This window comes from Shewanella sp. BC20 (assembly GCF_003129585.1).
In the GTDB taxonomy this organism is placed as follows: domain Bacteria; phylum Pseudomonadota; class Gammaproteobacteria; order Enterobacterales; family Shewanellaceae; genus Shewanella; species Shewanella seohaensis.
The window spans coordinates 1-57,671 of record NZ_NHRI01000021.1 but is presented as its reverse complement, the minus strand read 5'-3'; the positions used below and the strand labels follow the sequence as shown (position 1 = coordinate 57,671).

Sequence of the window (57,671 nt, the reverse complement as noted above, 5' to 3'; positions counted from 1 at the left end):
AGGTAAATAGAGACGGCGGCCAAATAGCGTAGAGACATAGCCAAGTTCTGCTGCACTGGCTCGTGTTTCTTCCATATACCTTAATACACCTGGGTAGCGGGCGAAGTATGTGTCTATGTAAGTTTGTGCCTCGTTACGGGGGATGTCGAGCTGACGCGCCAATCCAAAGGCGGACATGCCATAGATAAGGCCAAAGTTAACGGCTTTGGCACGGCGACGCTGCTCCGAGGTGACGCTGTCAAAGTCGGTGCCAAATACTTCGGCGGCGGTGGCTCTGTGAATGTCTTTACCTTCAGCGAAGGCTTTGAGTAAGCCCGCATCTTGGGATAAATGCGCCATGATCCTTAGTTCAATCTGCGAATAGTCGGCGGCCAAAATCTTACGTCCTTGAGGCGCAATAAAGGCTTGACGAATACGACGACCTTCCTCAGTGCGGATAGGAATATTCTGTAGGTTTGGTTCGCTCGAGGACAAACGCCCCGTTGCCGCGTTGGCCTGATGGTAGCTTGTGTGTACCCGACCCGTTTTCGCGTTCACCATTAGAGGGAGCTTGTCGGTGTAAGTACTCTTTAGCTTGGTTAGGCTTCTATGCTCAAGGATCACTTTAGGCAGAGGGAAATCCAGTGCCAACTCAACCAGCACTTCTTCCGCGGTAGAGGGTGCTCCCTTAGGGGTCTTTTTGATGACCGGATAACCCAGCTTTTCAAAAAACAGCACCTGAAGTTGCTTTGGTGAGCTTAAATTGAATTTTTCACCAGCAATATCATAAGCTTTTGTTTCTAACTCATCGATTTTACGCGCAAGTTCATCACTCTGTTGGCCGAGCAACATACTATCGATAAACACGCCTTGGCGCTCAATATCGGACAGAATTTGGATCAGTGGCAGTTCAATATCGGTAAAGACCGAGGCTAATTCGGTCTCTTTTTCGAGTCTTGGCCACAAATGTTGATGAAGACGCAGGGTAATATCGGCATCTTCCGCCGCATAGGGCGATGCTGTTTCCAACGGAATTTGGTTGAAGGTTAGCTGTTTAGCACCTTTACCTGCGATATCTTCGAAGGCGATATTTTTATGGCCTAGGTATTTAAGCGCCAGCCCATCCATATCATGGCGTGAGGCGACCGAGTTAAACACATAGGATTCGAGCATGGTGTCAAACGCAACACCTTGGAGTTTTATGCCGGCATTGGCCAATACGCTGATATCATATTTCAGGTTTTGACCGACTTTTTTGATCTTGGCGTCTTCGAGTATCGGGCGCAGCTTTTCGAGTGCAATCTGTTTATCTAATTGTTGAGGCGCGCCAACATAATCGTGTGTTAGAGGTAGATAAGCGGCTTTACCTGCTTCAACAGCAAAGGACAGGCCAACCAATTCCGCAACCATATAGTCGAGGCTGGTGGTCTCGGTATCTACGGCCATTAATGGCGCTTGCTTGAGTTTGGCAATCCACTCATCGAGCTGAGCTTCGGTGAGAATCGTATCGTATTGGGTTTCAATCGTGACGCTGGGCGTTGATTCTTCTTGGGTTTCGGTCGTTTCGACTTTTGCTGCGACCGTCGTCGGCGCCTTATTATCTAAGACTTCGGCAAGCCAGCGTTTAAATTCCATTTCGCCGTAGCATTTGATCAGCTCATCCCTGTCAGCGGGTTTGGCTTCGAGTTCATGCCAATCTTGTTCGAGCTTAACATCGGTTTTAATGGTGGCAAGCTCATAGGACAGTTTTAGCATGTCGGCATTGTCGATGATTTTCGCTGCCATGGTTTTTGCGCCCCTAAAGCCTAATTCGGTAACTTTTTCGGGCTCTGCAAGCAAATTGGCGACACTGCCCGCCCCTGTGAGCATGGCTAATGCGGTTTTTTCGCCTACGCCGGGTAAACCGGGAATGTTATCTGCCTTGTCGCCCATTAGCGCCAAGAAATCGATAATTCTGTCTGGACCAACACCATATTTAGCCGCAACTTCTTCAGGGCCCATGATGGTATCTGTCATGGTGTTGATCAGCGTGATATTTTCATCAACCAGCTGCGCCATGTCTTTATCGCCAGTGCTGATGAGTACGGCGCGGTTTTCGCGGCTCGCTTGGCGAGCGATTGTGCCGATAACATCGTCCGCCTCAACACCTGGAATGGAGATTAAGGGCAGGCCTAAGGCACGAATAATACGGTGTAGTGGTTCAATTTGTGAGCGCAGGTCATCCGGCATGGGCGGGCGATGTGCCTTGTATTCTTCATATAAGTCATTGCGGAAGGTTTTGCCTTTAGCGTCGAACACCACAGCGATATGGCTAGGTTGATAACGGCTTAATAAGCTGCGGAGCATATTCACTACGCCATAAACAGCACCAGTAGCTTCGCCCTTTGAGTTTGTCAGGTGAGGAGGCGCATAATAGGCGCGATATAAATAAGAAGATCCATCCACAAGGACAAGTGGGTTATTGGCTATGGTAGGCATAAGTAATTTTCGTTTATCGATGACTTAGATGGCGGTAAGCATGCCACAGATACGGTATTTCAGCCACGGCAAATTGACTCTCAGCCTGTGGATAACTCTGTGAGTGAAAAAGTCAACTGTGAATAATGGCGATGTTTACGGCTTGGTGCGATATTTTTAAGTTGTTGATTTTTATGTTTTTAAAATATTTGTGTGAGTTCAATACTGTTTCTTGAAAAATCTTCCTGATTTGTGGATTTTTTCTTGACTCCGTAAAATACCTAAAGGCTGTGTTAATTTTCACCGACCCTTAGATTCGACGAACTAAGTTAGCATGATTTTTAAGCAGATCAACCATTTTGTTTACAGTTTGTTAAAACCAAATGACATAAGAAGGATATTTATAATGAAAAAAATCGCAGTATTGCTCAGTGGGTGCGGTGTTTTCGATGGAACAGAGATCCATGAATCGGTTTTAACGTTATTATCTCTGTCGAAAGCGGGGGCCCAATATCAATGTTTTGCTCCTGATATCAATCAGATGCATGTTGTTAATCACTTCACGGGCGAAGTAGACAAGACGGCGACACGAAATGTGTTGGTTGAATCGGCACGTATCGCCCGTGGCGAAGTAAAAGCAACCACCGAACTCGATATTACCGATTTCGATGCACTGGTTATCCCTGGCGGATTTGGGGCGGCGAAAAATCTGTGTAACTTCGCCACTAATGGTAGTGAGTGTGAAGTGAATCCACTCGTTACTGATTTTATTAATGAATTTATTCTAGCGAAAAAGCCTGTCGGCTTTATTTGTATCGCGCCTATGATGATCCCGCGTTTATATGGACACGGCGCTAAGGGCACTATCGGTAATGATGTGGATACGGTCGCAGCCTTTAATCTGATGGGCGGCCATCATCAGGCGGCGACTGTGCATGATATCGTGGTTGATGAGGCGAATAAGATTGTCAGCACGCCCGCTTATATGCTTGCGGGGAACATTGCCGAGGCGCACTCTGGCATCGAGAAGCTGGTTGCCAAAGTATTAGAGTTGGCCAAGTAACAGCGCCTAAATGCAGCAGGGTAAGCCTTTGGGCTTCCCCGCTTTTTAATCGAGCATGGAAGCAATCGCGGTGAATTAGCGAGTGGCTTTACTGCGACTATCGAACCAGCCTTGGGCGAGACCTATCAGTAATCCGCCAATATGGGCGCCATTTGCCACTGACACGCCTAAGAAATCCGTAAAGCCTAACACTAGCCAAATCAACATAAATCCCATGTAGGAGGGCGGTAAACCTATCCCCGCAGCGGGTTTGCGGATCCCCATGACCCAAGTGTAACCGGCGACGGCATACACTACGCCCGACAGCCCGCCAAAGTTGGGGCCGCTAACATAGTATTGGACGACATTGGGTAAAGTACCGGCGATCAGTAGCAGGATTAACAGCGGGGCTGTACCTATGCGAGTCTCGATTTTTCCACCCAAATACCACCACCAGAGTAAGTTGAAGATGATATGCATGGCCGAAAAGTGCATCAGGCTTGGGGTAAACACGCGCCAGAATTGACTAACACTGGTGTCAGGCACCGCACCGAAATAGGAGAGTGTTTCATAAACCGGGCCGCCGAAGCCTAAATTCATCGCGGCATAAATCAGTACACAGAGGCCAAAGATGATAAGAGTAACTGGGTCTGCACCTGTGATAAATTGCGCAAAAAGCTGTAAAGAAGGGGCGCCATAGTCGAGCTTAGTATGAGTATCACCATGCTCCCATGATGCTTGTAAGTATTTGTTATCGTAAGGATTAGCGATAAAATGGGCGAACTCTTTACGGGCTTGTTCGGCATATTGATCGCGGATAACCAGAATAGCGACTCCCTGCGGCAATGGCTGAATCTGGCAGTCTATCTGTTCACCTTTAAGGTAATCGACAAAGGCCTGCGCGGCTCTGCTGTTGGGGAGTCTGCCAATCTCTATCATGCATTGGCCTCATGCCAAGCGCTAAAGCCACCATCTAGGCTATAGACATCATCAAAGCCTTGCTCACACAGGTATTGCGCGGCATTTTGGCTGCTGATGCCATGGTAGCAAACCACCACTAAAGGACTGTCCATATCCGCTTGGCCAATAAAGTGCGCCAGATTCTCGTTATTCAAATTAAATGCGCCATCAATGTGGCCGTTGTTAAAGCTGTGACCATCGCGAATATCGACGATTTGCACTGACTTTGACTCGGTCATTTGCACTAATTGATTCACGCTGAGGTGTTTAAAGGAAGACATAATAAAACCTGAAATAACTGAAAAGGGATAAGCGATGGGATAAGTGTGCAACATGGGGCTGCGTGTGTACAGCCCCGTGATTGGCATAGCTAAGAGAATTAATCCCAGCTGAGGATGACTTTACCTGATTGGCCCGAGCCCATAGCGTCGAAGCCTTTTTGGAAATCATCAATCTTGTAGTGGTGCGTGATGATAGGCGAGATATCTAAGCCAGATTGGATCAAGCTTGCCATCTTGTACCAGGTTTCGAACATTTCACGGCCGTAAATGCCTTTGATGACCAGACCCTTGAAGATCACTTTGCTCCAATCAATCGCCATTTCGCCACCCGGAATACCGAGCATCGCGATTTTACCACCGTGGTTCATGGTATCTAACATGGCGTGGAAGGCTGACGGTACGCCAGACATTTCCAGACCCACGTCGAAGCCTTCGGTCATGCCGAGTTCTTTCATCACGTCTTTCAGACTTTCCTGAGCCACGTTAACGGCGCGAGTGGCGCCCATTTTACGAGCCAGCTCTAAGCGGTATTCGTTAACGTCGGTGATAACTACATGGCGAGCACCAACGTGGCGACACACGGCCGCAGCCATAATACCGATTGGGCCCGCGCCAGTAATTAATACGTCTTCGCCCACTAAGTCGAATGACAGCGCAGTGTGTACTGCGTTACCGAATGGGTCGAAGATAGATGCTAAATCATCGCTGATATCATCGGGAATTTTGAAGGCGTTAAAGGCTGGGATCACTAAGTATTCGGCAAATGAACCTTCACGGTTTACACCCACACCTGAGGTGTTGCGGCATAAATGCGTGCGACCAGCGCGGCAGTTACGGCAGTGGCCGCAGGTGATATGGCCTTCACCAGAAACGCGGTCACCAATTTTAAAGCCACGCACTTCTTGACCGATATCAACTACTTCACCCACGTACTCGTGACCTACCACCATAGGCACAGGAATGGTTTTTTGTGACCATTCGTCCCAGTTGTAGATGTGCATGTCGGTGCCACAAATGGCGGTCTTTTTAATCTTGATCAGCAGATCGTTGTGGCCCATTTCAGGTTTAGGCGCATCGACTAACCAAATGCCTTTTTCGGCTTTTAACTTGCTTAGTGCTTTCATTTTGTAGGGTCCTAAATAATCGCCATTTCTTTAGCGATACGGGTAAAGGCTTCAATCGCTTTGTCGAGTTGCTCACGGGTGTGCGCCGCCGACATTTGAGTACGAATACGGGCTTGTCCCTTTGGCACCACAGGGAATGAGAAGCCGATAACGTAAATATGTTCTGCTAATAAACGGTTAGCGAAATCGCTCGCCAGTTTGGCATCGCCAATCATCACAGGGATAATCGCGTGGTCTGCACCGCCTAAGGTAAAGCCTGCCGCTGACATTTTTTCGCGGAAGTAACGGCTGTTTTCCCATACTGCTTCACGCAGTGCTTGGCCCGATTTGAGCATCTCTAATACATGGATAGAGGCCGTTACAATCGAAGGCGCCAATGAGTTAGAGAATAGGTAAGGGCGAGAGCGTTGGCGTAACCAGTCGATGACTTCTTTTTTACCTGAAGTGAAACCGCCCGATGCGCCGCCTAATGCTTTGCCTAGGGTGCCGGTGATAATATCGACACGGCCCATTACACCACAATGTTCGTGCGAACCACGGCCGTTGAGGCCAACAAAGCCCACTGCATGTGAGTCATCAACCATGACCAATGCGCCGTATTTATCGGCTAAATCACACACGCCTTGCAGATTGGCGATCACGCCGTCCATTGAGAATACGCCGTCGGTAGCGATCAGAATATTGCGCGCGCCAGCGGCTTTTGCGGCGATTAATTGCGTCTCTAAATCCGCCATATCGTTGTTGGCGTAACGGAAACGTTTGGCCTTACATAAACGCACACCATCGATAATAGAGGCATGGTTTAGGGCGTCGGAGATAATCGCATCTTCGGCATCTAACAGGGTTTCGAACAGACCTGCGTTGGCGTCGAAGCAAGAAGAATACAGAATCGTGTCTTCCATGCCGAGGAATTCACTCAGGCTGGCTTCGAGTTGTTTGTGGATGTCTTGGGTTCCACAAATAAAACGGACTGAAGCCATACCAAAGCCGTGGCTGTCTAAGCCTTGCTGTGCGGCTTTAATCAGTTCAGGGTGGTTGGCTAGGCCTAAGTAGTTGTTGGCGCAAAAGTTAACAACTTCTTGGTGATTAACTTGAATGGCTGTCTGTTGCGGTGAGGCAATAACACGCTCGCTTTTATATAAACCTTCGGCTTTAACATCGGCAAGCTGTTGATTAATCTGTGCGTAGAATGAGGTAGAGGCCACCTGATATCTCCTTAGTTAACTTTATTCTGATTCTGGGAGTTGCGGCATTCTAACGCTAAACCCTATCGGCCTACAGCCTTTTTTTCATGCAGGTTAGCTAGATAAATTAGTTTAGGGCTAAAGGGGGTGTTACATTATAAAAACTAATGTGCAACATGGTCGGCTTGAGGGTTGCATCACCGCAGAGGGCATAAATTGAGTCCGCATTTAGCACCTTTAACCTGTTGAGTTTAGTGCTAAATGCGACAGCGCGGGACGATTAGAGCGAATCTTGGGTTGCTAGCTCGTGGTAGTGTTGCTCTAAACGGCTAAAAGTTGCTTGAGAGGTTGGTGTGGCGTAGGCCTTAAAAATCATCAATACCCGCAGTACACCTTCGTATAGAATGCCTTTAGTGATGGTGGAAGTGCTGGACTGAGTGAGTTGATAACCAATCCAGAAACTCACAATCATCTTAATGGTGTCGGCAAGTTGGGTGATTTTGTCATTGTCGATATTTAAAAAACCATCCTGCTTGAGTTTACCGAGCACGTGACTCGAGCGTGTTAGCACTTGCTGTTGGGCGTGCAAATATCGGCTTTTTAATTCCTCATCGCGGGCGAGAATATCGGCCAGATTGGCGTACATAAAACGGAATTGCCACAGGGTATAAAACATCGCATCGAAATAGCCGATCAATTGCTCTACATTGACTTGCTCGCCTTCATAGGGTTGAAATCCCGATTCGAGGTGCGCCTCGTAGAGACTGAAGATAGATCGAATAATGTCTTCCTTATTACGGAAGTGATAATAAAGATTCCCGGGACTCATATTCAGGTGAGCGGCAATATGATTGGTGGTGATATTTCGTTCGCCGTGCTCATTGAATAGCTCAAGGCTGGCATAGATGATTTTGTCGCGGGTTTTCATATGTTTTCCAAGTGGCTAGTGAACGCTACAAATTGATTAAAGAAGGCTAACCAACGACCGCTACACTGCTGGTAAATTATCCCTAATTTAAAATCGTATGGATTCATCCCAATGAACAAGAATTCAATACGATTGATATCCCCAAACAATCTCAAGAGGCTGAAACTCGTATCTTGAGGATGCTTGGGGATATTATGCTAACATTGCCGCTATTCATCAGGCAAAAACTCATAAGCACGATTTTTATGAATCGATTTTTTTACAGTGTGCTGCTTTATCTATTATCCCCTCTGCTCATTGTCTATTTGGCGTTCCGTGCCATTAAAAGCCCTGATTACCGTGGCCGCTGGGGCGAACGTTTCGGATTAACACGACTGGCACCAACGGATTTACTGATCCACTCGGTTTCTATGGGCGAAACGCTGGCGGCGATTCCGTTAATCCGCCAGATCCAACAGGCGCATCCACAGCTTAAAATTACGGTCACAACCTCAAGCCCGACGGGTTCTGCTGAGGTGCGTAAAGCCTTTGGTGATCAAGTGCAGCATTGCTACTTACCCTTCGATTTACCTTGGTGTGTGAACCGCTTTCTGCGCCAGTTATCCCCTAAATGGTGCATCATTATGGAGACTGAGCTGTGGCCGAATCTTGTGGCGCTGGCGGCTAAGCGCGGCGTGCACTTGATGCTTGCTAATGCTAGGTTGTCGGCCAAATCGGCGGCGCAATATGCCAAGCGTCCACAGTTGAGTCGCCCCATGTTGCAACGTTTAGATGTGGTTGCGGTGCAGACCCAAGCCGAGGCGCAGCGATTTATCGACCTTGGCGTGCCTGCTGATAGAGTCACTGTTTGCGGCAGCTTGAAGTTTGATTTAAGTATCACCCCTGAACGATTAACCCTAGCGCGAGATCTAAGGCAGACTTGGGGAAAAGAGACTGCGCCCGTATGGGTAGCGGGGAGTGTTCACCCCGGTGAGTTTGATGCCATGCTGAGCGCCCATAAGCAGCTGCTCGCTAAATGGCCTGAGGCGTTATTGGTGATTGCGCCGCGTCATCCTGAGCAGTTTGCGGCGGTGGCCGACGTCGTTGCCAACCAAGGTTTTGAATTTGTACGCCGCAGTGATGCTCAAGCGATAACCGCCACAACGCAGGTGCTGGTGGGCGATACCATGGGTGAGTTGTTAACCTTCTATGGCGCTGCCGATCAAGCCTTTGTGGGTGGGACCTTAATTGAAAATGGTGGACATAATCCCTTAGAACCCGTGGCCATGGGCGTGCCTGTGATGGTTGGGCCAAACCATTGGGACTTTGCCCAAATTACTCAAATGTTGGCAGATGCGGGTGGCTTGCGAATTGTGAACTCAGGCCAAGCGCTGGGGGATAATTTAATTCAGTATTTTGAGCAGCCGATTTTACGCCAACAAGCCGCTGAGGCAGGCCTTGCCGTGGTAGAGGCTAATCGTGGTGCCTTGCAGCGTCAGTTTGCTCTCGCCGAATCGTTACTCGCGTGCCAAACAGCCTAACGCCGTTTAGGTGATTAGGCTTTGGGGATCACGGAGTGATAGCCCGCGAGCAAAGCCGCCCAGTCGGCGGGTGTAAAGGCAAGTGTTGGCTGTTTTCCTTGTTCTTTATTGAAGGAGCGTAGCAGCCTTTCAAGGTTCGCCTTTTGCCATTGGGCATTGGGCGTTTTGATTTCACCCCTATCAAAATCAATTAGATAGAAACGTTCTTGTACGCCATCCGCTTGCTGTGGTTGCCATAAAATATTCTTCGCGTTTAAGTCGGCATGGTAAACACCGCGGCGATGAAATTGGGCAATGGTGGCGCCTAGTGCTTGCCACTGCTCAGGAGTCATGGCGCCTTTGGTTAACTTGGCGACCAAGTCTTCGGCGCCATCGACCCGCTCGATAATAATGTTGGCACGGTAAAACAAACCATCGCGCAGGATATTGGCGGCAATAGGTTTAGGCACCGCAAATTGTTCGCGGTAGAGCAGATCGAGCAGCCTTAATTCGCCCATGGCGCGGGTGTTTTCAAGTCCGGTATAGAAGTAGGCATCCTTACTGAATTTCTCCATCAGGCCGCCGCGCCAGTAATGTCGCAACACCCAATGGCGCTCGCTAAAGGCCACAAACCAAGTGGTGTAACGTCCCTTGGATGATCCCACTACCGCGGCTTTTTCACGCCAGAAATCCACCGAAAACCAAGCCGGAGTGATGTATTCAGGCGTATCTTGGCAAAGTGCCATATAGCCATCTGCGGTATTTATGATTTTGATTTGTGCGTTCATGGGAGATTTGTTGACTTAAGCGTGGCACCTGCGGCCATTCTACATTAAGATCCTTAGCTTGCGCCAAATAACCTTAAGAGCTATTCGCTTGAGTTTAAATCCCAACACCATGAATTCTCTCTGCCTGCTTAGGCTATCGGCTATCGGTGACGTCTGTCATGCCGTGGCTATGGTGCAGGCGATTCAACGCCAATATCCCCAGCTCAAAATCACTTGGGTGATAGGCAAGCTCGAATACCAACTATTAAAGCACTTGCCCGGTATTGAGTTTGTGATTTTCGATAAATCCCAGGGCTGGCGCAGTTACTTTAATCTGCATAAGGCGCTGAAAGGCTGTCGCTTCGATGTCTTGTTGCACATGCAAGTGGCGCTGCGTGCGACCTTGGCCTCCCTCGCGATTTCGGCAAAGATTCGGGTCGGATTCGACCGTGCCCGCGCCAAAGAAGGTCAATGGCTGGTCACCAATCATAGAGTCGAACCTTTAGCTGAGCCCCATGTGCTGGACGGCTTTATGGGATTCGCCAAGGCGATTGGCGTTAGCGATATCACCCCGAGTTGGAATATTCCAGTCCCTCAGGCGGATACTGAATTTGCCCAGCGCCAGATTGCCGATGGCGAGAAGGTATTAATCATTTGCGCGGCCGCCAGTAAAGCCGAGCGTAATTGGCTGCCCGAGCGTTATGCCGCCGTGGCACAACATGCGGTGAATAAGGGTTATCGAGTCATTCTCTGCGGTGGCCCTACAGCACTTGAAAAGACATTGGCCGACGATATTGCCAATGCATGTTCTGCCAAACTCGATAACTTAGTCGGCAAAACCAGTTTGACTCAATTGCTGGCTCTGCTGAAACGCGCCAGCCTAGTGCTAGCGCCCGATACTGGCCCTGCACACATGGCGGTCACGCAAGGGACGCCAGTCATAGGTTTATATGCCCATTCCAACCCAGGCCGCACTGGGCCTTATTTATCACAGCAATATGTGGTGAGTGCCTACCAAGAGGCCATCGCCTCACAACAAAGTGGTGAGGTGAAATGGGGCACCCGTGCTAAGGGTGAGCACCTTATGGCGCTAATTAGTGTTGAAGCCGTGATAGATAAATTTGATCAGGTTATTCAGCAGACACACAGTTAACCACTGTTAGCCTGTCACCCTGAGTTTTAGATTATCGTTTAGGAGAAAAATCATGCGGATAGCCATAGCCATCGACAGTTTAGCGGGTGGTGGAGCCGAAAAGGTTATGATTACCTTGGCAAAGCAGTTTATTAGCCTAGGGCATGAGCCGCATTTTTTGGTCATGGAAGATAATCGTTATTACGAAACCCCAGACAATTTACCTGTACATCAATGCTTTGCCGACAAAGATAAAGATTATGATCACTTCGGGCGCCTAGGGGGATCGGTCGATAAGTTACGAGCCAAGATTGCCGAGATTGAGTCCCGAGTCGGTAAGTTCGATCTGTTTTTATCCAATCTTGATAAAACCAACTTGATGATGACCAAAACCGGGGTGACACCACTCTATGTGATTGTGCACTCATCGGTTGAAGAAGAATTGAGTCGTCAGTTTAAGTTAGGCCCCTTCGCCTACTATAAGAAACTGCGAGCGAAAAAAGCGCTCAATGGCCAGCATTTGATCACTGTGTCCAACGGCATAGCCAAAGAGATCCAAGCTAAGGGACGTTTGCAGCCTGCATCAATGCGAACTATCTACAATCCATTTGAATTTAATGAGATTGTTGCTCAATCACTGCAAGATAATCCGCAAATCCCTCAGGGTGACTATCTTATCCACGTGGGGCGTTTTGCTAAGCAGAAGCGCCACGATGTGTTGTTTGAGGCCCTTAAACAGACCCAAAATCAGTTACCCGTGGTGCTGTTATGCCATAACCACAAGAAGGCGATTAAAGCGGCGAAGAAATACGGCATCGAGAAGCGCTTAATCATTCCTGGATTCCAGAGTAATCCTTTTCCTTGGATCAAACGTGCGAAAGCATTGGTGCTGAGTTCCGATTTCGAAGGATTGCCGACGGTATTAATCGAATCCTTAGCCTGCGGCACGCCAGTGGTCAGTACCGATTGTCCACATGGGCCGAATGAGATTTTGACTGGAAATTTGGCTCCCTATCTTGTGCCCCGTCGTAATCCTGCGGCCTTGGCCAAGATGATTGACGCTGTGGTCGCCCAGCCGCCATCCCTCGATAATATGGAGATTTTAGCTAAGGTGGATGCGACTGCGATTGCCGAACAATATCTCGCGCTAGCGAAATAATTTACCCAAGGAGAAAGCGGTGGAAGCGCGTAAATCAAACAAAAGACGTTATTTGTTCTACATCGCACAGAACTATTCCTATGCGATGCTAAGGCCGCTGCAGCAAGTGATTCTGGCGCGTGGCGATGAGGCGTGTTGGTTTCTCGAAGGCCGTGAGGTCGACCCCAAATTCCTTAAAGCGGATGAAAAACGCTTACCCGATATCGATGCCGTTAAGGCATGGAAACCCGATGCCGTGTTCGTGCCGGGTAATGTAGTGCCAAGCTTTATCCCTGGAGTAAAAGTGGGGGTGTTCCACGGTTTTAATGCGGGCAAAATGAATCATAAGGGGCGAGAAGATCACTTCGAAATCCGCGATTGCTTTGACTTGTATTGCACTCAGGGGCCGGCGACGACGCTGCCTTTCCTTGAGCTAGAGAAAAAAATCGGCACCTTTACCGTGGCCGAAACGGGCTGGCCAGCGCTCGATCCTTTATTTATTGAAAATAAAGATAATCCTTACATTAAGCCCGATGATCCACGGCCCGTAGTGCTGTTTTGCTCTACATTCTCCCCTAGTCTGACCTGTGCCCCTGAGGTATTCGAGCAGATTAAAGCCCTGTCGCAAAAGAGCCAGTGGCGCTGGTTGGTACAATTCCACCCTAAGATGAAGCCAAGTATTGTTGAGCAATACAAGACTCTCGAAAATGAGAATCTGCAGTTTGTGGAAACCGACAACGTGATCCCGCTTCTGCAGGCGGGAGATGTGATGCTCTGCGATACTTCTTCGATTTTATTGATGTTTTTAATGCAGCGTAAGCCTGTAGTTACCTTTAAAAATCAGTCACCGAAGGCGCATTTAATCGATATTAACCGAGTCGAAGAGATTGAACCTGCACTCACTCGAGCGCTTAGCCGCCCCGATGATTTGATGGCGCATATCCATGATTATTGCAATCAAATCCATCCCAAGGGAGATGGTCAGTCTAGCCAGCGTGTACTCGCGGCGACTGATGCCTTGATCGATAAGGGAACCGCTTGGCTGAAACCTAAGCCATTGAACTTACTGCGACACTTTAAAATGCGCCGTAAGTTAGGCTATTGGAAATTGTTTTAAGAAAAAGTAAGGCCGACATAGTGTCGGCCTTGTTTTTAGCTTTGCGCTTTAGTCTCTTCGACCAGCTTAAAGATAATCTCTTGCATATTTTTCTGAAAATCTTCAATGCTGTGAGTCGCTTTGATGTAGTTCACCGCTTTTAGCGCCAGCTCTTGGCGGAGTGGCTCGTTTTCCATCAAATGGCGGATACCGTCGACAAAGAGTGGGACTTTATCGAAACCATCCCCTAACACCGTGCCAGTAAATACCCCAAACTGGCTGGTGAGTTCATCGGGATCACGACAGCTCACGAGCAGCGTTCCGTAGGATAAGGCTTCCAAAAACGAAATCGGTAGCGCCTCGTGGATTGAGGTATTCACTAAAATCTTAGCGTCCTTAATCAACTGCGCCTTTTTCTCGCCCTCCACATGCCCCACAAAGTGTAAGTTAGGGATGTCGAGGTAGTTATTCATGATGGATTGGTTTTTCTTCGACTGTCTAAAGGATTGACCAAGCATGAAAAATTCATATTCTGGCATCAGTTTGGCTATCTCACAGAACAACCAGCCACGCTTAACCGACTCGATGCGGCCGAGGAAGATAATGTGGTTTTTCTTCGGATGGGTTTCGACATCGAAGCTGTGATCAATCTCGATAGGATTAGGTAAGTATTTGATCTCGGTTTTATCGTCGAGGTTGTAGAGATCCCGTGCTTTTCTATCGAGAAAACGTGCTTGAGAAATAAACGAGACTTTACCCGCAGCCCATAAGTCGTGGACAAACTGATAAATGTTGCTATCCCAATAACTTTTCTCAGGAAAGAGTTTTACTGTATTAATTTCGTCCCATTCATAATCGGGGCGTGGATCTTGAACCCAGAACAACAACTTTTTATCGATATTGGGGATTGTTTTAAGAATACGATAGGAATGGGTCGTCATTTCGATGGATAAGAAAAGATCATAGTTTTTCTTTTTTAAGAATCTAATATTAAGAAAATCCATAAACTTAGCGGCAAGACGATACACTTTGATACCATCGATCATATAACGACGGGGAATTAATCGCTGTTTGCTGCAATCTTTTTTTATCAGTACTTCTACTTCAATGTTCTCATTGGGCAAGTGTTTGGCGATCAGATGACGGGCAAGAAAGCCGTATCCACCGTACACTGTACCTGTACCACCAAAATATTCATCGACTAATAAAGCGACCTTTAGCTTACTCATAACCACCCCAAAAATACTCACCAGTTCCGTTTGTGAGATAAATTTATTCCAAGCGGAATATTTTGAGGTTTTTAATTCTGGCGATCAATTAAATAATGATCTAATTAATACAGAACGCGGTTTTATATAATCAAGTGTTCAACAAATGTTTTTAATTTGTATCGCTTTAATGAAAAAGTATGTAGGTATTAATGCCTTGTTGATACATTTGTTATATTGATAGTTATTTTAGCGGGCGCCATGTTGTATCAATTTGTTGCGATTTAATTAGAACGCCAATATAAGGAGTGGCGTTCTCATTAAAATTGATAATTTATTGCGCTAAGTGGATATATTGAGCGGCAATATATTGGCTGTCTACGGCCTTTAATATTTCTAGATTGTCTAAAGCGGGTGGTGAGGCCAAACATTCTAGTGCCTTTTGTGCCAATAGCGCTGGTTGGCGAACGGGGACAAGATATTGTGCTAAATGCCCTGTGAGAATTTCATTGGGCCCATGTGGGCAGTCAGTACTGACGACAGGTGTGCCACAGGCTAAAGACTCAATCACCACGGTCGGTAAACCTTCAAAATCTGAGCTGAGTAGCATCAACTCGGCTTTGGCAATCCAAGCGTAGGGATTGTGTTGAAACCCTGGTGTGATGATTCTGTGTTCGACACCGTATTTCTTGGCGAGTTTGCGTGCCTTCTTGGGGCGGTTGCAAAGCAGGACAAGCTTAGGGGCCGTTGGCATATCCCTGAGTGCCTTAAACAAAATATCGTGGCGTTTTTGCCGTGTCACGCGGCCGACATGGATCATATAAGGCTCGCTTGGGATCTCGGCAATTTCTTCATGAGTCTTCTTGCGGATTTCCTCCAATCTAAAGGGATTATAGATGGTCTGAACGCTTTGTGGTTTGAGCCAGGAAGTGGCTCTGAGCTCATCGGCGATGCCATTGGAAACTGTAATGATCTTTTTGCCAATCAGTGCCTTGGCCTTTTTCCAGCGACGCCAGAAATGCACTGGACCACGCTTTAATTCCATCAAGAGTTCTTGCTTGAGGGCGCAGTGGCAAAAATAATAGCAGGGGTCGAAATCGCAGCCGGAAACAACCACATCGCAGTCGGTCGAGTTACTTAAAAAAAGCGAGAACTTACCCGATTGTTCCGCTTCGGCCACCTTGGCCTGCAGGCGTTGTCTTTGTTCCTGTAGGTTTGGCTTTTGGCCAGCTTCATACAGGTAATGAATCGTCACATTTTCTGGCGGCATAAAATCCCCCTCTTTATGGAACACAAAGAGGTGAACATCTTGCCCGGCTTCCTGCAGCACTTCGGCCTGGGATAAGGCGATTTTGACAGTGCCGTTCGAGAAAAAGTTATGGCAAAAAATGGCGATTTTTTTCATATAAGTGCTCTGATTACGTGGACTTAATCGGTTGTGGTGTGGTTTCAATCCATCGAGGTTGGACGAAAAGCCGCTGCCTACTTAAGCCAATATATAGCGAGTCGGCATTATATCAGTTCATGCCTTTACATGGGCTTAATCCGAGGAATTCTTGCCAGTATTTCAATTTTAACGGGATTTTCAGCGGTTTTTATCGGGATGATTCACTCAAGTGGCTAAAACGAGTAGACTGGCGGCAATGATTTTTGGGTATCTATCTGAGTCGAGTCAGCAAAGTGCATACAAGAGCGATTTATCCTGGGACCTTCGATCCCATTACCAATGGTCATGCCGATTTGATTGAGCGTGCGGCTAAGTTGTTTAAGCATGTGATTATTGGCATTGCGGCCAATCCATCTAAGCAGCCAAGGTTTACCCTCGAGGAGCGCGTTGAGCTGGTAAACCGCGTCACAGCCCATTTGGATAATGTGGAAGTGGTTGGTTTTTCGGGCCTGCTGGTGGATTTTGCCAAGGAACAGCGTGCGAGTGTGCTGGTGCGTGGTTTGCGTGCGGTTTCCGACTTTGAGTATGAATTCCAATTGGCCAACATGAATCGCAGATTAAGCCCTGATCTTGAGAGCGTGTTTTTAACGCCGGCCGAAGAAAACTCTTTTATTTCTTCCACCTTAGTAAAGGAAGTCGCGCTGCATGGCGGCGATGTGAGTCAATTTGTACACCCTGAGGTGGCAAGCGCGTTGACCGCCAAGCTTAACCTCGCAAAATCCTGATAAAGCTGAGTATTTCCATAAAACCTTTGAGGCATCAGGCCTCGCGATGATAATGAAAAGGATGTTATGAAGGCTTTTTTGACCCCCTCTATCCTCGCTGCTAGCGTTGCATCTGGTTTACTATTTTCTGCTTCCGTTGCTGCCGCCCCTTGGGTGGATGCCTCGGACATTTATTTAAGAGCCGATATTCAAGCACTGGCCGATGCGGGCGTGATCCGTGTGCCAGTGAATACCTTTCCCTTGATGTGGTCTGGTATTGGTGGTGACTTAGCTAAAGTCGAACCCGAGCTATTGTCTCCCCGATTAGTGCAAGCCTTTGCCCGAGTTAACTTTTACTATCAAAATGCCGTCGATAATCGCAGCAATGCTAGGGTTAAACTCTCGGAGGCGACCGATCCCGCTCGCTTCCAGCATTATGGCTCCGACCACCGTGAAAAGGGTGAGGCTAAAGCCTCCTACGAGTATTTAGGCTCACGTGTGGCCTATAAAACCACAGTTGCTGAGACGTACGATCCGCAAGATAACAAAAACTTCCGTCTCGATGAGTCTTACTTTGCTGTCATCATGGGTAACTGGATTGCGACCTTAGGTACGGTTGAGCAATGGTGGGGGCCGGGATTTGATTCGGCATTGCATCGCTCTAACAATGCGCGTCCAATGCAGTCACTGTCGCTCAGCCGTAATAATGCCGCCGCCTTTGAAACGCCATGGTTATCTTGGATTGGGCCTTGGACCTTCAAGACCGGTTTTAGCATGGCTGAAAAAGAGCGTGCCGTGCCTAAAACGGCTGAATGGGATATGCGTTTCACCGCCAAACCCCTTCAGCAGCTAGAAATTGGCTTGTCTTGGTCAACACTATTTTGTGGTGAAGGGCAGAATTGCGACTTCGATTCCTGGTGGGACTCGGTGGCAAGCAATGCGGTGTGCATAGACGGTTCGGATTCTTGCTTGGCCGATCAACGCCGTGACGCGGGCCATAGAACCCAGAGCATCGATTTACGTTATGCCGACACTTGGCAGGATATCCCCGTTGGTTTGTACCTTGAGCATAGCTGTGAAAACGGCAGCGATTGCGGCTCACTTTGGGGGATAGATACCCATTTCGGTACATCGGGTAAGCAATTCAAGTTATTCATGGAATACTCGGATACCTTTGTCGAGTGTGATGGCAAGCCTAACTGCTTCTATGAAGATCCTGTTTACCTCAGTGGAGCGCGTTACTACGGCAGAGCTTTAGGTTCGACCTATGATAGCGATGCCCAAGTCTTTGTGTTTGGTTTGGTTGGTCAGTTCCATAACAGCCGTGGTTTTACCTCGCTACTGCGTTATGCCAAGTTGAATAAAGACGGCACCAACGTGGCGACCGCATGGGCGCCACAGCCACCGAAGGAAGACTTGCTGATGCTGGAACTTTCTTACCGTATGCCGGTGTGGAAGGGCATGTGGAGTCTGGGCGGTACAGTATCGAGATCGGAATTTGATGTACAAGAAAACGATACTAATGCGACTTTCTTCAGCAGTTTTGAATACCGTTTTTAAGCGCTAATCCAATAAAAAGGCCTGCAAATCAGCAGGCCTTTTTGTTTTCTCAGAGAGCTTACTTCGCATAAAACGCGCGGTACCACTCGACAAATCTGCCCACCCCAGTATTGATATCCACTTGGGGTTTATAACCCACTGCCTTGAACAGGTCTTCGGTATCGGCCCAAGTGGAATGCACATCACCGGGCTGCATGGGTAAGAATTGTTTATTAGCTTCAATGCCGAGTGCACTTTCGAGTGCGGTAATAAAATCCAGCAATTGCACCGGGCTGCCATTGCCTATGTTAAATACGCGATAGGGTGCGCTGCTATTCGCCGGAGTACCGGTTTCTACACGCCAGTCGGGTGTTGGGCGAGGTGGTTTGTCTTGCACCCTGATGATGCCCTCAACGATATCGTCGATATAGGTGAAATCACGGCTGAGATCGCCATGGTTATACACATCGATAGTGTCGCCCGCGAGAATGGCTTTTGTGAATTTAAACAAGGCCATATCCGGTCGTCCCCATGGGCCATACACGGTAAAAAAGCGCAAGCCTGTGGTGGGTAACTGATAGAGATGCGAGTAAGTGTGCGACATTAACTCGTTGGCTTTCTTGGTCGCCGCGTACAGGGATATCGGATGATCGACACTGTCCTCGGTCGAAAATGGCATCTTTTGATTCAAGCCATACACAGAGGATGAAGAGGCATAGACTAGATGCTCAATCTTATGGTGGCGACAGCCCTCTAAAATGGTGAGATGCCCAACTAAATTGCTATCGGCATAGGCGAGGGGATTATCGAGGGAGTAGCGCACTCCAGCCTGCGCGGCGAGATGGATAACCCGTCGAAAACCTTGTTCTGCAAACAATGTCGCAATGCCGTCTCTGTCGGCTAAGTCTAGTTTGATAAAACGGAAATTGCTTAAGGCCTCGAGCGGTGCCAGTCGGGCTAGCTTTAGCCCAACATCATAATAGTCATTGAGGTTATCGATACCGACAACTTCATGGCCCTGTGCGCAGAGGCGCTCACTGACTTTAGCGCCGATAAATCCGGCGGCGCCTGTGACTAAGTATTTCATAGTAAACCTTTATATTTTGGACGCTTAGTCGTGATGGAACAGATCCCGGGTGTACACCTTAGCGGCGACATCTTCGAGTTCATTGGCCATACGGTTAGAAATAATCACATCGCACATGGTTTTAAACTCATGTAAATCGCGGATCACTTTCGAGTTAAAAAACTCGTCTTCCTTGAGTACTGGCTCATAGACCACGACTTCGATGCCCTTGGCCTTAATGCGTTTCATCACACCTTGTACCGCCGAGGCGCGGAAGTTGTCTGAGTCGGATTTCATGATTAAGCGATAGATCCCCACTCGCTTCGGTTGCTTACTGATAATCGCGTTGGCGATAAAATCTTTGCGGGTCGTGTTGGAATCGACAATGGCGCTGATGAGATTGTTAGGCACATCGTTATAGTTGGCCAGCAATTGCTTAGTGTCCTTGGGCAGGCAGTAACCGCCATAACCGAAGGAAGGATTGTTATAGTAATCGCCGATGCGCGGATCTAAGCATACACCTTCGATAATCTGGCGGGTGTTGAGCCCTCGGCTCTCCGCATAGGTGTCCAACTCATTAAAGTAGGCGACGCGCATGGCTAAAAAGGTGTTGGCAAACAACTTAATCGCCTCAGCCTCAGTGCTGTCTGTGAGTAAAATCGGAATATCTTGCTTAATGGCGGCGCGAGCAAGCAGATCGGCAAAGGCTTGGGCGCGCTCTGAACGTTCACCCACTATGATCCGCGAGGGGTGCAGGTTATCGTAAAGCGCCTTACCTTCACGCAAAAACTCCGGTGAAAATAAGATATTGTCACTGTTGAGTTTACTTCTCAGCCCTTTGGTAAAACCCACTGGCACAGTCGATTTGATGACAATGGTGGTGTCAGGATTCAGGGCGAGTACTTCCTTGGCCACCCGTTCGACCGACTGAGTATTAAAGTAGTTGGTTTGTGGGTCGTAATCCGTAGGAGTGGCTATGATGACAAAATCGGCTTCTTTAACGACGTTTTTGTCGCTCGTGGCACTGAGATTTAAGGCTTTATGCTGCAGGTATTCTTCAATCAGACTGTCGGCGACCGTCGGTTTACGCGCATTAACTAATGCGATGCGCTCGGGCATCAAATCAATCGCTACTACATGGTTTTGCTGGGCGAGTAAAACCGCGTTCGATAGGCCAACATAGCCCATTCCAACTACAACTATGTTCATAGGTTTTATACAGTTTGGCATTTTGTTTCCCAAACTAGCATTTTCTGCGGCATTAGAATATGTCATTTCGATGAAATTCACAGTTCCAAATTAAATGCTCTTTTCTCGATTTTCACCCGTATACAATGCTGGGCTCGCGTTCCGTTTAATTCATAACATCCTATCAATGCAGATTTTTGTTTGCCACAATCCTATGTTACCGTACTCATGGTTATTAAGCTTGGAGCCTTAACGTGATTTCAGTCGTGATCCCCGCCAAAGATGAAGTGGGCAATATTGGCCCATTAATGAAAGAGATATGCCAAGCCCTGCAAGGGTTGACTGAGTTTGAAATTCTTGTTGTCGACGACGGTAGTCAGGATGACACTTTTGGTGAAGTTATGCACACCGCAGAGGTAATGCAATGCGATGCCAAAGCCATTCGTCACGAGCGCAGTACGGGCCAGAGTACCGCTATTTCCACTGGCGTTTTACATGCCCGCGGTAAATACATTGTCACCTTAGATGCTGACGGGCAAAACGACCCTGCGGATATTCCCGCCATGTTGGCCCAATTGCCGCAAATTCATGCCGAACACTTTTGTATTGCCGGTTATCGCAAAAACCGTAAAGACACGGCGTGGAAGCGATTCCAGTCCCGCTTTGCGAATAAAGTGCGTGATGCACTGTTACACGATGGCGTACCCGATACCGGATGTGGCTTAAAACTCTTCCCCCGCGAAACCTTCCTGCGCATGCCTTACTTCGACCATATGCACAGATATATCCCAGCACTGGTGCGCCGCATGGGGGGCGAAGTGTTTATTTCTGTGGTTAATCATAGGGATCGCCAAGTTGGCGTGTCTAAATATACCGCTTGGAATCGGGTCTGGGTCGGGATTGTCGACATCATGGGCGTCATGTGGCTCGGTCGCAGGGCGAAAATCGCTAAGGTCGCCCGTAGCGAAACCAGCTGGCACGATTAAGATGAAGCGACTCTATAAGGCGATTTTTATCGTCTTTATTTTGCTGGTGTTAATGTTTGCGGCCCAGCAAGGGTTATTCGAGCATGTAACCGATAGCAATTGGGTAGCACATTTTATTGCCGCTCAAGGGGCCTATGCGCTGGCGGTGTTGCTGATGGTTGGCGCCTTGTTTACCGCTGTCGGTGGGCCGAGGCAGGTGATCGCCTTTGTATTCGGCTTTGCCCTCGGTGGAATCTATGGTGGTTTATTTTCCACCTTAGCGGCATTGCTGGGTTGTGTGCTGGCGTTTTATACCGCGAGATTAACCATTCGAAGCAGTCTGCAACGACGTTTTGGCAATCGTTTACAAAAGTTTGAGGCGCTGATCATTCAGCGGACTTGGTTAAAAGTCTTAATGATCCGTCTGTTGCCCGTGGGCAGTAATCTGCTGACGAATCTGTTTGCGGGGGCGACACACATCCCCGCTGGTGGATTTATGTTTGGCAGCGTGCTGGGTTATTTGCCGCAGATGCTGATATTCAGTTTTGCGGGCGCGGGCATAGGCTTATCTGATCATAACCAACTGGGGATCAGTATCGGGCTGTTTATTATCTCGAGTCTTATCGGTGCTTACCTTTACCGTTCTAGCCTGCGTAAGCAGGTGGATGAATTGGAAAACTAAATAGGGATTAGGAATGGATGCATTGAATCGTCGTTTCAATAGCGAAGATTATTACCAAGTACTCTGGCCGCTGTTGTTGATGAGTTTGCTGATCTTACTGGTTGGCATAGGTTTTCGTTCCCCTTGGCCCGCCGACGAGCCGCGGTTTGTTGAGGTCGCGCGGGAAATGGTGGCCTCGGGTCAATGGTTATTCCCTACCCGGGGCGGGGAATATTATCCCGATAAGCCGCCAGTGTTTATGTGGGCGATTGCCCTGTTTTATCAACTCACTGGGTCGTTAAAACTCTCCTTCTTACTCCCCAATGCCTTTTGTGGCTTGCTGACGGTATTTCTTGTCTATGATCTGGGTGCCAGATTGTGGAATGTGCGGGTTGGCCGCAATGCTGCACTATTGCTCCTTATCGTGCCGCAGTTTTTGATGCAGGCGAAAAATGCCCAGATAGATGCCATGGTGATGTGTTGGATAACCGTGGGGTGTTACGGATTAATCAGACATTTTATGCTTGGGCCTAAGTGGCATTGGTATTTTATTGGCTGGGCATTTATGGGACTTGGGGTGATCACTAAGGGGGTTGGTTTCTTGCCCCTATTGTTGCTCATTCCAATTGGGATTTACGCCTTCAAAGATAAGACTTGTTTCGAGGGGCGCTTAACTTGGCTTTGCCTAGCGGGGCCGTTGGCCATGTTGGCCGTGATTGCCTGTTGGTTAGTGCCCATGGTGATGACGGTTCAAGCCCATGGCACGCCCGAGATGGTGGCCTATCAAAATAATATTTTGTTTAAGCAAACGGGCGAGCGTTACGTCAATGCTTGGCACCATATCAAGCCTTGGTATTTCTTCGTGCTGAGTGTGATCCCTTGGATGTGGTTCCCGATTTCGTTGCTGGTGGTCGCCTATTGGAAACAGTGGCTGCAAAAGGTAAAAGCCGATCCCACCATTGCGATTCTGCTGATTTGGGTCGGACTCGTGGTGCTGTTTTTCAGTATCAGCCCGGGCAAGCGCAACGTGTATATTCTGCCCGCATTACCTATGTTGGCCTTGGCGGCGTCGGCGGTATTAACGGGAGTTTCACCCAAAGCTTGGTTTGAAAAACTAGTCACTGGTGTGCTGTGGTTCTTGGGCGCACTCGTGTTAGTGGCCGGTGTGCTGGCATTTATCCATCACCCTGCGCTTGTCAAAGCGCTGGCGGATTATACCGATGATCTCACTGGCATTGGTTACTTATTTATTGTGCTCGGGGTGCTTTGGTGTGCCGTGCTGTGGCTGGCGCGTCGTCAGTTTGCACTGGTGAAAGTGGGGTTAGTTTCCGCCTTGGGCTGGGTGCTGGTGAGCACTTGGGGTTACGCTATGCTCGATGAAATGCGCACCCCCAGAAGCCTGATGCTACACACCGCCGAGGTGATAGGTGAGGATGCCGAACTTGGCTTAGTAAACTTTAAAGAGCAATTTATTTTGTTCTCGCCCATGAGTGTGACGCACTTTAGTTATCTCGCGCCAGTAGAAGAGCAGGAGCGTAACGCGTGGCAATGGATGCAGGAGAACAAACAGCGTTATGTGTTAGTGCCTAGCGGTGCCGAGCTGAGTTGTTTCGATATCAAAGGCGGTAAGAGCATGGGGATTGCCCACCGTGACGAATGGATTTTGTTATCCGCGTCAGAGCTTAAGCCTCAGTGCCAAGCACCAGAGCGTGTGTACCGCTACTTTACCGACCATCCAGGTCGTTGGTTAAAAGAGTAATCAACAGCCATATCGAAGAAGCTAAAAATGCCTGCAATTGCAGGCATTTTTATCGGCGAGATTAACGCGTCTGGCAGATGCCGCAAAATACTGTGGTGCGTTGACCAAGGCGGATTTCGCTGAGTAGATTGCCGCACTGAGTGCAGGTTTCGCCGCCGCGGCCGTAAACATGCAGCTTCTGCGCGAAATAGCCGGGTTTACCCTCGGCATTGGTGAAGTCTTTAAGCGTAGTGCCGCCCTGCTTGATGGCGTGGGCGAGGATTTGTTTGACCTCGGCAACCAGTACCGTTAAGCGTTCAATATCTATCTTGCCTGCCTCCGCCTCGGGGTGTATCCCTGCGGCAAAGAGTGCTTCGTTGGCGTAAATATTTCCCACACCCACCACAATATGGTTGTCCATCAGGCAGAGTTTGATGGCCTTCTTCTTGCCCGCCAGTGCGGCAGCTAACTGATTGACGTTAAAGGCGTCGGTCAAAGGTTCTGGCCCGAGTTTTTCCAGTAGCGGATGGGCTTCCTCTGGCAATTGGCACCATAACCAAGCGCCAAAACGTCTAGGATCGTTAAATCGCAGAATTCGGCCATTGGCGAGGACAAGATCGATATGGTCGTGCTTCTCCACTGGCGTGTCATGGGGCAGGATCCGCAAGCTGCCCGACATCCCCAAATGCACTATGCTGGTGCCAGCATCGGTATCGATTAACAGATATTTAGCGCGGCGACGCACTTGGCGTATGGTTTGGCCGATGATCTGTTTGGCAAGTTCGGGAACGGGCCAACGCAGTGAGGCGTTACGGATTACGAGGTCAACCACGGTTTGTTCGACAAGATGTGGGGCTATGCCCTGACGGGTGACTTCGACTTCTGGTAATTCCGGCATGATTGAGTTCTTTTAGGTAATAGATTAGCTGGTGGATTTGGCATCGAGAATAGGCTGTAAATCGGCCCTTAGGTTGGGGGGCACTAAATACCAGTTGCCAGCGGGTGATTTGAGCACACCGTCCTCGGGGAAATAAATCCAACGTTGCGATTGGCGGATCTCGGCAATTTGGATCACCAGTTCCTGCGGCTTGCCAGTGGGTTGTGGTGCCTCACTGAGGGGCGAAACTCTTAGGGCTTGCCAAGCCTTGACCCATTGGGTGCAGTTGAGCACAAGCGGATCGCACTCCCAACCAGAGGCTTGTTTATGCAGCCACACACCATCTAGCTGCAACTGTGCCAGCGGCGCATTATCATCAAACAACAGCTGGGCATCACTCGGCACATTATGGGTTTTCTTGTCCATAAACGTCAGCACTGCAATGATAAAAATGCAGGCAAGAATAATGATGTTATTCCACTGTTTACGAGTAAGCGCCATGGCAAGAGTGACACAAAAAAGGGGACTGATGCCATGAGTGTATCACGGCAAAATAGAGATGCTAGCCCTAGGACGAAGGGGTTAACCGCCAGTGCTATTCATAAAGCGCAGGATTTGCACGCCACTATTATCGAAAACATGCTGCTTAGGTTTGAGCTTAATGCCTTGGAGAATCGCGGTTTTAAGGCGCTCAATGTCCCCGGGATATTCTCGCACAATGCTTTTTAAATCAATGGAGTGTTCATTACCTAGGCAGAGCAATAATTGCCCCTCTACGGTTACGCGCACTCTATTACATTCGTGGCAAAAGTTGTGGCTATGGGGTGAGATAAACCCGATATGAATCGGACTATCCGCCATGGTGTAGTAACGCGCGGGGCCACCTGTACGTTTATTGGAAAGTTGCAGGGGATAATGCTCGTTAATCATGGCCTTAACTTCATCACTGCTGCAATGACGCGCGTCTTTGCGCTCGTCCATTTCACCCAGCGGCATTTCTTCAATAAAGGCGATATCTAGGTTTCGGTCACGGCAAAAATTAACCAGATCAATCACTTCATGGTCGTTTTGCTGTTTAAGGATCACCGCATTGATTTTAATGCGCTCAAAACCTGCGGCGATGGCCACATCAATCCCTTCGATCACACGTGCTAACTTACCGTTGCGTGTCAGTTGGGTAAAGAGCTCGGGGTTAAGGGTATCTAGGCTGATGTTTAAGCGCTTAAGACCCGCATCAAACATAGGCTTGGCAAACTTACTGAGCCTAGAACCATTAGTGGTCATCGATAAATCTTTGAGCCCTGGGAGCTTGCCCAGTAAGTGCACCAGTTGATCGCAATCGCTACGCACCAAGGGCTCGCCGCCGGTGAGGCGAATTTTAGTCACCCCCAGTTCCGTAAAGGCTTGGGCAATCCAAGCCAACTCTTCGAGGTGCAGGACATGGTCTTTGGGCAAGAAGCAGGGATCTTCCGTCATGCAATAGACACAACGGAAATCGCAGCGATCCGTCACTGAGAGTCGTAAATATTCGACCTGACGGCCAAAGGCATCCACGAGTTGGCTCATAGGGACTCAGTGGCTCTTATAGAAGATCGGCAAAAGGTTGAATAAATACGGTTTCACCCGCATTTACCGCCTCTGCATCATCTCCAATGATGATAAGGCAATTGCCTTTGACCATAGAGCTGAGCATGCCCGAACCTTGGTTGCCAGTGCTGGTCACATGCAGCCTACCATCATTACCGAGGCGATAAATTCCGCGGATAAACTCAGTGCGGCCCGTGCGGCTACGTAGAGTTTCATCGGTAATCGCCGGGAATAACGGCGCCTGCCAGTTTGTTTCACCGCCGAGTTTACGCAGCGCAGGTTGCACAAATTGCAGGAATGACACCATCACAGCCACTGGATTGCCGGGCAAGCCGAAGAAGAGGCTATCGCCGACCTTACCAAAGGCGAGTGGGCGACCGGGGCGCATATTGATCCGCCAGAAGTCGATATTGCCAAGGCGCGCTAGCACGGCCTTGATGTAGTCGGCGTCGCCAACGGAAACGCCGCCTGAGCTGATCACCACATCGGCCTGCGCCGCGGCTTTGGTTAAGGTCGCTTCGAGCGCGCTTTCGGAATCTTCGATAATACCTAAGTCAATGACTTCACAACCTAAACGTTTTGCCATCGCCTTGATGGTGTAACGGTTCGAGTCATAGATACAGTTTGGATTCAAAGCCTCGCCGGGTTGGCTGACTTCATCACCTGTGGAGAACACGGCCACGGTCGGGCGACGATAAACCGTTACATGGTCAAGGCCGAGGGAGGCTAATAAGCCCTGTTCGGCGGCGCTTAGGCGTGTGGCTTGGGTGAGGGCAACTTGGCCTTGGCCAATGTCTTCACCCGCAAGGCGAACGTGTTGGCCCTGCTGAATGCGGCCATCGAAACTGACCTTGGCATTGGCCTCGTTAGCCAGCTCTCGAGGTTGAACTGTATCTGCGCCTGCAGGTACGGGCGCGCCCGTCATAATGCGCACGGTTTCACCCGCTTTGAGTGTGCCCGAATATTGATGTCCGGCGAGGACTTCGCCGACTAAGGTAAAGCTTGCAGGCAGCGGATCTTGATAGGCGAAGGCATAACCATCCATCGCCGAGTTGGTTTGCTGCGGTACATCCACGGGCGAAATGCTGTCGCGGGCGAGCACGCGGTTATCTAACGCATCTAAACCTACCTCTTCCACCTCAGTGACCGGCGTGACATGGGATAAAATCTGCGCCAAGCCTTGGCTCACGCTGAGGTTCTTATCGCTGCCCAAGGTGCAGGCATCGACAGTCGCTATTGGTAATGCGGGGTTGGGTGCTTGCCAGCTATTGGCATATTCCATCACAAAGTCAGCAATTTGCGCGACATTGTTAAGGTCGAGTCTTCTTAGCTCGCTCGGCAGCTCTGTGTCATCACAGCAAGCGATGGCGAGAATATTGTCGTCTTGGGTATAGATAAACGGCTTACCGTGGGCGGCGCGGTGTAGCTCAATTTTCGGTAGCGTGAGTTTTTTAAAGCCTTCGACTAAGACGATATCGACTTTATCGGCTTCAATTTGCTTGAGTAGGTGGACTAACTCTGGGTCGCCATCGCGGGCATCTTCGGTCATTAGCGCCCAACGCACATGGGAGGCGACTAGCATTTGCCGCGCACCGGCTTTGCGCATCTCGTAGCTATCTTTACCGGGAATATCGACATCGAAATTGTGGTGAGCATGTTTGATCACCGCCAGACGCAGGCCGCGCTGATTTAATTCGGGGATCAATTGCTTGAGTAGGGTGGTTTTCCCCGTGCCGCTATAGGCACAAAATCCGAGAACGGGAATAGATAGCGGATTGACGAAGGGAGTACTCATTTGCACCTCTAATCTAGGAAATTTGAAGCCTTAGCTTTGGTTTATCTCTGCAGCCAGTCGTTGTTTTTGTTCTGGCGTGTTCACATTGACGAAGGCATTGGGTTGATCGGCAAAGGCCGCCACCGCAAAGCGATGTTTGGCATACCAAAAATCAATTTTACGCTCACCCGCTTCGAGAAAGGCGGTCATCGACTCGCGCAGGCTCGGCTTTAGTAACATCACCACGGGCTGCTCACGCTCACCATCGCTGGCAACGGCAAGTTCAGCATCATTTGCCTCAATGGCGGCCAATAAGCGGGCGACTAAATCCCGCGGCAGCAGCGGACAATCGCAGGGCACCACGAGCAGATAGTCTGCTTGAGTGTGACCCGTAGCAGTGATCATGCCCGCCAAGGGGCCGAGAAACCCAGTATGCTCATCGCTCAACACGGTAAAACCGAACTCAGCATAACGTGTTTGGTTACGATTTGCGTTGATCAGGATCTCCTTAACCTGAGGTTTTATCCGCTCGATAGTGTGTTCAATCATGGCCTTGCCGTTTAGCTCGACGAGGCCTTTATCGTCCCCGCCCATACGGCGCGCCATACCTCCGGCAAGAATTACGGCATCAATTTGCAACGACATATAAAGATCCCTGTGTGGAGTTTGTGGGCGTTTGCTGACGGGAGGTTATCACCTGTTGGTCTTCAATGTGCCACTGCTGCTCGCAAATGGCGGTGAGCGCACAGTTTTGGTGGCTGCTTAATAGCATTCCCGTCCCTTGTTGTTTGAGCTGTTGGATCATTTGCAGCACTAAGGCTTGGGAGTCTTTATCCATGTTGGAGGTCGGCTCATCGAGCATCAGTAACTTTGGCTGCAAAATCCAAGCGCGGGCGATGGCGAGTCGTTGCCTTTCGCCGCCGGATAAATTGCTGGCTCTGGCCTGTAATAGCGAGCCAAGTTGCGCCATCTCAATTGCTTGGCCAATTCTGCGTTTGGTTTCGGTTTTTGAGGTCGCAAAGGGTAAGCCGTAGGTCAGGTTGTAATTGACTGTACCATCAAATAGATAGGGATGCTGGTGGAGGTAAACGGCTTTGCCCAGCAAAGGGTTGCGAGTCCACCATGGGTCCTTTTTAAAGCCGCTGACTTCAATCTTGCCCTTAGATGGCGGCTGTAAACCCGCGAGGATCTTCATCAGGGTCGACTTGCCAGAGCCGTTGTCACCTTGCAAATAAATGACGTTCCCTTGGCACAACTCTAGGCTATGGGCTTTGAATAATAAGCGCGAGCCAAAGGACATTTCCAAGTCACGGGCGATCAGTTTGGCTTGGGTCATAAGTTAATGGCTCCTTGGCGTTTCTTTGCCGCGTAAACTACCTAAGGCAAAGTTGAGGATCAAGGCCAAGATTAGCAGCACTAATCCGAGGGCGATAGCTTGGGCGAAATCGCCTTTACTGGTTTCCAGTGCGATAGCCGTCGGGATATTACGTGTTACGTTTAAAATGTTGCCGCCGACCATCATAGAACAGCCGACTTCGGTGAGAATACGGCTAAAGGCCGCGACAATCGCCAGTAATAACGGCATACGCAGTTCACGGCAGACTGTCCAGACCGCGCTAAACCAAGAGGCGCCTAGGGTGCGAGAGGTTTCCCATGCCCGGCGATCGACACTGGTGAAGGCCGCTTGACTCATGGCGATCATCACGGGGGCGCAAATCATCATTTGGCCGAGGATCATCCCCTCTTGAGTAAACAACCACTTTAAATCCCCAAGCGGGCCGTTGCGGGTCAAGATGAGATACACCAGCAGGCCAATGACGACCGTAGGGATCGATTGCAAGGTTTGTACTAAGTTAGTGACAAACCACTTTCCGGGGAAATGGGCAAACGCCAACACAAAACCGAGCACCATAGAGGGGACTAAGGTGATGAGCAGCGCCGCGAAAGAAACCGAAAACGAGACAGAGATGATGGACCAAACGTCGGGGTCCAATGAAAACAGCAGGCTTAACGCCTGCTGTAACAGTGCTAGCCAGCCTTCGCTCATTCGCTATAGGTTGCCTTGAACAGTTGCTCGCCTTCAACTTTGAAGTTGTTGATCATGGCTTGACCTTCTTTGCTGATCAGCCAATCACTGAAGGCTTTGGCGCCTTTGTGGTTCAGATCTGGGTATTTAGCTGGGTTGATCAGAATCACTTGATATGGGTTCGCTAGCGTTTTACCGCCATCGAAATCGACACCTAAGTCCAGCTTAGTTTTGTACGCCACGAAAGTACCACGGTCAGACAGAGTGTAACCTTGTAATTCGTTTGCCATCAGCAGGGTTTTACCCATGCCTTGACCTACTGAAGTGTAACCTTTGAAGTCAGGAGTCACGCCTGCGGCTTTCCATACTTCTAACTCTTTGATGTGGGTGCCAGAGTTGTCACCACGAGAGACGAAAGGTAAGCCAGATTTGGCTATTTTTGCGAAGGCTTCTTCGGCGGTTTTGCTTTCACGTAGTTTTGCTGGGTCGTTTTTAGGACCTAACACCACGAAATCGTTTTCCATAATGCCACGTGGCTCAACACCAAAACCGTCGGCAACAAATTTTGCTTCAGCACTTGGGGCGTGGGTCATCACTAAATCCACATCGCCTTGCTCGCCCAGTTTCAGCGCTTTACCTGTACCCGTTGCGATAACTTGTACTTTGTAGCCTGATTCACTTTCAAACTTAGGCAGTAATTCTTTTAACAGACCTGAGTTTTCAGTACTGGTGGTGGTGGCTAACTTGATCACTTCAGCCGATTGAGCGGGTAACACTGTGAGCATGCTGGCTGCAACAACCAGGCCCAGTAATGACTTCATATGGGATTTCACGTTTAGCATGGATACTCCTTGGCGAAAAATAGGGTTCCGACTCAATTGCCTACTGAGTGGGAGGTTCCGTAAATTGTAATGCGTTCGATTGAAAGCAAATAGGATGCCAAACCAACAATGACGCATTTACGTTCACAGCTTGATCTAAATTGTGACCCTGATCTCAGGCTCAACAAATAGTTTGCAGACAAATTGTCTCAGCGCATGCTTCTTATGGTTCATAGTGACCTATTTGTCTAGTTTCAATGCTAGAATTGGTCGCAATTGAGTCAAAATGTCCAGAAGTGAGCACTATGAGCCAGATAGATAATAACCTCAAGCCCCTTCCTTCCGCTGTGTCTGTCCTGATCGTCGATGACGAGCCGGGGATGCGTAGCTTTTTGAATAAGGCGCTCTCGAAAAAATTCGCCTTAGTCGAAACGGCGGGCAGTATTGAAGATGCTGAGCAGTTACGTAGTCGCTGCCACTTCGACCTATTGATTGTCGATATCCGTTTACCGGGTCGCTCGGGCATCGAGTGGCACGAAGCCTTAGATGAACAAGGCCGCCGCTCCGATGTGATTTTTATGACTGGCTATGCGGATTTAGAAGTCGCGATTAAAGCGCTGCGAGCTGGCGCCTCAGACTTTATTATGAAGCCCTTCCACCTCGAGCAGATGATGTCGGCGGTTGACCGTTGTATTGAACGCCGTTTGCTGCGCCGCGAAAACTTAATGCTGCGCCGTGAGGTCTCTATCGGCTATTCCTCCACCATTATCGGTAGCAGCGAAGCCATGAAGTCGGTCAAGCAAGTGATTGAGCGCGTGGCACCGACCAACGCCGTGGTGTTAATTCAAGGCGAATCGGGCACGGGTAAAGAGCTTGTCGCGCGCCAATTACACTTACTCAGCGGCCGCCAAGGACCATTTGTGCCCGTTAACTGCGGCTCGATTGCCCCCGAACTACTGGAGAGTGAACTCTTTGGCCATACGGCAGGGGCATTTACCGGCGCTAAGGGAAATCGCGAAGGCTTATTCAGTTTTGCCTCCGGCGGCACTATTTTCCTCGATGAAATTGGTGAGATGCCCCTCAAGATGCAGACGGCACTGCTCAGGGTATTAGAGCAGAAGGCGATTCGCCCCGTCGGCAGTGAGAAGGAAGTGAATATCGATGTCCGGGTGATTGCGGCCACTAACCGCACGCTGGTGGATGAAGTCGAGGCGGGTAACTTCCGTCGTGATCTTTATTATCGATTGAATGTGTTGGATATTTTAATTCCTCCCCTGCGTGAGCGTCCGGAAGATGTGGTCGAATTGACCCACCACTTTACTCGCCAATTAGCGGCCGAATTGGGTGTGCGCGAAGTCGTGTGGAGCCATGAGGATATGGTGAAGCTGCAACAGCACGAGTGGCCAGGCAATATCCGTGAACTGCGCAATATGATTGAACGCTGCATTCTGCTTGGCAAGCCGCCAGCGGAATACTGGAAGCAGCAGGTGAAGACAGAGTCTTCGGCTTCCCAAGGTTATCCCTTAGATTGGCCGTTGAAAGAAGTCGAAAAACACCATGTGACCAGCGTGGTGGATCTGCATTCTGGCAATAAATCGGCGGCGGCGAGGGACTTAGGCGTTTCCCGTAAGACCTTAGATCGCAAGTATAAAGAGTGGTTTGACGTTAGCGACGAGCAGGAGTTCTAAGTGTCGTTTTTTACTCACTTTTTTGGTGTCAGTTGGCAGCAAATGCAGGCCAAAGTGCGTTATCGCATTCTGATCCTCACCTTGCTGCCGATTTTGCTCACCTTGGTGAGTTTAGTGTTTATCACGATTTACTGGAATATCAGTTACACAGGCAAGCAACTGTTTATGAAGGTAAAAGCCGATCTGGCTGTGGCTGAAAATACCCTGCAACAGGTGCAAGTTCGTCAGGAGAAACAGCTCGAACGAGTGATGACCTCATGGACTTTTCAAAATGATTTTCGGCCCATTCTCACTGGCGAGTTGGCCCACAGGGCGAGTATAGATGCCTTTTTAAATGAGCAAAAAAAGCAACTCGATCTGGATTTTCTAAGGCTTGTCAGTGTGGCCGAGGCCGCGTCAGACCCTGATTTGCGACAAATTTTACCGAAAATAGGTGGTCTTTTACCCTATTCGGGGCTGATGGTGTTATCACCTGAACGTTTGGCGCGGGTTGATCCGGATTTAGCCCAAAGGGCGGCGATTCCATTACTGGCGACATTGCGGGCGCAAAGCCCGAATAAACAAGTGGAAGACCGTGGTCTACTGAGCCGCAGTTTGCTGCCGATCCCCGATTTTGAGGGCAAAGTGGCTTGGTATCTCGATGGTGGCGTGTTGTTTAATCGGGATACGCGCATCGTCGACCATATCCGCGACCTCGTCTACGACAAGGGCACGTTGCCGGAGCGTTCCATCGGTACTGTGACCATTTTCCTCGACAATATTCGTGTCTCAACTAACGTGCCTTTGCATTTTTTCCCACAGTCGAATGAACCCCAAGGGCGAGCGCTCGGCAGTTTAGTGTCGGAGGAAGTGCGCGAAAAAGTGCTGAATCACGGTGAGTTATGGGTCGATCGCGCCTTTGTGTTTAACGATTGGTTTATTTCCGCCTATGCGCCCTTAGAAGATATCCGTGGGCAACGTGTCGGTATGATCTATACCGGATTCTCAGAGTCGCCCTTTATCCATAACTACCTGCTTAATATCATAGAGTTAGGCACGATTCTGATGCTGGTACTGCTGATCTCCGGCTTGTTGGTTTACCGCGGCGCTTACAGCTTGTTGCAACCAATTGAGCGCATTCACCATGTGGTGCAAGCGGTGCAGTCTGGTCGCAATGTGCGTATTGGCGCCTTGGGGCTGGACAGGGATAATGAATTGTCGAATCTTGCCGAGCAGTTCGACCGTATGCTCGACTTATTGCAGCGGCGCAACGCGCAAATTCAAGCCGCAGCCGAACAACTCGAGATGAAGGTCGAGGAGCGGACTCGTAGCCTGCAGGATAAGACCTTAGAGTTGCAGCGTAACGTGGCGTTACTCAATGAGACTCGCCAGCAGTTAGTGACCAATGAAAAGTTAACTGCGCTGGGTGAGCTAACCGCAGGGATTGCCCATGAGATCAATAATCCAACGGCGGTGATCCTCGGTAATATGGAGCTGCTGCGTTATGAGCTTGGAGATAATGCCGAGTCGGTAAAAGAAGAAATCGACCTTGTTATCCAACAGGTTGGCCGTATTAGCACTATTATCCGCAGCCTGCTGCAATACAGTCGCCCTGGTGAGTTTAACGCTCCCTTAGAGATGCATCCTATTACGCCTATCATCGAGGAAATGCTGGTATTAGTGCGGCACTCGATTCAGAAACAAGAAGTGGTGCTGATAACTGAACTGAACGCCAGCTGCCCTGTGCAGGTTAATCGCCCGCAGTTGCTGCAAGTGCTGATTAACCTTGTGGTTAACGCCGCCCATGCGATGGACGGTAAGGGCAGGATTTGGGTGCGAACCTATGATTGGCTACAGCAAGATATGCCGATTGGGGTGAAAATTGAGGTTGAGGACGAAGGTTCGGGGATTGCGCCTGAGCAACTAGGGCGGATTTTTGATCCCTTCTACACCACGCGTAAAGACGGCACAGGCCTTGGATTATCGTTAAGTTACGGCATTATCAAGCGTATCGGTGGCACCATAGAGGTGAGTTCTGTACTGGGTAAGGGGTCTATCTTCACTATTGGTTTGTACCATGAGGCGAAGGAAGATCAGCAAAACAACCCCTACGATGGCTTACATTTTTCCGGCCAAAGCACCGAAATGTCATCTTAAAAGCGACTCTGCACTAAATGCTATGAGATTGATTCACTGAATAAAAAGCAAAAAAAAGCCGGATGATGAATCCGGCCACAAAAGAGTGTGTGTGAGCAATGTCGTGCTTGCAAACTCAGGAGCACTTTAACAACGTCAGATTACCAGTCATCCGTGTTAAAGATGAGTTTTGGAACGCAAGTTAACGATAATCATTCTCAATTAGGTTTGCAAGCTATTTCTCGCAAAAAATGCACATTTTTATGTAAATCGCATTTAAGCAGTCGCAATCGACTTGCTTAAATGCAGTTTATGGTCGATCAGGCTTTGCGGATCGGCCTTCAGTTCAGTAATCAAATACTGGTTTCTAATCAACAGATTGAGCATGGCGGGGAAGCGGTTCATGGTCTTAACCTGGATCAGCTTGTAGCCTTGGCGGCTCGCCCAGGTTTCTTGGTATTCCAATAGGCTTTGTGCCAGACCTAAACGTCTAAAATCGGTCGCAACACCGCCTAACCAACTGTAAAACACGGCATCAGCCTGTTCGTATCCCAGCTTAAAGCCTGCCAATTCACCTTCCACATAGGCTAAGAGAATCAAGCAAGTCTTATCCGAGAGACGTTCAGCCAGTGTTTCGCTGGTCAGCGGACGGTCGAGTTCAGGGATTTGCTTGCTCAGTTCGATAAGCTGCGTGGTCAACTCAGGTGTCAGAGCTGTCAGTGCTTTGATTTCAATTGAATACATAATTTTCTCTCACAGAAAATCAGCCCCAAATGCGCATAAACACAGTGGGGCTGAACAAAAAACTGCTCAAATTATAACAGGTCTGGCCAGTTGAGTTAATCAGGAAAATGATTTTTGTGGGCTGGTTTGCAAGATCTTGTCTTGTAAGACCTTCAGCAGGACGCCGTAGGCGGGCAGGAATAACCCTAAGCTCACGAGTAACTTGAAGCTGTAATCCACGGCCGCGATTTCGGGCCAGTTGGCCGCCATAAAGCTGTCTGTTGAGGCATAAAAAGCGACACTGAAGAACACTAAGGTGTCGACTAAGTTACCGACAATGGTCGATGCCGCAGGCGCGACCCACCAAGAAGGGCTCTGGCGTAGGCGAGCGAAGACTGTGATATCCATCAGCTGGCCAATCAAATAAGCCGCGAAGCTGGCGAAGGCGATGCGAAACACAAAAGTGTTCCATTGGCTCAAGGAATCAATCCCTTGGAAGCTGCCTTGATGGAATACCACACCCATGACATAGGAAATCATCAACGCAGGCACCATGGCCTTGAGAATGATGCTACGGGCTGGTGTTTGTCCAAAGATGCGCACGGTGAGATCGGTCGCGAGATAGACAAAGGGAAAACTAAACGCGCCCCAAGTGGTGTGAAAACCAAACAATTGAAACGGTAGTTGTACCAAGTAGTTGCTGACGCAAATAATCAGTATGTGAAATCCCACTAATAGCAGGAGTGCGCGGCGAAGCTGCGCAGGGGTTAACATTAACATATGTGGCCTTTTTAGTTGTGTAGGGCGGGGTGAGGGAACCCGCTAAATGATCTGTTGTTATTTTAGCCAATATCAGCGTGCTGAAATCGGGGTCGCCATTATAGTGACCAGGTTCGAAGATGCAAGCTTACTGTTTATATTCCAAGCAATTTAGCCCTGAGTTTCGAAGAGGAGTGGTCGATAAGGTCACAGCACAGGCAGGGAAATTATCCTACACTGTTAAGAAATGGAAGGAGAACGCGATGCGATCATTTCTTGCGGCCTTGTGTTTTAGTTTATTGAGTTTGTGTACCTACGCGACACCGGCTAAGCCCGTAGTGATCCATCTGGTCACTGCTTCGTGGCAGGGTTTCTCCAATCCTGATGAGACGGGTTATTACTTCGATATTCTCCGCCGGGCGTTTCCTGCTCCCGATTGGCAACTCGATGTGCAGTTTATGCCCTTTGCCCGCACGCTTTATATGGTTGAAACCAGCAGAGTGGATATGATCCTCAGTGTTTACAAGGGGGATGTGAAAAACAGCCTACTGAGTGAAAACCCCGTTGAACTCGACTCTATCGATGCCGCCGTTACCCCGCAAATTGCGGCGACTTGGTCGGGGATGGAGAGCCTATCCCACAAGAAAGTGCAGGCCATGCTGGCCTATCGCTATAACATGCTGACGACGACCCCGATGTTTTATGAGGAAGGCAGCGATATCTTAAGCATGCTAAATAGCGTGAATGCGGGGCGAACCGATGCCGTGCTGGATTACAGAAAGAATATGGAGACTCTCGTCCCCCAGTTGAAGGCGCCGCAGCAGTTTGTGATTATTCCTGGGGTGCTCACCGCCGAAACCTATTTCGCCTTTGCCAATACGGAAAAAGGGCGGATGCTAAAGCAACATTTTGATATTGAACATAAAAAGCTGATTGATTCCGGTGAGCAGGAACGACTCTACACTGAGACTAAAGCCAATGGCTATTGAGCTGGCTGTTAGAGTTCGATCAAAATTGACATAATCGTCGCCAGCTTATTCTCCAGCTCCTGCCATTCCGCCTCGGGATCTGAGCCCGCAATAATCCCCGCCCCGGCAAACAGATTGATCTTGCCTGGTTCAATCAAGGCGCTACGAATCGCCACCGAAAATTCACTCTCGTACTTATTGAAATAACCACAGGCACCGGCGTACCAGCCGCGCATGTAGCCTTCGTGTTCGCGAATAAAGCGCATGGCAGACTCGCGGGGAAGGCCACCCACTGCAGGAGTTGGGTGCAGAGCCTGTAGCAATTGGAAGTCATTCACGCCCTGCTTTAACTCGGCGCGAATGGCGCGGTGGAGATGCTGAATATGATTTAGCTTAAAAATCGTCGCGGTTTCTTCGGCGCCCACATGTTGGCTCAAGGGGGAGAGCATACTGACGATATGGCGGCGAACCAGCTGGTTTTCTATGCTGTTTTTGTTGTCTTCGAGCAGCGCGTTGGCCAGTGCCGTGTCTTCTTCTTGGTTTAAGCCACGTACTGTGGTGCCAGCAAGCGCCTCGGTAAACAATTCCTGCTGACGACGGCGAAATAACCGCTCTGGCGAGCAGGAGATATAAGTGCGCTCGGGGCTAAATTGGAAGCCAAATTGGAAACTATTCGGATTACGCCCTTGCCAGCAGGCCAATACCATCCAAGGATCGACCTGTGCATTAACCTCAAGCTCAGTGTGGCGCGACAGTACCACCTTGGGCGTCTCTTGGTTAAACTTGGGCTCAACTACTTGCTCGATTAAGGTCTTCCAACGCGGAAAATCGGGAATATCGGTGCGGCTCAACAGCGCAAGTTTATTGGGCGGCGCGAGCGGACGAGCGGGTAGCACAGCTTCTATCGCGGCAATGGCGAGGTCGATTTCCGCTTCGGGATGCCTATCGGCAAAGTTCAGATTGACCCGCAAACTGAACTGGTTCGCGCTGCGTCTAAATTCGATACGCGGTAGCACAAAGCGACTATTACCAAACTCTGGCCAGGACTCTATGCTGCGGTCAAACGCCACGCCGCCGTAGTAACGGATCTCGGGATTTGTGGTTAAGGCGCGTTGCTGCTGGTAAATTTCCGCTAAGGTGTCATCATCGACGCCGGTTTCAAACTTAAAGTCTTTACAGGCGCCAATCGCCGCCACTTCTTCAACCTTGTCACGTCCATGCCAGTAGATGCGCGGATATTGGTTTTGGGATGCCAGCCATGAAATCAAAGGGATAGAAACAGTTGTTAAGGATAACTGCACTATCGGCTCCGTCGGTGGAACCTGCTTCAATTGAATGAGTTTGTCGATGAGAGACTTAAGGTCTTCAGACAGGGCGTGAGCGGGCAAATAAAACTCCAAAGGTAACGAGATGAAGGTGGTGGCTGAAGTTCCGGCAGTCAGCGGTAAGTTAATCCATTCTTTTTAAAGTCATTTACACCGAGTGGATGAGAGCGGGTAAATAAGAATCTTTCGCTCAAATTAAAGGCCGAGGCCCTCAGTGTCAAGATGCAACCCGCGAGTGTGTGACTTTTGCCATAGTCTCATTTTGAGACGCTAAAAAATGTGACCCAGATGGGTCTTTTTGTCGATACCGTTGTCTATGTTGGACATTTTGTCTCTTTGTGATGCACCGCATTTTCCATTTGTTGCAATTAGTCGATCTGAGTTGGTTTTTGATTTTTTTTCGGTTGAGACGGAAATTTCTCCGACCACAATAGGGGGCACATCTTAAATTTCCTGTATGACAACAATAATATGATTACCAGAAATACCGCCTTTAGAGTGTCGTCCTTAGCGCTGGCAATTGGGCTGAGTTTTACCGCCTCCGCCGATGAAACCGCCCGTGATCCCCTGCTGAATGTGAATGAAGTGATTGTCGTCCACGGCGAAGGCGCTGACGCGGAGCAATTGGCGACCACCCATTGGAGCATCGACGAAGCCGAAATTCGTGCTCTGGGTGCACAGACCTTAGACCAAGTGCTGAAAAATGTACCAGGCGTCTATATCCGTGTGGGCGGCGATGGTACTCCTAGGGTCGATATTCGTGGTTTTAAGACTCGCCATGTCACTCTGTTGGTGAACGGCGTACCTATGAGCAGTGCCGACGATGGCCAGTTCGACCCGAGCGTGATCCCAACCAGCCAAATTGCCTCGGTTGAAGTGTCGGTTGGGCCGACTTCAGTTCTGTACGGCCCAAGTGGTGCTGGCGGGGTGATCAATATTATTACTAAGCAAGGCAGCACAGCGCCCGCCTTGTCTGGACGTTTAGAAGCGGGTAAAGACAATACCTTTAATGGTGATATTAGCGCCGCTGGCTCGGGCGATGATTGGCAGGGATTGGTGAGTGTTAGCCGCCAGCAGACCGATGGTTTCCCTATGTCGAACGATTTCGAGCCAACTCAATATCAAGACGGTGAGCTGAGAGTTAACTCAGATAAAGAAGTCACCAACGTCTATGCCCAAGGCAGCTATTGGTTATCGGATAAGACACAGCTGATCGCCAATATGGCACTGCGTAATGGTGAGTGGGGTAAACCCTCACGTGATGGTACTGGCAGCGGTAAGCTCAAGTATGAGCGTACCGACGACTATGATTCGCATACCTTCCAACTCGGCTTAGCCCATCAGTTTGACGATACCTTTACCCTGCGTGGATTTGGTTATCACAATCAAAGCGATACCTTAGAAGCAGCCTATGCCGATGAAACCTATCAAGCATTGACGCAAACCCAAGATGGCCGTTCCGTGGTGCAAGGGGTCAATTTACAGTTAATCACCGATTTTCATAAAGCTGGGCTGTTAACCACCTCTGTGATTGCTGAAGAGCAGAGCTGGAAGTCTGTAGTGGACACTTACTCCAGTAACGCTGGCAGCGGTACTGGCAATAACTCGGGTACAGGCAATGGTTCAGGTTCTGGCAGCGGCTCAGGTAGCGGCACAGGCTCTGGCAGTGGTACGGGTAGCGGCGGCGGAACAGGCGGTGGCACGGGTAGCGGCGGCGGAACAGGCTCTGGCGGTGGCACGGGTAGCGGCGGCGGAACAGGCTCTGGCGGTGGCACGGGTAGTGGCAGTGGAACAGGTTCTGGCGGTGGCACGGGTAGTGGCAGTGGAACAGGCTCTGGCAGCGCTGAAAACCTAAATGATTCTGCATGGTTATATACTGCAGCGGCCGAATATCAGTATCAGTCAGAGCATAACTATGGCTTCACCTTGGGCGGGGCTTTCCATTCACTCGATACCTCAGACGGTACGGATGATAACTACTCGGCGATGGCGTCTAGTTATTGGCAGATTGTGCCTGACTCTCGTTTGAGCCTGAGTGTGGCCCGCAAAGTACGTTTCCCTTCTATGGTGAATTTGTACTCGCAATCATCGGGTAACAGTGAGTTAGAAGCGGAAGAGTCTAAACATGTTGAGCTGGGTCTGGATCAAAACCTACCAGCCAGCACCGACTTCTCGCTCTATGGTTTTTACACCGATGCGAAGAACTATATCGCCAAAGATACTGATGGTTTCTACCAAAATATGGGGCGCTATGAGTTCAAAGGGGTTGATTTCCAGATTAACAATCATGCGATTGAGCATTTAGATCTGAGCTTCTCTTACAGCTTCCTAGACTCGAAAGAAATGGAAGGCGACGATACCTTAGATGCGCTGCAATATCGTCCTCGTCACCAGCTGCGCTGGCAAATGAGTTACGAATTCCCATTCGAGACGCAAGTCCACCTCAATGTGGAGCGTATCCTCGATCAGGTTTATGCGACTCAGGTGAAAGTGAACGGTCAGAACCAGTATCAACAGCAGTCGCTGGATAACTACACCTTAGTGGATATCAACTTAGTGCAGCCGCTGATCGCCGATAAGTTAGAAGTGTATCTGCGCGCCACTAACCTATTGGATGAGAACTACTACCAGAGTGAAGCATTGCCTCAGGCTGGTCGTCAGTTCTTCGTTGGTGTGAACTGGCAGATTTAAGATGAAATTACTCGAGCTCGACGGTGTCAGCTTTAACTATGGTAGCCAATTAGCCCCAGTTTTACAGGAGCTTAAGCTCTCGATTGGCGCAGGCCAATGCCATTGTGTGAGCGGGCCAACGGGCTCGGGGAAATCGAGTCTACTCAATCTACTGGCGGGCGTGCTGTCGCGTCCCCATGAGGGCGATATTTGGCGTCATCCAGAGCTGGTGACTGGCTTAGTGATGCAGGATCCTCAAACCCAGCTACTGAGGCAAACCGTGGGCGCCGAAGTTGCCTTCGCCTTAGAGAATCTCGGCATCCCCGCCGAGAATATGTTGCCTAAGGTGCAGTTAGCGCTGCGACGCGTCGGGCTGTTTTTACGGCTCGATACCCCTGTCAGTACCCTTTCCCTCGGCCAAAAATACCGTTTGATGATTGCCGCCCAGTTGGTGTGCGAGCCGCATTTACTCTTGCTCGATGAGCCATGGGCGCAGCTCGATGATCACGGTGTAAGCGAGCTATTGGCAGTGCTGCGTAATTTGATTGCCGAAGGTATGGCATTGGTGCTGGTGGAACATAATGCGGCGGCCTTTGCCGAGATTATCCAGCACTATTGGCAATTAGAGGCTGGCCGTTTATCCGAGGGAATATACACCGTTAGCGATGCCCCAGTGCAGGACGTGCCAGTGAGAGCTTGGGGAGGCGCACATCACTTAGGCAAAGTGCTGGTCAGCGCCGAGGCGTTTGATTTTTGCTTCGATGGTTGTCAGCCCTTGTTTAGCTGTCCGCAAGGGTTTCAACTGCATGCGGGCGAGATAGTGACCTTAGTGGGGGATAATGGCGCGGGTAAAACTAGCCTCTTAAAATCCCTCGCGGGCATGCTGCACTTAAAGCTACGTTTGCCACTCAAGGTGCTAGGCCGTAAACCTAAACTCGGTGTGTACGGCGCCGAGTTAGGGCTATTGCTGCAAAGGCCGAGTCGACAACTGTTTGAAACCAATGTGCTGGCCGAGATGCAGTTTAGTTTGAATCGTTTCGAACTTCCGACTGCGCGTGCCGAGCAAATGTTGCTTGATCTCGAGTTGAGCACTCTGGCCGAACAGTCGCCCCATAAGCTGTCCTATGGTCAACAACACCTGATTGCCTTGGCATCCTTAGCCTGCTTGCAGCCTAAGGTACTGCTACTCGATGACCCGCTCGCGGGTATGGATAAAGAGTACTATCGCAAAGTTTGGTTCCTGCTCAAGCGCCTCAGTGCCCAAGGCAGTGCGATTCTGATGACCAGCCACAGGCTGGTGGAACACAGTGCGGTGTCGCGGCAGTTAAGCCTGCGCCAAGGGCTGTTGGCAGAAGAAGCCATGGGGATGGAGGAGCGCTATGTGGGTTAGTTGTCGTCGATGGCGACTACGTGCCCGCCGGCGTTGGAGTCGCGAGAAGCAAGAAACCACTCTGTGCGCGCTGTCGCTGTTTTTAGTCTGCGTACTTTCCGCCTGCGCTTTTGTATTGCCCGCCGATTTGCTGCTGCCGCTGGCGGCCGTGAATGGCTTGCTCGTGCTCCATGGGTTAGCGCGCCGAGGCAGTATAATGGGCGTGGTGAAACTCGGCGTGATTCAACTGACGATTACCTTAAGTCTTTATCTGCTGCTCTATGGTGTTGATCACCTTGCCCAAGGCGCTGTGGTGGTGGGACGCATTATTTTAGCGACTATCCCTGGATGGTGGTTGTGTATCACGGCGGCGCCTGAGCGTATCGGCGAAGTCTTAAGTGCATTCTTGCCGAGCAAATGGGCCTTTGTGGTGGCTGCATCTTTGAGTTTGCTGCCCTATATGGCGGACGAAGTGCGCGAGATTTACCAGATCCAGTGTCTGCGCGGCGCACGCATTACCCCTAAGGCGCTGCGGAATCCTAAAAACTGGCCAGAATTGGTGTACTGCGTGCTGTTTCCTGTGTTAATCCAATTGCTTAAATTATCTCGCCAGATGGCGGTTGCGGCCCAGAGCCGCCACTTTGGTAAGAGTTCACGTGCCACCCATTGGCATTCACCCAGAGACAAAAAATGAATAAAAAACTCCCCCTGAGCTTACAGGATTCTTTGTTTATCGGCTTTTGTGCCACCCTGCTGGTGGCATTGACGGGCATGTTAAGGCTCAAGCTTGGGCTTTCTGGCCACAGCATGTTTTTAATGAGCTTCTTCTACTTGATTTGCTACGGCGTGCTTGGGCGTTTCGGCAGCATGATTGCCTGTGGCGGCATTGCGGGTTTAGTCGCCATGGCGCTCGGTGTTGGTAAGGGCGGTCCAATGATTTTATTGAAGTTTATCTTACCTGCTATCGCTATGGATCTGGTGGCCTTGTTGTTACCGCTCACATTAAGCCTGCATTGGCGCTGCGTGATTTTAGGCATTGTTGGTTGTATGGCGTGGGCGGTCAAAGTGGCACTGACCAATGCGCTGGCGGGCATGGCGCTCGATGTCGTGCTGATCCAATGGGGCGCAAGCGTGCTTAAGGGCGGATTCTTTGCCACCTTAGGTGCCCTGTTAGTGCCTCCCGTGCTGCATAGGCTTAAGGCCCATGATCTCCTTCACCGTGACAAGTTTTAACTGCTAGGAATACCGATGAAAAATTGGCTTATTTGTATCGACGATACCGACGACATTGGCACTAAGGGCACGGGCGAAATTGCCGAGGAAATTGCACTCTTACTCGCGCAAACTTCAGGAGGTAAGGCCTCCTTTGTGACACGGCATCAACTGTTTGTGCACCCTGACATTCCCTACACCTCACACAACAGTGCCATGTGTTTTGCGCTGCAGTCGCCATTATCGCAGACGGAAATCCATCGTCTGGCGGTCGCGCATCTGGTGGCCGAAGCGGCGCCTAAGGCGGATCCTGGGATTGCGATTTTGGATGTCGATTCCGACTATGATGTGCATGCGCTGATAGACTTCGGACTCAGCGCCAAGCGTGAGGTGATTACCAAAGAAGCCGCCTATCAGCTTGCAGAGCAGTTACAGATCCAACTCACCGAGCACGGTGGTACTGGCCAAGGCGTGATTGGTGCCTTGGCGGGATTAGGGCTGCGCTTAATGGGGAGCGATGGGCGAGTGAAGGGTCAAATCAAACTCGGTCAACTTGAGGAAGTCTCCCTCGAATTAACTGTGGCAGAGATTCTCGAGCAGACTGGCCTCGATGCGGTCATTAGCACAGATAAAACCCGTTTAGCGACGGATGAAAAGGTTCAACTCAAAGGCAAAGTGAAGGCCGTTTACCTTGAGCATCAATTTGTATTGTTAGTCGCGAAGGACGGTGAACTTTGGCGTAATGCGGGTAAGCAAGCCTTACAGGACTATTGAGGTGAAAATGGAGCAAGAGCTACTTCAACAGTTTGAATACGAGACGGAGCGCTGGATTTTTCGGGCGGGTTTACAGCAATATTCCGAGGCGAGACGGGTGGCACAACTGTGCCCTCGCTTTGCTCCCGATGATGAGGATGAGCAGGTCGATGATGAACTTCGCTCCTGTTATAACTGCCAATATCGTCGTTGGATGATGACAAGCTTCGAATGTTTGATGCTAAAAAATACCGTATTATTAACTAATTAGCTTATATTTGAACCGAGTCCCATCATTTTGCTTGGTTTTTGCCTTGTTCTTTGAGGCTTGTCATCAAAGCATATGGTGCTTTTAGCCTCCCCAGCTTAGAATGCAAGTTATACTGTCCTATACTACCAAGATAAAAATGGCTTCATAATGTGCTAAATTAGCATAGTGTGTTGCGTGGTCAGTAGCAGTAATCTTCTCTATGCCTTGGGGTTGCTAGAAATGAGTGAGTCGGCAGAATCAGTTGAGCTAATCAAATTACCCGTGTCGCAATTAACATTGGGTATGTTTGTCTGTGCGATAGACAAAAGTGATCAAGGTCGACTCGCCATTGCAAACGCTGGCCAAATCAAGCACAGGGATGCGATTGCCAAATTAACCAAGAATGGGATCAAATTTGTTTGGGTCGACACTGAACGTTCGGCCGAACATTGTGGCTTTAAACGTAAAGCCAGCAACAACATTCCGCCAGAACCGAAGAAACCGTTAGCGACCCGCGAGAATCAACAAAAGCAGGCGCAGGTCATTTTGACCGAAGCGAAAGACTTGATCCGCAAAGTCTTGTCAGAAACCTTTGAAGGCAAAGCGATAGAAGTCGCCCCATTCGAAGCCTTAGCCGACAGCATGATTGAATCTGTCTTGTTGGATGAAGACGCGCTGAGATGTATGTCTGCACTGCGTTCAAAGGATGCTTATCTGCTTGAACATTCAGTGAATGTGGCCTTCCTGTTGGTTACCTTTGGTAAGTACTTAAAGCTCGACCGTTCGATTCTTCGGGAAATGGCGGTCGGTGGTATCTTGCACGATATCGGCAAGATCAAGGTCGATAACAAGGTGCTTCATAAGCCGGGTAAACTGACCCCAGAAGAATTCGAACATATGAAGCTGCATCAAGTGTATGCACTTGAAATTATGAACGAAACAAAAGGCTTATCTCAGGTCAGTAAAGACGTTTGCCTGATGCACCATGAAAAGCTTGATGGCCGTGGATACCCAAGGGGATTAAAGGCCGAGGAAATCCCACTCCATGGCCGCATGAGTTGTATCGTTGATATCTTCGACGCCCTCACCGCCACTCGTTGTTACAAAGAGGCCATGAGCCCCGCGGCGGCCTTTAAGATCCTACTGAGTTTGACACCGTTCCATCTCGATCAAGAACTGGTATACGAGTTTATTCGCTGCGTCGGCGTGTATCCTGTCGGTTCTTTGGTCGAATTGTCCGATGGACGAGTGGGTATCGTCTGGACTTCGAAGGACCGGGACGCATTACACCCGATCGTAAAATGCTTTTATTCTTTAAAAGCAAAACGTTACACCGAGGTGGTTATGGTAGATTTGCTCAAGTCGGATCTGCATATTGAACGCGGAGTTTCACCTAGCTCGCTGGATATCGATCCTAAACCCTTCTACTAATGCGCGCCGTTGCGCCTGATATCTGCCAAGTTGTCAGGTGCCATTCATTGCCCCGATAAGGGGAAAGGCCGTACACTGGGCCAAAGTTTTTCTAGGGCCCAGTTATGAATAGTGTACGCAACTCTCTCCTTCCGATTCTCGTTATTCTGCTGTCTTTAGCGCTGTTAATTCCCGGCGTGACTCAACCCATTTTGAGCCTCAATGGCAGCATAGATAAGGCCAAACTCACCGAACAAGGGATTGAGCAGGTCGCACAAAGTTTCGATGAGGACTCGGGGCGCGACAGTGCCCGTGGCATGTTGAATATGGTCAGTGGGCTGTTGGGGCTGAATAACCTCAAGGGTGAGGTAGAAGTATTACAGCAAACCCGCAGTATTTGGAGCACAGTCACCGAATTATACAACTCAGGCAATCGCTTAGTGGCTGGTCTGGTGATGCTGTTTAGTATCATTATCCCCGCAGTGAAACTCAGTCTGATGTTGGTACAACAAAGCGTGAGTTCGGTTGCGCTGCAGTGGCGCATTCATCATCTAGTGTCTGCGCTGGCGAAATGGTCGATGGCCGATGTGTTTGTGGTGGCCCTGATCATTACCTTTTTGGCGGGCAATGCCTCGGGTGGCATGGGCGAAATGCTAAAGACCAAGGCGCAGTTTGAGAGCGGATTCTACTTCTTTACCGCCTACTGCATTCTCTCAATCGCCAGTGGTTACTTAGTGCGTCGCCCAACCCCGATTCTGTAGTCACTCACTCAAAGGCTGTATGCCCTTTATCGTTAGGAAAGCGTGCCGTTTTGATAGATGGGCTTAATCCAATAACGGCAAGGGTTGTGTTTACAGACCTTTGCTAGTGCCTCAAGCAGGGCGCTTTGCTGGCTTACAGGGTGCATAATCTCAAACTTACAAAACTCCCGATAACCTTCCACTTGTTCCTTGATGTTGAAATGGCTGTGCTCTCGGCTAAATCCGCAAATATTGCCCAAGCTAAAGCCGGATAAAAACTCCAACTCAATCAGGGTGTCGACTATATCGTCCTTAATATCGTTTTGGGCGATCAGGACTAGCAGTTGTTCCGTGCTCATCGGCGTTTCTCCAGCCAAAAATACAACATGGGCAGTAAATACAAGGTCGTAATGGTCGATGTGAGCAATCCACCGATCACCACAATGGCCAAGGGTTTTTGGATTTCAGCACCTGGGCCCGAGGCGAACACTAAGGGGATCAAACCAAACATGGCGGTGGTGGCCGTCATCAGAATGGGTCTGAGTCGCCGCGCCGCACCCTGTTCGACTCGCTCCCTGAGGCTGCCAAATAAGTATTTGGTTTGTTCGTAATAACTGACCATCACTACGCCGTTAAGCACGGCGACACCGAGCAGGGCGATAAAGCCTACTGAGGCGGGCACCGAGAGGTATTCCCTCGAGAGATACAAGCTGACGATACCGCCCATCATGGCAAAAGGGACGTTAGCGAGGATTAATCCCGATTTTGCTAGTGAGCCGAAGGTGGTGAATAAAATCAAAGTGATCAGTGCGATAGCTATGGGGATCACCAGCAACAAATTGCTGGTGGCGCGCTGCTGGTTTTCAAACTCGCCACCGAAGCTAACGCTATAGCCGCTGGGCAGTTTGATTTCCTTGGTGATTTTGCTGTTTAGCTCCTCCACAAAGCCCACAATATCCCGCCCTTGGACGTTGGTGGTGATCACCGAAAAGCGATTTCCTTGTTCCCGCTCGATCAGGATAGGGCCCTGTTTATAGCTCAAAACGGCCACATCGCTTAGGCGTTTTAGGGAATGATCTGGCATCACCAATAGCTGATTTTGCAGTTCGTTAATGTTGCTGATCTGCGCTTGATTATTGGCGATAAGCACGGGCGTGCGCTTCTTCCCTTGCAGCACTTCGGTGACGACCACGCCTTCGAGTTGGCTCTTGAGGTAGCGGGCAAACTCCATAGTGCTCATCCCAAACCCACGGGCCAGCTCGTTATCTAAGGTGAGATTAATAAAGGGGCTGCCTTCAATCATCGCCATCTTAACGTCGACACTGCCCTGAGTCGTTGTGACCAGTTGTTCTATTTCGCCGGTGAGCTTGCCTAAGGTCTCGATATCATTACCGAATACTTTAATCGCGACATCGCCAATGCTGCCTGTGAGCATTTCGGAAACGCGCATTTGTATCGGTTGCGTAAAGTTAAAGTTCACGCCGGGATATTTGAGCAGCACAGTGCGGATGGCATCGATAAGTTGCTCTTTGGTCGCAAAACGCCATTCGCTGCGGGGCGCCAGCTCTAAAAACACATCGGTTTCGTTCAATCCCATAGGATCTAAACCAATCTCATCGGCGCCGGTGCGCGCCACCATCTGCTTAATTTCGGGGATTTGGCTTAGCAGGGTTTGCTGGATCTGTTTATCGATAGCGATGGAAGCGTCGAGGGAAATCGAAGGGGATTTCTCTAACTGGAGAATAATGTCGCCCTCATCTAAGGTCGGCATAAAGGTTTTCCCCACCAGACTAAACAGGCCGAGACTGACAATCAGCAAGCTAAAGGCGGTGAGCATAAAAGGTTTTTGCCAACCAAAGCAGGCTTTTAGGCTGCCAAGGTAAAGGTGCTTGAGCTTTTCGATGGCCTTAGGTTCTTTCGCGGCCTTTTCGTTAACGAGATACGAGGCAATCACGGGGATCACAGTCAGCGATAACACCAGCGCCGACAGCATGGCAAACACTATGGTGATGGCGACTGGGGTAAAGAGTTTGCCTTCTAAACCACTGAGGGTGAGCAGTGGCGAGAACACTATGATGACGATAACCGTGCCCGATACTACCGGAATGGCGACGTCTTTGGTGGCGCGAAAGATCAAGTGTAAACGCGGCAAACGCTGTTTAGTGGCGATTAAATTCACCATGTTTTCAACCACGACCACGGAGGAGTCCACCAACATGCCGATGGCGATAACGAGGCCTCCGAGGCTCATCAAGTTAGCGGAGAGATTGAAGTAATCCATCATCAAAAAGGTGAACAGTGCGGCTAGCGGTAGCGACAGGGACACCACTAACGCGGCGCGGACATTACCTAAAAACAGTGCCAGCAATACGATGACCAGCACTACGGCCTCGAATAGCGCATTGGAGATGGTCTCAATAGCGGTATTGATCAGGTTGGCGCGGTCGTAAAAGGTGTTTATCTGGCTGCCTTCGGGGAGAGTCAGGCTGATTTGCGCCAGCTTTTCCTTAATGTTGTTAACCACTTGTGCCGTATTGGCGTCCTTGAGGGCAATGATTAATGCTTCGGCGGTTTCGTTACCATCCTTAGTCACGGCGCCGTAGCGCGCAAGGTGGCCTATCTGGATATCGGCGAGATCCTGCAAGCGATAGACCTTGGCATTATCGGCTTTGATCACTAGCTGTTTAAGCTCGTCGATATCATCGATGCGTCCCTCGGAGCGCACTATGATGGTGTCAGTACCTATGGTGAGCTTACCGGCACCTTCGTTGTGATTATTCTCCACAATCGCTTGTTGCAGCGCGGCAAAGCTCACGCCCGCAGCCGCCATCGCCGCAGGATTGGGGCTGATACTAAAACTCTTGGCATAACCGCCGAGGATATTCACATCGGCAACACCCGGCACTGTGCGCAGCAGCGGCCGAATTTCCCACTCGAGTAATTGACGTCGCTCCAACAGGGAAAGATTGGGGTTTTCGAGTGAAAACATAAAGATTTCACTGAGCGGCGTGCTCATGGGCGCCACACCGCCACTCACGCCTTCGGGAAAACTGTCCCAGACCGCCGAGAGGCGCTCGCTCACCTGTTGGCGCGCCCAATAGATATCCGTGCCTTCTTCAAAATCGAGGGTGATATCGCTAATGGCGTATTTAGTGGTCGAGCGCAGAATCGATTGCTTCGGAATGCCGAGCAGCTCGGTTTCAATCGGGACGGTAATCTGGGCCTCGATTTCCTCCGGCGTCATGCCCGGAGCCTTGAGGATAATCTTCACTTGGGTTGGGGAAATATCCGGAAAGGCATCCAAGGGAATGGCGAACCAAGCGCGTGCGCCTGCCAACATGAGGATCAGCGCCACAATCAGCACAAAGAGTCGCTGAGTGAGCGAAAAACGGATCACAGAGGTGAGCATCTTATTCGCCTCCTAAACCGAGCATGATGCCTTTCACCGCGGCAACCGACTGGGATAGGACTTGCAGCTGACTCAAGTCTTGATCGCTGGCGACAATATATTGCTCCGGCGTCGAACCTAAAATATCGACCGTCAACGCATTGAGCTGGTTATCGGACTGAGTGAACACTTGGCTGTCTTGCTCCCAACTAAACACACTGTTTTTGGGCAGTAAATAGACGGCCTTTTGATACTCAGGAACCACAGTCATTTGCTGACCTAACAACAGGTTACATTCCTGTGGCACCGCCGAAGACCAAGCCGTGACAAAGGCGCCTTCGGCGATGGCTGACAGTGACTCAATCGCGATATGGCATTGATTAATGTTGATGGCCGACAGGGAGTGTGACTGCCCCGTCGGCACATTCACTTTGACGCGGATGCTGTTATTGGGCACCAGTGAAAACAGCTGATCCCCGGCCATATAAGGGCCGCTGATGGCATTGAGTTTAACGATACCGTCGACGGGCGCGGCGACCACTAAGGAGTCGGTTGCCGCATCCGTGCTGTGGACGCGCTCCATAAAGTGCTGCATATGCTCGTATTCGAGGTGGGTCGTGAAATAGTCCTGACTAATCTCACGCCATTTTTCGGCGCTTATGCTGCCATTGGCGAGCAAAGGTTTGTTGCGCTCATAGCGACTCTTGGCGAGTTGATACAGGCTCGCCGCGGCCTCGACTTGGGCGAGGTAGTGGAACACTTCTGGCCCAGTGAGTTTGACTATCGCTTGGCCTTTACTGACGCGCTGGCCTTGGCCGACGAGAAAGTGCACCTGCTGGATATTCTCGGGCGTGCTGATCCAGTAATCATTGCCGGGGAGGATTTCAACCTGCGCTGGCAATGGACTGCCCTCATAACTGGCGACCCTTTGTGGTTGGGTGTAACTGAGGTCGAGATTGCCTAAGGCGCTGATGGCTAAGCTTTCGGCCTGCGCTGAGCCTACAACACTCGCGGATAAATAGAGAAGGCATGCGCCGTACTTGGCCATCATAATGAAATTCCTAAGGCTTGGAGTTGTTGAGAATGCTGTTGTTGCAAGCTGACGCGGTTAAGCGCCAAGCGGGATTCGGTGTCGAGCGCCTCCATATAGCGGCGCAGCCAGACTTCATAACTCACCTGATCTTGATCTTTTACCTTGGCGAGTTCCTCGGTAATGGTGCGACTGAGGGTGAGCGCTTGGGTGAGTAGGCGCTGTTGCTCGACGAGGTTAGTTTGCTGGCGGACTAATTGATCCCATTGGTTTTTAAGTTCGAGGGCGCTGCGGTCAAGATTGAGACTTTGCTCGGTATTCGCTTGTTGCCATTGGGATAAATCGCTCTGGGACAGTGCCGAGCCCAAGGTTAAGGGCACTGACACGGCGATGCCTAACTGTTGATCATCCACGCCCGTATCCGCGGTATTTTTTGCTGTGAGTGAGACGGTCCAAGGATCGCGCTCACCCGCTTGCTGAGTTTGGATCAGCAGCAGGTGTTGCTGTTGTTGCAGCTTTAGCAATTGCCATAGGGGATGTTGGGCTAAGGTCTCGGCGCCCTTGCCAAGCGGGCGGTCAGTTTCTTCTATCGCGCTTGGCATCTGATCTTGGCCCGTCAGCTGTTGATATAGGGTTAAAGATTGGGCTTGTTGCTGCAGAATGTCGGCACGGCTTAAGGCGATATCGACACTTTCCCGCTCCAGCAGCAGAGTGTTGGCCAGTGGCAATTCCCCCGCATCGGTCAGTTGTTTTTGCTGGCGATGGAGTTTATCGAGCAACTGCTGTTTGCGCTCAAGCTGCGCCAGTTTGACTTCGCTCTGGCGGTATTCCCATAGGCTCTGCCTTAATAATCCCGAGAGATACAAGGCTTGCAGCGCCGTTTGTTGTTGATGAATTTGCTCGGCGAGCTGTTTTATTTGCTTATCGCTGCTGTGTAGCGCGGGCGATTTAAATGGCAAATTGACTGAGAGTTCCTGCTCGTAGCTGTTACTATTATCCAAGCTCCCGAGGTGACTTAAGCTAATGCTCGGCAGGCCGGTGAGCCAGGTCGAGCTGGATAAATTTGCCGCTTGGTTACTCGACGAAGTGAGATGAGTCAACCTCGCTTGGCTGCTCGAAAGCGCTTGGGAAAGTTCAGCTTCCGCCGCAAGACACAGGAAACTACTGCCGACTAAGCTGGTCAACAGACATAACTTGATACAAGACGAACTGACAGACATGAGATGATTCTGTGGTATTAAACAATGCTGTCAGTGTAGGGATTGACGGCTGAAAGTCGTCGGGGACCTGTATCATAAATCCGCCTATGGTACATATGTCCCATAAAATAATTGATTGATTTTGCTTTTATTTAGGAGTTTTAGATGAAGGATATTGTCATTATTGGTCTGCTGGCACTCATCATGTGCTTTAAGCTTTTTGACATTAGTTCCGACATTCAATTAGGCATCCCGCAATGGCATTTAGTGCAGGAAGCCATACTCTTAGTGCTCACCGCCGTTGGGGCCATCTACCTCAGTTACGATTTAATTCGCCGCTCGCGCGAGGTTAAAGCCTTAGCAAAACGCCTCGAGTTCGCCGATAAAAAAATCGACAATATGTCGACCCAAATGCGCTCCGCCAGACAGGAATACAGCCAAGCCGTATCGAACCAGTTTGATACTTGGGGTTTTACCAAGAGCGAGCAGCAAGTCGCATTTTTATTGCTTAAAGGTCTGAGTTTTAAAGAAATTGCCGAAGTGAGGCAGACAAAAGAGAAAACGGTGCGTCAACAGGCGTCGACCATTTATGGCAAGGCCGATGTGGATGGCCGCCACACCTTTTGTGCTTGGTTTATGGAGGATTTTATTCAAGAACATAACCAAGAACTGGCGGCAAACGAGTCCGATAGCGCCCATAAAGCCGCTTAAGCTAAACGCTCAGGCTTAGTTGTTATAGCTATTTGTTATTGAAAATCGATATTGGCTGGCTTTTTGGTTCTAAACAATAATGAGCATCCCCTAAGTTCGTCGGAGGATGCAATTGAAAAACTCGCTGCTGATTGTGTTTTGCCTTATTGCCTTGGTTGCATCCACGCAAACCACAGGATTACTCCGCTCGCTGATCGAATTTTCCGCCTTTTTAGGCGTACTGGGGTTAGCTTGGCGGATTAAACCCAACGCCGAATAATGCATCCCGCGTTAGCACGTCAATCTGAGCTGCTAGGCTCAAATCCAATCTATTGAAAATACAGAATATAACCTAAAGACGTTATTCCAATCGCTGCCCACAGAACCACGCCCAGCAGCAAAGGCTTAGGGCCGCTCGCCCGCATTTTTTGCACCGTAATCCCCGCACCAATCAAGAACAGACATAGGACCAAGGTACGTTTCGATACCATAAACAGCGTGTCGTAGAGTGGTTGAAACTGTGGTAACCAATGGGCGATTGCGATGGCTAAACAGTAAAATCCAATAAAATACGGTAGGTTAAGCTTACGTTTATCGCCGCCAAAGATCAGGGCACTGACAAGGGCGATAGGGATAATCCACAGTGCGCGCGCCAGTTTAATGGTCGTCGCGGTTTTAAGTGCTTCATCACCATAGGCAGAGGCCGCGCCGACGACTGAGGAAGTGTCGTGAATCGCGATGGCACTCCACACGCCAAAATTGTATTGGCTCATATTGAGCAAATGCCCGAGGGCGGGGAATAAAAACAAAGCCACCGAGTTGAGTACAAATACACAGGCTAATGCGGTGGCGGTTTGGTCTGGTTTGGCATTAATGGCGGGCGATACGGCGGCAATCGCGCTGCCACCACAGATGGCGGTGCCAGAGGCGATTAAGTGCCCTGTGATCGGGTCAAACTTTAAAGCGCGAGTCACCAAAAAGCCCAAGATCAGCGTAAAAATAATCGAGCCGACAATTAATCCGAGGTTATGGCTGCTGGCCTCAATCGCGGCGTTGAAGTTAATGCCAAAGCCTAAACCAATAATCGAATAGGACAGTAATTTTTTGGTGAGGGCAGCGATATTCCAGTCGTTTGGCACCCAACCTAGGCTGGCCAAGGTAAAACCGAGCACAAGCGCCATAGGGGATGAGATAACAGGCGCGAGACACAGTAGCGCAGCGCAGATAAACACAAGGCGATGGGGTTGCTTAAGTTGCGAGACTATCGATGAAAAATTCATAACGCCTTAGGTTTGCGACTGAGTGTTATCGTTCCAATCTTGGATTGTCGTATTCATCCACATAGGCATGGGTACTCGAATAAGCCAACCGAATAAGCATTGGGACGCTGACAAAGACGGGCATTATAACGATTGCGTTCAGCTTCAATAAAATCAATTTAATTTATTTTGTAAGTCAATTTTATTGAGCCTTAATAAGCAGGTAGGTTTGAGGCTTAAAAAGGAGAGCCGCCGACGGCAACTCTCCCGTGAAAATACGCGGAATTTAGAGATTCACGATACGTTGCAGGCTGTAGTCGCCACCATCTTTAGCAGTAAACAGCTTGTCTTGAATATCGTTAGCGCTTGGCATTCCTGCATGTAACAGGCTTAACCAGTGGCGTGAGGTGGTGTTACGTGTCTCTGTGGGTTCGGCGGCTAACTCAACAGGCGCTTCGATTTGCACATCTTCCAAATTTGCTAAATCCCGCGCGCCTATCATGCCAGTGCGGTCGAAACACAATTCAACATGGCAGCCTTGGTCCTGTAACACTATGGCGCTTGGCGCATCTTTAGTGCCGTTGAAGGCAACAAACTGCTTGGTTTGGCGTAATCCGCTGTGGCTGCCGTCGGCAAAAAATGCCAGTAGGTGTTGGTAGTAAACCACATAGCTGATCACATCTTGGTGCGAACCCGCATCCAGTGGGAAATGACGGTCGAGGAACTGCTTCGCCTGGGCTAGTTTTTCATGCTCGGCCACGTTCACTTGGGCGACGGCAAGCACTTCTTCTGCGATGAAGCTGTTTAGATTCGGTTGGATCTGGTGGCTATTGATAATTGACATATTCATCGCTGTATCCTCTACACATTCAAATTAAAAATTAGGGCCTTGATTTCACTTCTAATGGTTCAACGTTTGTCTTCAATTTGGTTTGTCCGACAGAGTTAATGGTTAAGCAGTGTCAGGTGGATAACCTGCCTCGATTGCTTAATTTGTAGTCTAGTCTTTTTTTGACTACAATTTCACAATAAAAATTTTACAATGTGAATTTTACAAAATGCGCAATGACCAGAGCTTGATGAGAAAGTCACATTTCCTAGGGACAAAAATACGTAACCTACGGAAACGTAACAATTTAACCATGGAAGATTTATCTGCGCGTTGCATTCGCGTCGATGCAGGCAGTGCGCCCTCTGTGTCATATTTGTCGATGATCGAGCGTGGAAAACGCGTACCCAGTGCCGAAATGTTGGCCGTGATTGCCACGGTTTTTCAAAAGGACGTTGACTGGTTTTTAGACGACGTGCCCGAGGAAAGTGCCATCACGCCGGACAAAGGCCGCCGTGGTGGGATTAGCGGCATGGCGCTCGAACCCAGCTTTTTGTTTTCAAATGATATTTTGCAAATAGCAATCCCTGAAATGCTATCCCAGACTGGGATTTCGGGTCGACAATTCGCCCACTTATTAATTCGCGCCCATCAGGAACATCATCAAAACCATTTCCCCGATCTTGAACGTGCCGCCGAAGAAGTTGGGTTAAAACGTATGCCCTTATCCCTCGAGGAGATGCTGGATATTGCCAAGGGCGTAGGCTTAAAAATCAAATGGATAGATAGTACGCCCCAAGAAGTGATCGACGAGCGCGGCGTAAGCTCCCATCAGTTAGTGACTTCTTTCTTCGAGCCGCCCAGCACAATTTACATCAATAAAGTCCTTAAAAATCGCCCCAGTCGACTGAAGTACGATCTCGCCGCCCATATCGGCCATTGTGTGTTGCACAATAAAGATGGGCTTAAGAGTGTGATGATTTCTGGCCGAAAACTGGAGATGGATGAAGAAGTGACGATGCAGTCTAATACCCTGAACGCGCAGGATATTTTGCATGCGTGGCGCGACTTTGAGTCCAGTTTTTTTGCCGGAGCCCTGTTATGCCCTAAGGTGCCTTATCGACAATTGCTCGACCGCCACGGTTACGAAATTGAGGTGCATAAACAGCTGCAAGTGTCGGCTTCGGTCGCCATGCGGCGGATGACGGTGGTATCGCCTTATCCCCATTGGCATTATTTTGATGCCTATGCGCCGGGCAAACTCAAGGCCGTTTACCGAGGCAATGGTATTCCTCTGCCTTGGGGCAATATGCGGCTGGTGGAAGACCCTTGTCAGCACTGGGCGGTGTTTAGAATGATTAGCGAACCTTCAGTTGGGACCTCGGCGCAGATCTCGATTTTAAATGTGGGCAATGAACCACGGATTTACTGCTGCGAGTCGATTAAGGTCGAAGACTCGGCGGGCAACCCCCATGTGCTCTGTGCCGGTATCGATTTGAATCCGGCCATTGAAGCCCAAGGCAAAGATACACTCTCTATCGCCCATGATTTAAAAGCCGCCTGTGTGTCAGGTGGCGGCTCGGTCGCGATTCCCAAGCATATTAAAAGCGATCTAGTAAGTGTGGCTAAGATATTGAATATCAACTGGATTGAACGTGGTATTAAAAATGATGCTCGGCTTATCTGCTCCCGCGGCGCCGTCTGCCCACGGCAACCCAGCTGTTATCAAGCGGGTAAATCGCAGTGTGATGGGGCAGCGTAAATCACTATTTGATTTACGTTGAACTTTGCGGCCTGACGGCCGAAGTGAATCAAGGTCGTGGGTCTTCAACCCACACCCGACCAAGAGGGGATCAACAGCAATTCCCTCTTGGATCTCCCTTGCCGCCCCCAACGGAGTTGAATGCCCCTTGTGCTCATTGGCAAATTTGCTATCGCTTCCGAAGGATGCGTCCCTGCACCTGCGAAAGCTAGTCGGTCATATATGGACCCATCCGGTTTGCAAGACATTCGATAGCGATTTTGAGAAGAGTTCATTGCACCCATATATCCGGCCTGTTGTTGAGGGATCTCTCTGGCCCTGATGGATATCTGCTTCTACTGCCC

The 57,671-nt window shown here is 49.7% G+C and carries 52 protein-coding genes (1 of these 52 running past the window's edge); 24 read left to right on the top strand and 28 right to left on the bottom strand.

Annotated elements, in window-relative coordinates:
• A protein-coding gene (polA, locus tag CBX96_RS18375; RefSeq protein ID WP_109287655.1) for a DNA polymerase I crosses the window boundary here: on the bottom strand, positions 1–2,457 show its 5' portion. Its footprint begins 312 nt before the window's first position; the window shows 2,457 of its 2,769 coding nt (coding positions 1–2,457); the start codon lies at positions 2,455–2,457; its stop codon lies beyond the left edge, outside the window.
• Between the two features lie 385 nt (positions 2,458–2,842).
• On the opposite strand from polA, the gene elbB reads away from it, so the two are divergent.
• Entirely contained in the window at positions 2,843–3,499 is a 657-nt protein-coding gene (gene elbB / locus CBX96_RS18370) for an isoprenoid biosynthesis glyoxalase ElbB (protein WP_011718815.1), read from the top strand.
• A 75-nt stretch (positions 3,500–3,574) separates the two neighbouring features.
• On the opposite strand, the gene glpG is transcribed toward elbB, so the two are convergent.
• The 5 genes from glpG to CBX96_RS18345 form a co-directional block, all read right to left on the bottom strand.
• A complete protein-coding gene (gene glpG / locus CBX96_RS18365) occupies positions 3,575–4,417 on the bottom strand; it encodes a rhomboid family intramembrane serine protease GlpG (protein ID WP_109287654.1) in 843 nt (280 codons plus the stop codon).
• On the bottom strand, positions 4,414–4,719 hold the full coding sequence (gene glpE, locus CBX96_RS18360; protein WP_011624623.1) for a thiosulfate sulfurtransferase GlpE: 306 nt from the start codon (positions 4,717–4,719) through the stop codon (positions 4,414–4,416). Before glpE ends, glpG begins: the two co-directional genes overlap by 4 nt.
• Positions 4,720–4,817: 98 nt before the next feature.
• Positions 4,818–5,843: an L-threonine 3-dehydrogenase gene (gene tdh / locus CBX96_RS18355; protein ID WP_011624622.1), complete on the bottom strand. Its 1,026-nt coding sequence runs from the start codon at positions 5,841–5,843 to the stop codon at positions 4,818–4,820.
• Between the two features lie 11 nt (positions 5,844–5,854).
• Positions 5,855–7,048: a glycine C-acetyltransferase gene (locus CBX96_RS18350; protein ID WP_011624621.1), complete on the bottom strand. Its 1,194-nt coding sequence runs from the start codon at positions 7,046–7,048 to the stop codon at positions 5,855–5,857.
• 259 nt (positions 7,049–7,307) lie between these two features.
• A complete protein-coding gene (locus tag CBX96_RS18345) occupies positions 7,308–7,955 on the bottom strand; it encodes a TetR/AcrR family transcriptional regulator (RefSeq protein WP_109287653.1) in 648 nt (215 codons plus the stop codon).
• A 245-nt stretch (positions 7,956–8,200) separates the two neighbouring features.
• Between CBX96_RS18345 and waaA the strand changes: the two genes are divergently transcribed.
• A complete protein-coding gene (waaA, locus tag CBX96_RS18340) occupies positions 8,201–9,475 on the top strand; it encodes a lipid IV(A) 3-deoxy-D-manno-octulosonic acid transferase (RefSeq protein ID WP_109287652.1) in 1,275 nt (424 codons plus the stop codon).
• Positions 9,476–9,489: 14 nt separating this feature from the next.
• On the opposite strand, the gene CBX96_RS18335 is transcribed toward waaA, so the two are convergent.
• A complete protein-coding gene (locus tag CBX96_RS18335) occupies positions 9,490–10,242 on the bottom strand; it encodes a 3-deoxy-D-manno-octulosonic acid kinase (RefSeq protein WP_109287651.1) in 753 nt (250 codons plus the stop codon).
• An 88-nt stretch (positions 10,243–10,330) separates the two neighbouring features.
• On the opposite strand from CBX96_RS18335, the gene CBX96_RS18330 reads away from it, so the two are divergent.
• From CBX96_RS18330 to CBX96_RS18320, 3 genes are read left to right on the top strand one after another with little or no spacing between them, the layout of a single operon-like run.
• Positions 10,331–11,374, top strand: a complete 1,044-nt coding sequence (locus CBX96_RS18330; protein WP_109287650.1) for a glycosyltransferase family 9 protein — start codon at positions 10,331–10,333, stop codon at positions 11,372–11,374.
• Between the two features lie 52 nt (positions 11,375–11,426).
• Positions 11,427–12,512, top strand: coding sequence for a glycosyltransferase (locus CBX96_RS18325; RefSeq protein WP_109287649.1), 1,086 nt, complete (start codon positions 11,427–11,429; stop codon positions 12,510–12,512).
• Between the two features lie 19 nt (positions 12,513–12,531).
• Positions 12,532–13,608 carry a CDP-glycerol glycerophosphotransferase family protein gene (locus CBX96_RS18320; protein WP_109287648.1) on the top strand — a complete coding sequence of 359 codons (1,077 nt, stop codon included), beginning with the start codon at positions 12,532–12,534 and terminating at the stop codon, positions 13,606–13,608.
• 35 nt (positions 13,609–13,643) lie between these two features.
• Here the strand turns inward: CBX96_RS18320 and CBX96_RS18315 are convergent, their stop codons facing one another.
• Both CBX96_RS18315 and CBX96_RS18310 read right to left on the bottom strand, forming a co-directional pair.
• On the bottom strand, positions 13,644–14,816 hold the full coding sequence (locus tag CBX96_RS18315) for a glycosyltransferase family 4 protein (protein WP_109287647.1): 1,173 nt from the start codon (positions 14,814–14,816) through the stop codon (positions 13,644–13,646).
• 313 nt (positions 14,817–15,129) lie between these two features.
• Complete coding sequence (locus tag CBX96_RS18310; RefSeq protein WP_109287646.1) at positions 15,130–16,200, bottom strand: glycosyltransferase; 1,071 nt, start codon at positions 16,198–16,200, stop codon at positions 15,130–15,132.
• Positions 16,201–16,475: 275 nt separating this feature from the next.
• Here CBX96_RS18310 and coaD point away from each other — a divergent pair, with 275 nt between their 5' ends.
• Both coaD and CBX96_RS18300 read left to right on the top strand, forming a co-directional pair.
• Complete coding sequence (gene coaD / locus CBX96_RS18305; protein WP_109287663.1) at positions 16,476–16,967, top strand: pantetheine-phosphate adenylyltransferase; 492 nt, start codon at positions 16,476–16,478, stop codon at positions 16,965–16,967.
• Between the two features lie 66 nt (positions 16,968–17,033).
• Positions 17,034–18,506, top strand: a complete 1,473-nt coding sequence (locus CBX96_RS18300) for a capsule assembly Wzi family protein (RefSeq protein WP_109287645.1) — start codon at positions 17,034–17,036, stop codon at positions 18,504–18,506.
• A 58-nt stretch (positions 18,507–18,564) separates the two neighbouring features.
• Here CBX96_RS18300 and CBX96_RS18295 read toward each other — a convergent pair whose 3' ends face one another.
• Entirely contained in the window at positions 18,565–19,572 is a 1,008-nt protein-coding gene (locus CBX96_RS18295; RefSeq protein ID WP_109287644.1) for an NAD-dependent epimerase, read from the bottom strand.
• Positions 19,573–19,596: 24 nt separating this feature from the next.
• Complete coding sequence (locus tag CBX96_RS18290; RefSeq protein ID WP_109287643.1) at positions 19,597–20,760, bottom strand: nucleotide sugar dehydrogenase; 1,164 nt, start codon at positions 20,758–20,760, stop codon at positions 19,597–19,599.
• Positions 20,761–20,993: 233 nt separating this feature from the next.
• Between CBX96_RS18290 and CBX96_RS18285 the strand changes: the two genes are divergently transcribed.
• Genes CBX96_RS18285 through CBX96_RS18275 form a run of 3 tightly spaced genes read left to right on the top strand, consistent with a single transcriptional unit; the run spans position 20,994 to position 24,124 of the window.
• On the top strand, positions 20,994–21,725 hold the full coding sequence (locus CBX96_RS18285; protein ID WP_011624605.1) for a glycosyltransferase family 2 protein: 732 nt from the start codon (positions 20,994–20,996) through the stop codon (positions 21,723–21,725).
• Position 21,726: 1 nt separating this feature from the next.
• Entirely contained in the window at positions 21,727–22,386 is a 660-nt protein-coding gene (locus CBX96_RS18280; RefSeq protein WP_109287642.1) for a TVP38/TMEM64 family protein, read from the top strand.
• A gap of 13 nt (positions 22,387–22,399) precedes the next feature.
• Positions 22,400–24,124 carry a glycosyltransferase family 39 protein gene (locus tag CBX96_RS18275; protein WP_109287641.1) on the top strand — a complete coding sequence of 575 codons (1,725 nt, stop codon included), beginning with the start codon at positions 22,400–22,402 and terminating at the stop codon, positions 24,122–24,124.
• 61 nt (positions 24,125–24,185) lie between these two features.
• Here CBX96_RS18275 and mutM read toward each other — a convergent pair whose 3' ends face one another.
• From mutM to CBX96_RS18235, 8 genes are all read right to left on the bottom strand, one after another.
• Positions 24,186–25,001, bottom strand: coding sequence for a bifunctional DNA-formamidopyrimidine glycosylase/DNA-(apurinic or apyrimidinic site) lyase (gene mutM / locus CBX96_RS18270; RefSeq protein ID WP_011624602.1), 816 nt, complete (start codon positions 24,999–25,001; stop codon positions 24,186–24,188).
• 24 nt (positions 25,002–25,025) lie between these two features.
• Positions 25,026–25,481: a hypothetical protein gene (locus CBX96_RS18265; protein WP_109287640.1), complete on the bottom strand. Its 456-nt coding sequence runs from the start codon at positions 25,479–25,481 to the stop codon at positions 25,026–25,028.
• Positions 25,482–25,562: 81 nt separating this feature from the next.
• Entirely contained in the window at positions 25,563–26,546 is a 984-nt protein-coding gene (gene moaA, locus CBX96_RS18260) for a GTP 3',8-cyclase MoaA (protein WP_109287639.1), read from the bottom strand.
• A 16-nt stretch (positions 26,547–26,562) separates the two neighbouring features.
• Positions 26,563–28,362 (bottom strand): bifunctional molybdopterin-guanine dinucleotide biosynthesis adaptor protein MobB/molybdopterin molybdotransferase MoeA, encoded by a 1,800-nt coding sequence (locus tag CBX96_RS18255; protein WP_109287638.1) that lies wholly within the window; start codon positions 28,360–28,362, stop codon positions 26,563–26,565.
• A gap of 30 nt (positions 28,363–28,392) precedes the next feature.
• On the bottom strand, positions 28,393–28,986 hold the full coding sequence (mobA, locus tag CBX96_RS18250; RefSeq protein ID WP_109287637.1) for a molybdenum cofactor guanylyltransferase MobA: 594 nt from the start codon (positions 28,984–28,986) through the stop codon (positions 28,393–28,395).
• The gene (locus CBX96_RS18245) at positions 28,970–29,677 is read right to left on the bottom strand and encodes an energy-coupling factor ABC transporter ATP-binding protein (RefSeq protein ID WP_109287636.1); all 708 of its coding nucleotides are present in this window, start codon (positions 29,675–29,677) and stop codon (positions 28,970–28,972) included. The genes mobA and CBX96_RS18245 overlap by 17 nt, the downstream gene beginning before the upstream one ends.
• 3 nt (positions 29,678–29,680) lie before the next feature.
• A complete protein-coding gene (locus CBX96_RS18240; protein WP_011624596.1) occupies positions 29,681–30,388 on the bottom strand; it encodes an ABC transporter permease in 708 nt (235 codons plus the stop codon).
• Positions 30,385–31,209 carry a substrate-binding domain-containing protein gene (locus CBX96_RS18235; RefSeq protein ID WP_011624595.1) on the bottom strand — a complete coding sequence of 275 codons (825 nt, stop codon included), beginning with the start codon at positions 31,207–31,209 and terminating at the stop codon, positions 30,385–30,387. The genes CBX96_RS18240 and CBX96_RS18235 overlap by 4 nt, the downstream gene beginning before the upstream one ends.
• A gap of 284 nt (positions 31,210–31,493) precedes the next feature.
• Between CBX96_RS18235 and CBX96_RS18230 the strand changes: the two genes are divergently transcribed.
• Together CBX96_RS18230 and CBX96_RS18225 are read left to right on the top strand one after the other, a co-directional pair.
• Entirely contained in the window at positions 31,494–32,876 is a 1,383-nt protein-coding gene (locus CBX96_RS18230; protein WP_011718787.1) for a sigma-54 dependent transcriptional regulator, read from the top strand.
• Positions 32,877–35,012, top strand: a complete 2,136-nt coding sequence (locus tag CBX96_RS18225; RefSeq protein WP_109287635.1) for a cache domain-containing protein — start codon at positions 32,877–32,879, stop codon at positions 35,010–35,012.
• A gap of 255 nt (positions 35,013–35,267) precedes the next feature.
• Here CBX96_RS18225 and CBX96_RS18220 read toward each other — a convergent pair whose 3' ends face one another.
• Both CBX96_RS18220 and CBX96_RS18215 read right to left on the bottom strand, forming a co-directional pair.
• The gene (locus CBX96_RS18220; protein WP_011718785.1) at positions 35,268–35,735 is read right to left on the bottom strand and encodes a GNAT family N-acetyltransferase; all 468 of its coding nucleotides are present in this window, start codon (positions 35,733–35,735) and stop codon (positions 35,268–35,270) included.
• A 99-nt stretch (positions 35,736–35,834) separates the two neighbouring features.
• A complete protein-coding gene (locus CBX96_RS18215; protein WP_109287634.1) occupies positions 35,835–36,494 on the bottom strand; it encodes a 7-cyano-7-deazaguanine/7-aminomethyl-7-deazaguanine transporter in 660 nt (219 codons plus the stop codon).
• Between the two features lie 242 nt (positions 36,495–36,736).
• On the opposite strand from CBX96_RS18215, the gene CBX96_RS18210 reads away from it, so the two are divergent.
• A complete protein-coding gene (locus tag CBX96_RS18210) occupies positions 36,737–37,462 on the top strand; it encodes an ABC transporter substrate-binding protein (protein WP_109287633.1) in 726 nt (241 codons plus the stop codon).
• Positions 37,463–37,470: 8 nt separating this feature from the next.
• Here CBX96_RS18210 and CBX96_RS18205 read toward each other — a convergent pair whose 3' ends face one another.
• The gene (locus tag CBX96_RS18205; protein WP_109287632.1) at positions 37,471–38,829 is read right to left on the bottom strand and encodes an isochorismate synthase MenF; all 1,359 of its coding nucleotides are present in this window, start codon (positions 38,827–38,829) and stop codon (positions 37,471–37,473) included.
• Positions 38,830–39,237: 408 nt separating this feature from the next.
• Here CBX96_RS18205 and CBX96_RS18200 point away from each other — a divergent pair, with 408 nt between their 5' ends.
• The 8 genes from CBX96_RS18200 (at position 39,238) to CBX96_RS18165 (ending at position 47,191) form a co-directional block, all read left to right on the top strand.
• Complete coding sequence (locus tag CBX96_RS18200) at positions 39,238–41,457, top strand: TonB-dependent siderophore receptor (protein ID WP_109287631.1); 2,220 nt, start codon at positions 39,238–39,240, stop codon at positions 41,455–41,457.
• 1 nt (position 41,458) lies between these two features.
• On the top strand, positions 41,459–42,826 hold the full coding sequence (locus tag CBX96_RS18195; RefSeq protein WP_109287630.1) for an ATP-binding cassette domain-containing protein: 1,368 nt from the start codon (positions 41,459–41,461) through the stop codon (positions 42,824–42,826).
• Positions 42,816–43,499 carry an energy-coupling factor transporter transmembrane component T gene (locus CBX96_RS18190; RefSeq protein ID WP_089068838.1) on the top strand — a complete coding sequence of 228 codons (684 nt, stop codon included), beginning with the start codon at positions 42,816–42,818 and terminating at the stop codon, positions 43,497–43,499. Before CBX96_RS18195 ends, CBX96_RS18190 begins: the two co-directional genes overlap by 11 nt.
• Positions 43,496–44,038, top strand: a complete 543-nt coding sequence (locus tag CBX96_RS18185) for a hypothetical protein (RefSeq protein WP_011624585.1) — start codon at positions 43,496–43,498, stop codon at positions 44,036–44,038. Before CBX96_RS18190 ends, CBX96_RS18185 begins: the two co-directional genes overlap by 4 nt.
• Positions 44,039–44,053: 15 nt before the next feature.
• Positions 44,054–44,791, top strand: coding sequence for a DNA-binding protein (locus CBX96_RS18180; RefSeq protein WP_109287629.1), 738 nt, complete (start codon positions 44,054–44,056; stop codon positions 44,789–44,791).
• Between the two features lie 7 nt (positions 44,792–44,798).
• On the top strand, positions 44,799–45,041 hold the full coding sequence (locus CBX96_RS18175) for a hypothetical protein (RefSeq protein ID WP_023266167.1): 243 nt from the start codon (positions 44,799–44,801) through the stop codon (positions 45,039–45,041).
• Positions 45,042–45,260: 219 nt separating this feature from the next.
• Positions 45,261–46,451 (top strand): HD-GYP domain-containing protein, encoded by a 1,191-nt coding sequence (locus CBX96_RS18170; RefSeq protein WP_109287628.1) that lies wholly within the window; start codon positions 45,261–45,263, stop codon positions 46,449–46,451.
• 104 nt (positions 46,452–46,555) lie between these two features.
• On the top strand, positions 46,556–47,191 hold the full coding sequence (locus CBX96_RS18165) for a paraquat-inducible protein A (RefSeq protein ID WP_109287627.1): 636 nt from the start codon (positions 46,556–46,558) through the stop codon (positions 47,189–47,191).
• Positions 47,192–47,223: 32 nt separating this feature from the next.
• On the opposite strand, the gene CBX96_RS18160 is transcribed toward CBX96_RS18165, so the two are convergent.
• Genes CBX96_RS18160 through CBX96_RS18145 form a run of 4 tightly spaced genes read right to left on the bottom strand, consistent with a single transcriptional unit; the run spans position 47,224 to position 52,808 of the window.
• The gene (locus tag CBX96_RS18160) at positions 47,224–47,529 is read right to left on the bottom strand and encodes a DUF3240 family protein (RefSeq protein WP_109287626.1); all 306 of its coding nucleotides are present in this window, start codon (positions 47,527–47,529) and stop codon (positions 47,224–47,226) included.
• Positions 47,526–50,579 (bottom strand): efflux RND transporter permease subunit, encoded by a 3,054-nt coding sequence (locus tag CBX96_RS18155; protein WP_109287625.1) that lies wholly within the window; start codon positions 50,577–50,579, stop codon positions 47,526–47,528. The genes CBX96_RS18160 and CBX96_RS18155 overlap by 4 nt, the downstream gene beginning before the upstream one ends.
• 1 nt (position 50,580) lies before the next feature.
• The gene (locus CBX96_RS18150) at positions 50,581–51,609 is read right to left on the bottom strand and encodes a membrane fusion-like protein (RefSeq protein WP_109287624.1); all 1,029 of its coding nucleotides are present in this window, start codon (positions 51,607–51,609) and stop codon (positions 50,581–50,583) included.
• Entirely contained in the window at positions 51,606–52,808 is a 1,203-nt protein-coding gene (locus CBX96_RS18145; RefSeq protein ID WP_109287623.1) for a metal transporter, read from the bottom strand. The genes CBX96_RS18150 and CBX96_RS18145 overlap by 4 nt, the downstream gene beginning before the upstream one ends.
• A 144-nt stretch (positions 52,809–52,952) precedes the next feature.
• Between CBX96_RS18145 and CBX96_RS18140 the strand changes: the two genes are divergently transcribed.
• On the top strand, positions 52,953–53,498 hold the full coding sequence (locus tag CBX96_RS18140; protein WP_109287622.1) for a LuxR C-terminal-related transcriptional regulator: 546 nt from the start codon (positions 52,953–52,955) through the stop codon (positions 53,496–53,498).
• Between the two features lie 112 nt (positions 53,499–53,610).
• A complete protein-coding gene (locus CBX96_RS18135; RefSeq protein WP_083758005.1) occupies positions 53,611–53,757 on the top strand; it encodes a hypothetical protein in 147 nt (48 codons plus the stop codon).
• A 49-nt stretch (positions 53,758–53,806) separates the two neighbouring features.
• On the opposite strand, the gene CBX96_RS18130 is transcribed toward CBX96_RS18135, so the two are convergent.
• Both CBX96_RS18130 and CBX96_RS18125 read right to left on the bottom strand, forming a co-directional pair.
• On the bottom strand, positions 53,807–54,757 hold the full coding sequence (locus CBX96_RS18130) for a YeiH family protein (protein ID WP_109287621.1): 951 nt from the start codon (positions 54,755–54,757) through the stop codon (positions 53,807–53,809).
• Positions 54,758–55,022: 265 nt separating this feature from the next.
• Positions 55,023–55,586, bottom strand: a complete 564-nt coding sequence (locus CBX96_RS18125) for a malate synthase (protein WP_011624573.1) — start codon at positions 55,584–55,586, stop codon at positions 55,023–55,025.
• A gap of 208 nt (positions 55,587–55,794) precedes the next feature.
• On the opposite strand from CBX96_RS18125, the gene CBX96_RS18120 reads away from it, so the two are divergent.
• Positions 55,795–57,327, top strand: a complete 1,533-nt coding sequence (locus tag CBX96_RS18120) for a DUF3612 domain-containing protein (RefSeq protein ID WP_109287620.1) — start codon at positions 55,795–55,797, stop codon at positions 57,325–57,327.
• The last annotated feature ends 344 nt before the right edge of the window (positions 57,328–57,671 follow it).

Coding starts and splice junctions, on each gene's coding strand:
- CBX96_RS18150 (WP_109287624.1), bottom strand. CDS start 51,609: ATGATGGCCAAGTACGGCGCATGCCTTCTCTATTTATCCGCGAGTGTT.
- mobA (WP_109287637.1), bottom strand. CDS start 28,986: ATGTCGTTGCAAATTGATGCCGTAATTCTTGCCGGAGGTATGGCGCGC.
- CBX96_RS18295 (WP_109287644.1), bottom strand. CDS start 19,572: ATGAAATACTTAGTCACAGGCGCCGCCGGATTTATCGGCGCTAAAGTC.
- CBX96_RS18190 (WP_089068838.1), top strand. CDS start 42,816: ATGTGGGTTAGTTGTCGTCGATGGCGACTACGTGCCCGCCGGCGTTGG.
- CBX96_RS18175 (WP_023266167.1), top strand. CDS start 44,799: ATGGAGCAAGAGCTACTTCAACAGTTTGAATACGAGACGGAGCGCTGG.
- waaA (WP_109287652.1), top strand. CDS start 8,201: ATGAATCGATTTTTTTACAGTGTGCTGCTTTATCTATTATCCCCTCTG.
- CBX96_RS18160 (WP_109287626.1), bottom strand. CDS start 47,529: ATGAGCACGGAACAACTGCTAGTCCTGATCGCCCAAAACGATATTAAG.
- CBX96_RS18230 (WP_011718787.1), top strand. CDS start 31,494: ATGAGCCAGATAGATAATAACCTCAAGCCCCTTCCTTCCGCTGTGTCT.
- CBX96_RS18280 (WP_109287642.1), top strand. CDS start 21,727: ATGAAGCGACTCTATAAGGCGATTTTTATCGTCTTTATTTTGCTGGTG.
- mutM (WP_011624602.1), bottom strand. CDS start 25,001: ATGCCGGAATTACCAGAAGTCGAAGTCACCCGTCAGGGCATAGCCCCA.
- CBX96_RS18200 (WP_109287631.1), top strand. CDS start 39,238: ATGATTACCAGAAATACCGCCTTTAGAGTGTCGTCCTTAGCGCTGGCA.
- elbB (WP_011718815.1), top strand. CDS start 2,843: ATGAAAAAAATCGCAGTATTGCTCAGTGGGTGCGGTGTTTTCGATGGA.
- CBX96_RS18170 (WP_109287628.1), top strand. CDS start 45,261: ATGAGTGAGTCGGCAGAATCAGTTGAGCTAATCAAATTACCCGTGTCG.
- CBX96_RS18255 (WP_109287638.1), bottom strand. CDS start 28,362: ATGAGTACTCCCTTCGTCAATCCGCTATCTATTCCCGTTCTCGGATTT.
- CBX96_RS18125 (WP_011624573.1), bottom strand. CDS start 55,586: ATGAATATGTCAATTATCAATAGCCACCAGATCCAACCGAATCTAAAC.
- moaA (WP_109287639.1), bottom strand. CDS start 26,546: ATGAGCCAACTCGTGGATGCCTTTGGCCGTCAGGTCGAATATTTACGA.
- CBX96_RS18300 (WP_109287645.1), top strand. CDS start 17,034: ATGAAGGCTTTTTTGACCCCCTCTATCCTCGCTGCTAGCGTTGCATCT.
- CBX96_RS18315 (WP_109287647.1), bottom strand. CDS start 14,816: ATGAGTAAGCTAAAGGTCGCTTTATTAGTCGATGAATATTTTGGTGGT.
- CBX96_RS18215 (WP_109287634.1), bottom strand. CDS start 36,494: ATGTTAATGTTAACCCCTGCGCAGCTTCGCCGCGCACTCCTGCTATTA.
- CBX96_RS18120 (WP_109287620.1), top strand. CDS start 55,795: ATGCGCAATGACCAGAGCTTGATGAGAAAGTCACATTTCCTAGGGACA.
- CBX96_RS18165 (WP_109287627.1), top strand. CDS start 46,556: ATGAATAGTGTACGCAACTCTCTCCTTCCGATTCTCGTTATTCTGCTG.
- CBX96_RS18145 (WP_109287623.1), bottom strand. CDS start 52,808: ATGTCTGTCAGTTCGTCTTGTATCAAGTTATGTCTGTTGACCAGCTTA.
- CBX96_RS18265 (WP_109287640.1), bottom strand. CDS start 25,481: ATGGCGCTTACTCGTAAACAGTGGAATAACATCATTATTCTTGCCTGC.
- glpG (WP_109287654.1), bottom strand. CDS start 4,417: ATGATAGAGATTGGCAGACTCCCCAACAGCAGAGCCGCGCAGGCCTTT.
- CBX96_RS18185 (WP_011624585.1), top strand. CDS start 43,496: ATGAATAAAAAACTCCCCCTGAGCTTACAGGATTCTTTGTTTATCGGC.
- CBX96_RS18155 (WP_109287625.1), bottom strand. CDS start 50,579: ATGCTCACCTCTGTGATCCGTTTTTCGCTCACTCAGCGACTCTTTGTG.
- CBX96_RS18290 (WP_109287643.1), bottom strand. CDS start 20,760: ATGAACATAGTTGTAGTTGGAATGGGCTATGTTGGCCTATCGAACGCG.
- CBX96_RS18220 (WP_011718785.1), bottom strand. CDS start 35,735: ATGTATTCAATTGAAATCAAAGCACTGACAGCTCTGACACCTGAGTTG.
- glpE (WP_011624623.1), bottom strand. CDS start 4,719: ATGTCTTCCTTTAAACACCTCAGCGTGAATCAATTAGTGCAAATGACC.
- CBX96_RS18335 (WP_109287651.1), bottom strand. CDS start 10,242: ATGAACGCACAAATCAAAATCATAAATACCGCAGATGGCTATATGGCA.
- CBX96_RS18235 (WP_011624595.1), bottom strand. CDS start 31,209: ATGCTAAACGTGAAATCCCATATGAAGTCATTACTGGGCCTGGTTGTT.
- CBX96_RS18195 (WP_109287630.1), top strand. CDS start 41,459: ATGAAATTACTCGAGCTCGACGGTGTCAGCTTTAACTATGGTAGCCAA.
- CBX96_RS18325 (WP_109287649.1), top strand. CDS start 11,427: ATGCGGATAGCCATAGCCATCGACAGTTTAGCGGGTGGTGGAGCCGAA.
- CBX96_RS18245 (WP_109287636.1), bottom strand. CDS start 29,677: ATGACCCAAGCCAAACTGATCGCCCGTGACTTGGAAATGTCCTTTGGC.
- CBX96_RS18310 (WP_109287646.1), bottom strand. CDS start 16,200: ATGAAAAAAATCGCCATTTTTTGCCATAACTTTTTCTCGAACGGCACT.
- CBX96_RS18210 (WP_109287633.1), top strand. CDS start 36,737: ATGCGATCATTTCTTGCGGCCTTGTGTTTTAGTTTATTGAGTTTGTGT.
- CBX96_RS18140 (WP_109287622.1), top strand. CDS start 52,953: ATGAAGGATATTGTCATTATTGGTCTGCTGGCACTCATCATGTGCTTT.
- CBX96_RS18275 (WP_109287641.1), top strand. CDS start 22,400: ATGGATGCATTGAATCGTCGTTTCAATAGCGAAGATTATTACCAAGTA.
- CBX96_RS18180 (WP_109287629.1), top strand. CDS start 44,054: ATGAAAAATTGGCTTATTTGTATCGACGATACCGACGACATTGGCACT.
- CBX96_RS18345 (WP_109287653.1), bottom strand. CDS start 7,955: ATGAAAACCCGCGACAAAATCATCTATGCCAGCCTTGAGCTATTCAAT.
- CBX96_RS18240 (WP_011624596.1), bottom strand. CDS start 30,388: ATGAGCGAAGGCTGGCTAGCACTGTTACAGCAGGCGTTAAGCCTGCTG.
- tdh (WP_011624622.1), bottom strand. CDS start 5,843: ATGAAAGCACTAAGCAAGTTAAAAGCCGAAAAAGGCATTTGGTTAGTC.
- CBX96_RS18130 (WP_109287621.1), bottom strand. CDS start 54,757: ATGAATTTTTCATCGATAGTCTCGCAACTTAAGCAACCCCATCGCCTT.